The sequence below is a fragment of the Amycolatopsis sp. genome, from assembly GCF_025464955.1.
GTDB lineage: Bacteria > Actinomycetota > Actinomycetes > Mycobacteriales > Pseudonocardiaceae > Amycolatopsis.
In genome coordinates this window covers 1-53,505 of sequence record NZ_JAODNM010000176.1, presented here as the reverse complement: position 1 = coordinate 53,505, position 53,505 = coordinate 1, and the positions used below count along the sequence as shown (strand labels likewise).

General features: G+C 68.4%; 14 protein-coding genes. 8 read left to right on the top strand and 6 right to left on the bottom strand.

Translation table 11 applies throughout. The annotated features are described in order from the left end of the window. The 5 genes from JWQ81_RS44155 to JWQ81_RS44135 form a co-directional block, all read left to right on the top strand. On the top strand, positions 1-20,305 hold a 20,305-nt coding region (locus JWQ81_RS44155; RefSeq protein ID WP_297551620.1), incomplete at its 5' end, for a type I polyketide synthase. A 33-nt stretch (positions 20,306-20,338) separates the two neighbouring features. Then, on the top strand, positions 20,339-26,458 hold the full coding sequence (locus JWQ81_RS44150; protein WP_297551619.1) for a type I polyketide synthase: 6,120 nt from the start codon (positions 20,339-20,341) through the stop codon (positions 26,456-26,458). Between the two features lie 48 nt (positions 26,459-26,506). Then, the gene (locus JWQ81_RS44145) at positions 26,507-27,697 is read left to right on the top strand and encodes a cytochrome P450 (protein WP_297551618.1); all 1,191 of its coding nucleotides are present in this window, start codon (positions 26,507-26,509) and stop codon (positions 27,695-27,697) included. Positions 27,698-27,721: 24 nt separating this feature from the next. Beyond that, positions 27,722-28,519 (top strand): glucose 1-dehydrogenase, encoded by a 798-nt coding sequence (locus tag JWQ81_RS44140; RefSeq protein WP_297551617.1) that lies wholly within the window; start codon positions 27,722-27,724, stop codon positions 28,517-28,519. A 72-nt stretch (positions 28,520-28,591) separates the two neighbouring features. Beyond that, the gene (locus tag JWQ81_RS44135) at positions 28,592-29,446 is read left to right on the top strand and encodes a methyltransferase domain-containing protein (RefSeq protein WP_297551616.1); all 855 of its coding nucleotides are present in this window, start codon (positions 28,592-28,594) and stop codon (positions 29,444-29,446) included. 232 nt (positions 29,447-29,678) lie between these two features. Here JWQ81_RS44135 and JWQ81_RS44130 read toward each other — a convergent pair whose 3' ends face one another. From JWQ81_RS44130 to JWQ81_RS44120, 3 genes are read right to left on the bottom strand one after another with little or no spacing between them, the layout of a single operon-like run. Continuing rightward, on the bottom strand, positions 29,679-29,876 hold the full coding sequence (locus JWQ81_RS44130) for a ferredoxin (RefSeq protein ID WP_297551615.1): 198 nt from the start codon (positions 29,874-29,876) through the stop codon (positions 29,679-29,681). A 23-nt stretch (positions 29,877-29,899) separates the two neighbouring features. Further along, positions 29,900-31,075 (bottom strand): cytochrome P450, encoded by a 1,176-nt coding sequence (locus tag JWQ81_RS44125; protein WP_297551614.1) that lies wholly within the window; start codon positions 31,073-31,075, stop codon positions 29,900-29,902. A 28-nt stretch (positions 31,076-31,103) separates the two neighbouring features. Beyond that, the gene (locus JWQ81_RS44120; protein WP_297551613.1) at positions 31,104-32,489 is read right to left on the bottom strand and encodes a glycosyltransferase; all 1,386 of its coding nucleotides are present in this window, start codon (positions 32,487-32,489) and stop codon (positions 31,104-31,106) included. A gap of 97 nt (positions 32,490-32,586) precedes the next feature. On the opposite strand from JWQ81_RS44120, the gene JWQ81_RS44115 reads away from it, so the two are divergent. Next, positions 32,587-35,277 (top strand): LuxR family transcriptional regulator, encoded by a 2,691-nt coding sequence (locus JWQ81_RS44115; RefSeq protein WP_297551612.1) that lies wholly within the window; start codon positions 32,587-32,589, stop codon positions 35,275-35,277. Positions 35,278-35,337: 60 nt separating this feature from the next. Here JWQ81_RS44115 and JWQ81_RS44110 read toward each other — a convergent pair whose 3' ends face one another. The 3 genes from JWQ81_RS44110 to JWQ81_RS44100 are packed head-to-tail and all read right to left on the bottom strand — an operon-like array spanning position 35,338 to position 39,275. Continuing rightward, a complete protein-coding gene (locus JWQ81_RS44110) occupies positions 35,338-36,987 on the bottom strand; it encodes a bifunctional 3-(3-hydroxy-phenyl)propionate/3-hydroxycinnamic acid hydroxylase (protein WP_297551611.1) in 1,650 nt (549 codons plus the stop codon). A 16-nt stretch (positions 36,988-37,003) separates the two neighbouring features. After that, a complete protein-coding gene (locus tag JWQ81_RS44105; RefSeq protein WP_297551610.1) occupies positions 37,004-38,212 on the bottom strand; it encodes a 3-deoxy-7-phosphoheptulonate synthase in 1,209 nt (402 codons plus the stop codon). A 22-nt stretch (positions 38,213-38,234) separates the two neighbouring features. Then, entirely contained in the window at positions 38,235-39,275 is a 1,041-nt protein-coding gene (locus JWQ81_RS44100; RefSeq protein ID WP_297551609.1) for an FkbO/Hyg5 family chorismatase, read from the bottom strand. Positions 39,276-39,542: 267 nt separating this feature from the next. Between JWQ81_RS44100 and JWQ81_RS44095 the strand changes: the two genes are divergently transcribed. Together JWQ81_RS44095 and JWQ81_RS44090 are read left to right on the top strand one after the other, a co-directional pair. Next, positions 39,543-47,429, top strand: coding sequence for a type I polyketide synthase (locus tag JWQ81_RS44095; protein ID WP_297551608.1), 7,887 nt, complete (start codon positions 39,543-39,545; stop codon positions 47,427-47,429). Between the two features lie 41 nt (positions 47,430-47,470). Further along, positions 47,471-53,505: type I polyketide synthase (locus JWQ81_RS44090; RefSeq protein ID WP_297551607.1), on the top strand; the 6,035-nt coding region annotated here is incomplete at its 3' end.

Sequence of the window (53,505 nt, the reverse complement as noted above, 5' to 3'; positions counted from 1 at the left end):
GGCGATGGACCCGCAGCAGCGGCTGCTGCTCGAAGTCGCCTGGGAGTCGCTGGAACGAGCGGGTATCGCCCCGCTGTCCATGAAGGGCGAAAAGGTCGGCGTCTTCGTCGGCGCCGGCAGCTCCGGCTACCTCAGCAATGTGCACGATGTCCCCGAAGGCGTCGGCGGGCACCTCATCACCGGTAATTCGGGCAGTGTGCTGTCAGGCCGCATCTCGTACGTGCTGGGCGTCGAGGGACCGGCCGTCACGGTCGACACGGCCTGCTCGTCCTCGCTGGTCGCACTGCACCTCGCCGTGCAGGCGCTGCGCTCGGGGGAGTGCTCCATGGCACTGGCCGGCGGTGTCACGATCATCGCCAGCCCTGACGCGTTCATCGACTTCGCGCACCAGGGCGGCCTCGCCGTCGACGGCCGCTGCAAGGCGTTCTCCGACGACGCCGACGGCACGGGCTGGGGGGAGGGCGTCGGCCTGCTCCTCGTGGAGCGCCTCTCCGACGCACAGCGCAACGGGCACAAGGTACTGGCCGTGGTCCGGGGCTCGGCGGTGAACCAGGACGGCGCGTCGAACGGTCTGACCGCGCCGAACGGCCCGTCCCAGCAGCGGGTGATCCGTCAGGCGCTGGCGAACGCCCGGCTGGCCGCGGCCGAGGTAGACGTGGTGGAGGCCCACGGCACCGGGACATCTCTCGGGGACCCGATCGAGGCGCAGGCGCTTCTCGCCACCTACGGCAGCCGGCGCCGGGCCGACGCGCCCCTGCTGGTCGGCGCACTGAAGTCGAACTTCGGGCACACCCAGGCCGCCGCCGGTGTCGCCGGCGTGATCAAGATGGTCATGGCCATGCGGAATGGTGTGGTGCCGCAGACCCTGCACGTGTCGCGGCCGTCCACCCAGGTGGACTGGCCGAAGGGCGCGATCGACCTGCTGACCGAGCGCGCCGAATGGCCCCGGACTGGACGGCCGCGGCGTGCGGCTGTCTCGTCGTTCGGGGTGAGCGGGACAAATGCGCACGTGATTCTGGAGCAGGCGCCGGCTGTCGAGGCGGCTGTCGAGGCGGTCGTCAACGTTCCCGCGGTGGTGCCGTGGGTGCTGTCCGGCAAGACCGAAGCCGCGCTGGATGCGCAGCTGGATCAGATCAGGTCCGCTGCGGACAGGCCGGTTGACGTCGGATTCTCGTTGGCGACGGGACGTTCGGTGTTCGAGCACCGTGCGGTGCTGCTGGTCGGCGACGGGAGTGTGGTCGAAGCGGCCCGTGGAGCCGCTGTCGGCCGGGCCAAGCTCGGGGTGTTGTTCTCGGGCCAGGGCTCGCAGCGGGTCGGGATGGGTCGTGAGCTGCATGCCCGGTTCCCGGTGTTCGCCGAGTCTTTCGACGCGGTGCTCGCCAGGTTGGGTGTCGAGCTGCCGGACGATCAGGAGGCAATGAACCAGACGGGGATGGCGCAGCCGGCGTTGTTCGCGTTCGAGGTGGCGCTGTTCCGCCTGATGGAGTCGCTGGGCGTTCGACCCGATTTCGTCGGCGGGCATTCGATCGGCGAAGTTGCCGCCGCGCATGTGGCTGGTGCGCTATCGCTGGAGGATGCCTGCTCGTTGGTGTCCGCGCGGGCTCGCCTCATGCAGGCGTTGCCGGCCGGTGGCGCGATGGTCGCGGTGCAGGCGACCGAGGCCGAAGTCGCCCCACTGCTGACCGATGGTGTGTCGATCGCCGCCGTCAACGGGCCGTCGTCGGTGGTCATCGCCGGTGTCGAAGACGAGGTTCTCAAGCTGGCCGAGCGGTGGAAGAACAAGCGGCTCAAGGTTTCGCACGCGTTCCACTCGCCGTTGATGGATCCGATGCTGGACGAGTTCCGTGCTGTGGTGGTGGGTCTTTCGTTCCAGGCTCCGCGGATTCCCGTGGTGTCGAACCTGACCGGTCAACTGGCGTCGACCGAGCTGGGTGAGCCTGAGTACTGGGTTCGGCACGTGCGTGAAACTGTTCGGTTCGCTGACGGAATCGCCGCGTTGTCGGCTGCCGGAGCGACGGCGTTCCTTGAGCTCGGCCCTGACGGTGTGCTGTCGGCGATGGCGGCTGACGTCTCGATGGTGCCCGCGCTACGCAAGGACCGCGATGAGGAGATCGCACTGGTCACCGCGCTGAGCCGGCTGCATGTCACCGGGGTTGCCGTGGACTGGGCTGCCCTGTTCGCGGGCACCGGTGCCCGCCGGGTCGACCTTCCGACTTACGCCTTCCAGCATCAGCGCTTCTGGCCGTCGGTGTCGGTCAGCGCCGGTGACGTTTCGGGTCTGGGCTTGGCCTCGGCGGAACATCCGCTGCTCGGCGCCGCCATGACCGTGGCTGGTTCCGACGAGCTGATCCTCACCGGCCGCCTGTCCATCCAGACGCATCCGTGGCTGGCCGACCACACCGTCAATGGTGTGGTTCCGTTCCCCAGCACCGGTTTCCTGGAGCTGGCACTGCGGGCCGCCGACCAGGTGGGCGGTTCGAGGGTCGCCGAGCTGTCGATGGCCGCGCCGCTGCTGCTGGCGGACCGCGGTGCGGTGCAGGTCCAGCTGTGGGTCGGCAGCCCGGACGAGACAGGTCGTCGGGAGCTGCGGTTCCACTCGCGCCCTGCCGAAGCGCACGACGCGGAATGGACCTTGCACGCCAGCGGGTCGCTGGCGGCGGAGGTCCCTGAGCCGGTTGTCCCGTTCGACACGACAGTATGGCCGCCGAAGGGTGCCATGGTCGTCGACTTGGACGGTTTCTACGAGGACCTGGCCGAAGCGGGGGTGACCCACGGGCCGGTGTTCCGTGGCGCGCGGGCGGCCTGGCGCCGAGGCACGGAGGTCTTCGCCGAGGTCGCGCTCCCAAAGCAGGTGGAGGATGGCGCCGCGTTCGGCGTGCATCCGGCGCTGCTGGACGCGGCTCTGCAACTGTCGGCGCTCGCCGGTGACTTCGGCCTGGCGACCGACTGGAACAACGTCGCGCTGCGGGCATCCGGCGCTTCCGTGCTGCGGGTGCGACTGTCCCGTGTGGACGACAGGGTCACACTGGCCGCGGTCGACGTCGAGGGGATGCCGGTCATCTCGGTCGGAACCGTGACGCTGCTGGCGGCTTCCGAGCTCACGACCACGCAGTCGCGGGATTCGTTGTTCCAGCTTGACTGGGTGCCCATCACGGTTGACGGCGAGTCGGACCCGGAAGTCGTCATGATCCCGATCACCGGGGACGGCACCGGGGTGCACGAGCTCGTGGCCGGCACGCTGGCGCTGCTCCAGCAGTGGTTGACCACCGACACGCGCGCGGTGTTCGTGAGCCACGGCGCGGTGTCCGGCGATGACGTCGCCGCCGCCGCCGTGTGGGGCCTGGTGCGGTCGGCGCAGACGGAGAACCCCGGCCGGTTCCTGCTCGTCGACCTCGATGACACGGCCGAGTCGGCGGCGGCGCTGCCGGGTCTGCCCGCGTTGCTGGACGCCGGTGAGACACAGGTGATCGTGCGTGACGGTGAGGTGCGGGCGGCGCGCCTGGCCCGGATGTCCGCGCAGACCGGTGTCTCCCGGGCTTGGGATCCCGGCGGGACAGTGCTGATCACCGGCGGCACTGGTGGTCTGGGCGCGGAGTTGGCGCGGCATCTGGTGACTGAGCGCGGTATTCGGCATCTCGTCTTGCTGAGCCGGCGTGGGCTTGACGCTCCTGGTGCACTCGAGTTGCGGGCGGAGCTGATCGCGCACGGCGCCGATGTCGCCGTGGCGGCGTGTGATGTCGCGGATCGCGACGCAGTGGTCGAGGTGCTGGCTGCTCTCGAGTATCCGTTGACTGCTGTGGTGCATACGGCCGGGGTCCTCGATGACGGTGTCATCGGATCGCTCACTCCTGAGCGGATGGACACGGTACTGAGTCCGAAGGTGGACGCGGCGTGGCATTTGCACGAGCTGACGCAGGATCTCGACCTGGCCGGATTTGTGCTCTATTCCTCGGTTTCGGGCATCATGGGCGCGGCCGGGCAGGGCAACTACGCGGCGGGAAACAGCTTCCTCGACGCACTCGCGGCACATCGCCGTGGTCGCGGCCTGCCCGCGGTGTCACTTGCGTGGGGCGCTTGGGCACAGGCCGCGGGCATGACCGCCACCTTGCGCGAAAGCGACGCCCGCCGGATCACCGAAGCCGGTATGCCCCTGCTGTCGGTCGAACAAGGTTTGGCGGCCTTCGACACCGCGATCACCTTGGACAAGTCGCTGGTCGTCGCGTTCGCGCAAGGCTCCGGCCGCGTCCGCGGTGAGGTGCCCGCGATCCTGCGCGGGCTGACCCGCTCCGGGCGCCGCCTCGCGGCGAGTGGCCGCGGTGCGACCAGTGCCGGGCTGGCACAACGCTTGGCGGAGCTACGCGAAGGCGAACGTGAGCGGTTCCTGATCGACTTGGTGCGCACTGCGGCGGCCGCGGTGCTCGGGCACGATTCCGCTACCGACGTCGGCGCCGACCGGGAATTCCGGCAGCTGGGTTTCGACTCGTTGACCGCGCTCGAACTCCGTAACCAGCTGGGCGCGGCCACCGGTCTGAGCCTGCCGGCGACGCTCATCTTCGACTACCCGACACCGCTCGTGCTGGCCGGTCATCTCCTCGCCGAACTGCTGGGCGAGGACGGCACAGCCGACGCCGGATCGCACGCGGCGGTCGTCGTCGACGACCCGATCGTCATCGTCGGCATGGGCTGCCGATTCCCCGGCGGGGTGCGCTCGCCCGAGGACCTGTGGCGGTTGCTGGCGGACGGCGGCGACGCGATCTCCGGCTTCCCCGCCGACCGCGGCTGGGCCGACGGCCCACTCGCGGACGTCACCGGCGAGGGCGGATTCCTCGACAGCGCAACGAAGTTCGACCCCGGCTTCTTCGGCATCTCGCCGCGCGAGGCGACGGCGATGGACCCGCAACAGCGGCAGTTGCTGGAGGTGTCCTGGGAGGCCATCGAGCGGGCGGGCATCAACGCCACCACGCTGCGAGGCAGCCGGACCGGTGTGTTCGTCGGCACCAACGGGCAGGACTACACCAACCTCGTCATGCAGGCAAGCAGGGAGATCGAGGGACACGCCAGCACCGGGCTGGCGGCCGCAGTCATCTCGGGCAGGCTGTCCTACACCTTCGGCTTCGAGGGCCCGGCGCTCACCGTCGACACGGCGTGCTCGTCGTCGTTGGTCGCGCTGCACCTGGCTTCGCAGTCGCTGCACAGCGGCGAATCCTCGCTGGCACTCGTCGGCGGCGTGACCGTCATGTCCACGCCGATGAACTTCGTCGGCTTCAACGCCCAGGGCGGGCTGGCCCAGGATGGCCGGTGCCGGGCATTCTCCGACGACGCCGAGGGCACCGGCTGGTCCGAAGGCGTCGGCGTGCTCGTGGTCGAGCGGCAGTCGGACGCCGAGCGCAACGGTCACCGGATCCTCGCCGTGGTGCGCGGTTCGGCGCTGAACCAGGACGGTGCGTCGAATGGGCTGACCGCGCCGAACGGGCCCGCCCAGCAGCGGGTCATCCGCGCCGCGCTGGCCGCCGCCGGCCTGTCGACCTCCGACGTGGACGCCGTCGAAGCGCATGGCACGGGCACGAAACTGGGCGATCCGATCGAGGCACAGGCCCTGCTGGCCACCTATGGCAGGGACCGCGAGCAGCCGCTGCTGCTGGGGACCATCAAGTCGAACCTCGGACACACGCAGGCCGCGGCGGGCGTCGCCGGGTTGATCAAGACTGTCCTGGCGTTGGAACACGGGGTGCTGCCGCGAACTCTGCACGTCAGCGAGCCGACGTCCCATGTGGACTGGTCGGCCGGTGCGGTCGAACTGCTCACCGAGCAGACCGCCTGGCCGGAGACCGGCCGTCCTCGCCGCGCCGGTGTCTCCTCGTTCGGCCTGAGCGGCACGAACGCCCACGTTATTCTGGAGCAGGGCCACCCCCGCGAGGTCGCGCCGCGTGGAACGCACGCAGAAAACACAGTGCCGGAAAACACGGTGCCATGGGTGCTCTCCGGGAAGACCGAGGCCGCGCTGACCGCGCAGGTCGAGCACATAAAGTCCACTATGGACAATCCAGTCGACGTCGGCTTCTCGTTGGTGACCGGACGTTCGGTGTTCGAGCACCGTGCGGTGCTGCTGGCCGGTGTCGAGGTGGCTCGCGGGGTCGCCGCCGAGCAGTCACTCGCGGTGTTGTTTTCGGGTCAGGGTTCGCAGCGGGTGGGGATGGGCCGGGAGTTGGCTGCCCGGTTCCCGGTGTTCGCTGAGGCTTTCGACGCGGTGCTCGCGCGGTTGGGTGTCGAGTTGCCTGATGATCAGGAGTTGTTGAATCAGACTGGTGCGGCGCAGCCGGCGTTGTTCGCGCTTGAGGTGGCGTTGTTCCGGTTGGTGGAGTCGTGGGGTGTTCGCCCTGATTTTGTTGGTGGGCATTCGATTGGTGAGGTCGCGGCCGCGCATGTGGCGGGTGTGCTGTCGCTGGAGGATGCTTGCACGTTGGTGTCGGCGCGGGCCCGGTTGATGCAGGCGTTGCCGGCCGGTGGTGCGATGGTGGCGGTGCAGGCGACTGAGGCCGAGGTGCTGCCGCTGCTGACTGATGGTGTGTCGATCGCCGCGGTCAACGGGCCGTCGTCGGTGGTTATCGCCGGTGTCGAGAACGAGGTTCTCAAGCTGGCCGAGCGGTGGAAGAACAAGCGGCTCAAGGTTTCGCACGCGTTCCACTCGCCGTTGATGGATCCGATGCTGGACGAGTTCCGTTCCGCGATCGAGGGTCTGTCCTTCGCGGAACCGCGGATCCCGGTCGCGACTTCCGGTGATGTGACCTCACCCGAGTACTGGGTGCGCCATGTTCGGGACGCTGTTCGCTTCGCGGACTCGGTGAACAGCCTGGTCGAGCAGGGTGTTACGGCGTTCCTGGAGCTCGGGCCGGACGGCGTGCTCTCGGCGATGGCGTCCGAGGTCTCGATGGTGCCCACGCTGCGCAAGGATCGCGGTGAGGAGACCGCATTGCTCACCGCGCTGGCCCGGCTGTACGTCACGGGGGTGCCCGTCGACTGGACTCCGGTGTTCGACGGTACCGGCGCGCAACGGGTCGACCTGCCGACCTACGCCTTCCAGCACGAGCGGTTCTGGCTCGAACCCACCGGGATGCCGGTCGGCCAGGACCCGGTGGATACCGCGTTCTGGGACGCTGTCGAGCGCGAGGACCTCGAGTCGCTGGCGGCAACACTGGACCTGGACGGCGAAACCGTGTCGGCGGTCGTGCCCGCGCTGTCGGCCTGGCGGAGCCGCCGCCGTGTCGAGTCCGGCGTGGACTCATTGCTGTACCACGAAAGCTGGCAGCCGCTGGCCGGTCTGACCGCCGCGGAGACGGCCGGATCGTGGCTGGTCGCCGTTCCCGCTGGGGCGGCGGAGAATGCCGAGACGCTGGCCGTCCTGAACGCGCTCGGGTCGGGCGCCGTGGTCGTCGAGGTCGCCGGAACCGACCGGGCCCAGCTCGCCGAGCAGCTGTCCGGCACGCGGGCCAGTGGTGTGGTGTCGCTGCTCGGGCTGATCGAGGACCGGGAAACGGTCCCCGAGGGTCTGAGTTCGACGCTCGTGCTCGCCCAAGCCTTGGGTGACGCCGGAGTGTCGGCTCCGCTGTGGGCGCTGACTCGCGGCGCGGTCTCGGTCGGTCGCACTGATCCGATCGTCAACCCCCGCCAAGCCGCTCTCTGGGGCCTGGGCCGGGTGGCGGCGCTGGAGCACCCTGAGCGCTGGGGCGGCGTCATCGACCTGCCCGAGGTGCTGGACGAGCGCGCCGCCCGGCGGTTGGCCGTGGTCCTGCACGGCGGGTCCGGCGAGGACCAGGTCGCCGTCCGGTCGACCGGAGTGTTCGGACGGCGGCTGGCGCCCGCCCCGGTCGGGCGACCCGCCCACGCGCCGGAGCTTTCCGGAACCGTGCTGATCACCGGCGGGACGGGTGCGCTCGGCGCACGCGTCGCGCGGGATCTGGCCGGCCGGGGCGTCGAGCGATTGGTGCTGCTCAGCCGTCGCGGGCCGGCCGCTCCCGGCGCGGCGGAACTGCGCGACGAACTGGTCGCACTGGGTGCGGATGTCACGATCGAGGCCTGTGACGTCGCCGACCGCGACAGTCTGGCGGCGGTACTGGACGCACACCGGGTGACCGGCGTGGTGCACACCGCCGGCGTGCTCGACGACGGCGCTCTCGCCGGGCTCACGCCTGAGCGGTTCGCCGACGTGTTCCGGTCGAAGGTGGATTCGGCGGTGGTGCTCGACGAGCTCACCCGCGATCTGGATCTTTCGATGTTCGTGCTGTTCTCCTCGGTGGCCGGTGCGGTCGGCAACCCGGGGCAGGCCAACTACGCGGCGGCGAACGCCGTACTGGACGCACTCGCGCAACGCCGTCGAGCCGACGGCCTGACCGCGACCTCGATCGCCTGGGGCGCCTGGGCCGGGGACGGCATGGCCGACCGGGCCGAGGTCGGCGACGCCCTGCGCCGTGTCGGTGTCTCGGCGCTCGACCCCGAACTGGCGCTGTCGGCGCTTTGGCGGGTTGTGGCCGAGCCGGTCGCGACGCCGGTGGTCGCGGATCTGCAACAGCCACAGCTGTTGACGTCACTGCTCAGCTTGCGGTCCAGCCCGCTGCTGGCCGGACTGCCCGCCGCCCGCAAGGCCGCCGAGGCCGTCGAGGCCGCGCGCCGGGAGACCGAGTCGGTCACCTCCGAGTTGCACCAGCGCCTGCGTGGCCTGGCCGAGGGCGAGCGGATCGAACCGGTGCTCGACCTCGTCCGTACGATCGCCGCGGCGGTTCTCGGACACGCGGGCAAGGAGTCGGTCAGTCCCGGAAAAGCCTTCCGTGACCTGGGTTTCGACTCACTGACAGCAGTGGAACTGCGTAACCAGCTCGCCGCGGTGACCGGGATCTCCTTGCAGGCGAGCCTGGTCTTCGACTATCCGACGCCGCAGGTGCTCGCCGGGTACCTGCTGGGTGAGCTTCTCGGCGCCGGAATAGACCTGGTGGGGGAGACCACGACCACGGTCGGCAGGTCCGACGACCCGATCGCCATCGTCGCTATGTCGTGTCGTTTCCCCGGCGGGATCGCGTCGCCGGAAGACCTCTGGCGCGTACTCACCGAAGGCCGCGACGTCATCGGTGAGTTCCCTGGCGACCGTGGCTGGGACCTGGCCGCGCTGTCCGGCGAAGGCCCAGGGCACAGCGCCACCCTCCAGGGTGGCTTCCTGGACGGGGTCGCCGACTTCGATCCCGCCTTCTTCGAAATCTCCCCGCGTGAGGCGCTGGCGATGGACCCGCAGCAGCGGCTCCTGCTGGAGACCTCCTGGGAGGCGGTCGAGCGCGCGGGGATCGATCCGGTTTCGCTGCGCGGCAGCCGGACCGGCGTGTTCGTCGGCACCAACGGACAGGACTACCAGCGGCTCGTGCTGGCGGCCAGGGAAGACCTCGAAGGCCATGCCGGGACCGGGCTCGCCGCCAGCGTGATCTCCGGCCGGCTGTCCTACACGCTCGGTTTGGAAGGCCCCGCGGTCACGATCGACACCGCGTGTTCGTCAGCGCTGGTCGCCCTGCACCTGGCGACCCAGGCGCTGCGCGGCGGCGAGTGTTCGCTGGCGCTGGTCGGCGGCGTGACGGTGATGGCCACCCCGACGAGCTTCGGCGGGTTCTCCCGCCAGGGCGGCTTGGCCGAAGACGGCCGCTGCAAAGCGTTCTCCGACGACGCCGACGGCACCAGCTGGTCCGAGGGCGTCGGGATTCTGTTGGTGGAACGCTTGTCCGACGCCCAGCGCAACGGGCATCGGATACTCGCCGTCGTCAAGGGTTCCGCGGTGAACCAGGACGGCGCGTCGAACGGGCTGACCGCGCCGAACGGACCGTCGCAGCAGCGCGTGATTCGCCAGGCGCTCGCCAGTGCCGGGCTCGCACCGTCCGATGTGGACGCTGTTGAAGCGCACGGCACGGGCACGAAGCTCGGTGACCCGATCGAAGCGCAGGCGCTGCTGGCCACCTACGGAAAGGACCGCGAGCGGCCGCTGCTGCTCGGGTCGGTCAAGTCGAACCTGGGTCACACCCAGGCGGCCGCGGGTGCCGCGGGGCTGATCAAGATGATGCTGGCGTTCCAGCACCAGACACTGCCGCGCACGCTGCATGTCAGCGACCCGTCGTCGCACGTCGACTGGTCAACGGGCGCGGTGGAGCTGCTGACCGAGCAGACCGAGTGGCCGGCGACCGACCGGCCGCGCCGAGCCGGGGTGTCGTCTTTCGGGATCAGCGGCACCAATGCGCACGTGATCCTCGAAGAGGCCCCGGCCGGCGTTCCCGCTGCCGAGCGTCCCGAGCTATCGCCGGTTGTGGTTCCCTGGGTTGTCTGCGGAAAGTCCGAAGCCGCACTGGACTCGCAGGTGGACCGTCTTAAGTCCACTGTGGACAACAACGTGGACGTCGGGTTCGCGCTGGTGACGTCCCGATCCGAGTTCACGCATCGTGCGGTGCTGCTGGCCGGGGCCGACGGTGTCGTCGAAACCGCCCGTGGTGTCGCGGCCGAGCGTTCGCTGGCGATGTTGTTCTCGGGGCAGGGTTCGCAGCGGATCGGCATGGGCCGTGAGCTGTACGCGCGGTTCGACGTCTTCGCCGACGCGCTCGACACCGTGCTGGCCGAGCTCGACCCGTACCTTTCCCGCCCGCTCCGCGAGGTCATGTGGGGCGATGACCAGGAAGCGTTGAACCAGACCGGGTTCGCCCAGCCCGCGCTGTTCGCGGTCGAGGTGGCGTTGTTCCGGCTGGCGGAGTCGTTCGGGATCCGGCCGCAGTACCTCGCCGGGCATTCGATCGGTGAGGTCGCGGCCGCGCACGTCGCCGGGGTGTTCTCGCTGGCGGACGCCTGCCGTCTCGTCGCGGCACGCGCGAATCTGATGCAGGCACTGCCTGGGAATGTTTCAGCGTCGCATAGCGACTCCGTTGAGGGTGGTGGTGGTGGGCGACGGGTGGGCGCGATGGTCGCGCTGCGAGCGAGTGAGGCCGAAGTCCTGCCGCACCTGACGGACCGAGTGTCGATCGCCGCGGTCAACGGGCCGTCCTCCGTGGTCATCTCCGGGGATTCCGACGCCGTCACCGAGATCGCCGCACGGTTCACGAAGGCGACCGCACTGGCGGTCAGCCATGCGTTCCACTCGCCCCTGATGGACCCGATGCTCGACGACTTCCGCCAGGTGGTCGCGGGTCTGACGCTGCACGAGCCGACCATCCCGATGGTGACCTCCGGTGTTGTGACGTCACCGGAGTACTGGGTGAATCACGTCCGCGAGGCCGTCCGGTTCGCCGACGGTGTCACGGCGCTGACCGAGCATGGCGTTTCGGCCTTTCTCGAGCTCGGCCCGGACGGTGTGCTGTCCGGGATGGCCGCCGAGTCGGTGCCCGCCTCTGCGGTGCTGGTTCCGTTGCTGCGCAAGGACCAGCCGGAAGAAGTCGCGTCGGTGTCGGCGCTGGCCCGGTTGCACGTGTCCGGGGTGCGGGTGGACTGGCGAGCCTGGTTCGCCGGCATGGGTGCGCGGCTGGTGGATCTGCCGACCTACGCCTTCGACCGCCAGCGCTTCTGGCCCACCGCGACGCTGTCCATGCGACCCGGTGACGTGTCCGGCCTCGGCCTGGTCTCGCCGGGGCACCCGTTGCTGGGCGCGTCCGTGGCGATGGCAGGCTCCGACGAGCTGGTGCTGACCGGCAGGCTGTCGTCGGCGACGCATCCGTGGCTGGCCGACCACGTCGTGGGCGGGGTGGTGCTGTTCCCCGGCACCGGTTTCCTGGAACTGGCATTCCGCGCTGGTGATCTACTCGGCTGCGAGCGCGTCGAGCGCTTGACCTTGATGGTCCCGCTGGTGCTGCCGGACCGCGACGCGGTCTCGGTGCAGGTGCGCGTCGGGGCGCCGGACGAGTCCGGTCGCCGCTCGGTGAACGTGTACTCCCAGCCCGCTGACACGATGTCGCGCGAATGGACCCTGCACGCCGGTGGCACGGTCATCTCCGCCCCGGACCCGGCTGTCGGGCTCGGCGACGCGCAGTGGCCGCCGGCCGGCGCCGAAGCAGTGGACCTGGAAGGTTACTACCCGCAGCTCGCGGAACAGGGTGGTCTCGTCTACGGGCCGGTGTTCCAGGGACTGAATGGCGCATGGCGGCGTGACGGCGAGATCTTCGCCGAGGTCGCCCTGCCCGAGCAGGTCGAAGACGCGGCGACGTACGGGGTGCACCCGGCACTGATGGACTCCGCGCTGCACGCCATCGGGCTCGTCGACGACGCCGGCCAAGGACTGCCGTTCGAGTGGACCGGGGCTTCGCTGCACGCCACGGGCGCGTCGATGCTGCGGGTGCGGCTGACGCGCACCGGTGCGGACTCGGTGTCGGTGCTCGCGGTCGACGTCGAGGGCCAGCCGGTGGTTTCGGTCGATTCCCTCCTGATCCGCGTGCCGTCACCGCAGGGACCCGTCGCACCTGTCTCCGGTGTGCTCGACTCGCTGTTCCGAATCGACTGGACGCCGATCGAACCGGCCGTCACCGCCAAGCGGTGGGCGATCCGCGGTGACGACGAGTCCGGACTGGCCGCCGTGCTCGCCGAGTCCCTGGCCGCCGCGCCGTTGACCGAGGCGATCGGCGACGAGGTGCCGGACATCGTCGTGGTCCCGATCGTGGGAGAGACCGGGCCGGCGGCGGTCCACGTGCTGGCCGACCGCGTACTGGCGATCATGCAGGATGCGCTGGCCGACGCGACGCGGATGGTGTTCGTGACGCGCGGAGCGGTGGCGGTCGGCGACGAGGACGTCGCGGATCTCGCCGCCGCGGCGGCCTGGGGTCTCGTGCGCTCGGCGCAGGCCGAGAACCCTGGACGATTCCTGCTGGTGGATCTGCCCACCGAGCCGTCCGGCGGCCTCGGGATCGTTCCCGCGGTGCTGGCCGAGGACGAACAACAAGTCGTGGTGCGCGGGGACATCGTGCTCGCGGGCCGCCTGGCCCGGCTGGCTTCGGGAGCCAACTTGGTGCCGCCCACGGATACGCCGTGGCGGCTGGGCACCGCAGGCAAGGGCAGCCTGGACGAGTTGACGCTCACCCCGTGCCCGGAGGTGCTGGCGCCGCTGACCGGCCAACAGGTCCGGATCGCGGTGCGAGCGGCCGGAGTGAACTTCCGCGATGTGCTGAACGCCCTGGGCATGTACCCCGGCGAAGCGGGACTGTTCGGCGCCGAGGCGGCGGGCGTGGTCGTCGAGACCGGCCCCGATGTGTCCGCAGTATCCGGCCTGACCGTCGGTGACCACGTCATGGGCATGGTGTTCGGCGGGTTCGGCCCACTGGGCGTGGCGGAAGAACGCTACCTGACCAGGGTTCCAGCCGGATGGTCGTGGGAAGAGGCGGCTTCGGTGCCGTTGGTTTTCCTGACGGCGTACTACGCGCTGGTGGACCTCGCGGCTGTGCGCCCGGGGGAGAAGGTCCTGATCCACGCCGGTGCCGGTGGTGTCGGCATGGCCGCGATCCAAGTCGCGAAGCATCTCGGTGCGGAGGTCTTCGCCACCGCCAGCGAGAGCAAGTGGGGCGTGCTTCGTTCTCTCGGCGTGGCCGAAGACCACATCGCGTCTTCTCGGACGACGGAGTTCGAGGAGCGGTTCGGCCAGGGTGTCGACGTCGTGCTCAACGCACTCACCGGCGAGTTCGTCGACGCTTCACTGCGGTTGCTCGGCTCCGGCGGCCGGTTCCTGGAGATGGGCAAGACCGACCTGCGCGACCCGGCGAGTCTGCCAGGGGTGGTGTACCGGCCGTTCGACCTCGGACAGGTCGACCTCGATCGAGTCCAGCAGATGCTGCTCGTGCTGGTGGAGCTGTTCGGCGAGGCCGCGCTGCGGCCCTTGCCGATCAGCAGCTGGGACGTCCGCCGGGCGAAGGACGCGTTCCGGTACATGAGCCGCGCGCGGCACATCGGCAAGATCGTGCTCACCACTCCGAAGACATGGGACCCCGACGGGACAGTGCTGATCACGGGTGGCACGGGTGGGCTGGGCGCGGAGTTGGCGCGGCACCTGGTGGCGGAGCGGGGTGTTCGATACCTGGTTCTGCTGAGCCGTCGTGGGCTCGACGCTCCTGGCGCGCCGGAGTTGCGGGCGGAGCTGATCGCGCGCGGCGCCGATGTGGTTGTGACGGCGTGTGATGTGGCCGATCGGCAGGCCTTGGCCGAGATCGTGGCGGCCGTCGAGCATCCGTTGACCGCTGTCGTGCATACGGCCGGTGTGCTGGACGACGGTGTGATCGGGTCGTTGACTCCTGAGCGGATGGACACCGTTCTCCGTCCGAAGGTGGACGCGGCATGGCACCTGCACGAGCTGACCCAGGATCTCGATTTGGCCGGGTTCGTGCTCTACTCCTCGGTTTCCGGTGTGATGGGAAGTGCCGGGCAGGGCAACTACGCGGCAGGCAACAGCTTCCTCGACGCACTTGCGGCACACCGACGCGCGCGGGGTCTGTCGGCGGTGTCACTGGCGTGGGGTGCGTGGGCGCCCGGCGTCGGAATGACCGCCGGCCTGGACGCCGCGGCCGTGGAGCGCATGGAGCGCTCCGGTATGCCGCCGCTGTCGGTCGAGCAGGGCCTTGCCCTGTTCGACGCGGCGATCACCGTTGACGAGTCGCTGGTGGTACCGACCAGGATGGCGACAGGTTCCGGTCCGGCGCCGTTCGCGGGTGCGGTTCCGCCGATGCTGCGCGGTCTGGTGCGCACTCGTCGCACGGCCGCTTCGGGTGGCCGCGCCACCGGCAGGCTGGAGAAGCTCAAGCCGGCCGAGCGTGCCCGCGCGGTGCTGCAGTTGGTGCGGGCCGAGGCAGCGGCGGTGCTGGGACACGCTTCGCCGCGGACGCTCGACACCGAGCAGGAATTCCGGCAATTGGGGTTCGACTCGCTCACCGCCGTCGAACTGCGCAACCGGCTGAGCACGGCGACCGGGCTCGGGCTGCCCGCCACGCTCGTGTTCGACTACCCGACACCACAGGTGCTGGCCGAGCACCTCGTCGCCGAACTGTTCGGCGGTCTGCGCGAGCAGGCCGAGGATTCGGTGAAGGTCACCGACGAGACCGTGGCCATCGTCGGGATCAGCTGCCGCTTCCCCGGCGGGGTCACCTCGCCGGAAGAGCTGTGGCAGCTTCTGGTGGAAGGCCGCGACGCGATCGGGCCGTTCCCCACCGACCGCGGCTGGGACCTCGACATGCTCACCGGCGAAGGCGCCGGCCGCAGTGCCACCCTCAGCGGCGGGTTCGTGGACGGCATCGCCGACTTCGACCCCGCGTTCTTCGGCATCTCACCCCGAGAGGCCGTGTCGATGGACCCGCATCAACGCCTGATCCTGGAGACCTCGTGGGAGGCGATCGAACGCACCGGGATCGACCCGGCGTCATTGCGGGGCAGCCGGACCGGTGTGTTCGTCGGCTCGGGCGGCGCTGATTACGCGCACCTGCTCCTTGGCTCCCTGCAGAGCATGGAGGGCTACTCGGGCACGGGAACCTCACCCAGTGTCATCGCGGGCAGGCTTTCCTACACGCTCGGACTGGAAGGTCCGGCGATGACGATCGACACCGCGTGTTCGTCGGCACTGGTGGCGCTACACCTTGCCGCACAGGCACTGCGCGGCGGCGAGTGCACCCTGGCGCTGGCCGGCGGCGTCCAGCTCATGGCCACTCCGGGCGCCTTCATGGAGTTCACCCAACAGGGCGGCCTCGCGCCGGACGGCAGGTGCAAGCCGTTCTCCGACTCGGCCGACGGCACCGCGTGGTCCGAGGGCGTCGGCGTGTTGGTGCTGGAACGCCTCTCCGACGCGCGGCGCAACGGACATGAGATCCTCGCGGTGGTGCGCGGTTCGGCGGTGAACCAGGACGGCGCTTCCAATGGCCTGACCGCGCCGAACGGTCCGTCGCAGCAGCGCCTGATCCGGCAGGCACTGGCGAGTGCCGGGCTCAAACCATCCGATGTGGACGCCGTCGAAGCACACGGCACGGGTACGACGCTGGGCGACCCGATCGAAGCGCAGGCGCTGCTTGCCGCCTACGGGCAGGACCGTGAACGGCCGTTGCTGCTCGGCTCGGCGAAGTCGAACCTCGGGCACACGCAGGCTGCGGCCGGAGTGGTCGGAGTGGTCAAGATGGTGCAGGCGCTGCGCCACGGCCTGCTGCCGAAGACCCTGCACATCACCGAGCCGTCATCGCATGTGGACTGGTCGGCCGGCGCCGTCGAGCTGCTCACCGAGCAGACCCCGTGGCCGGAGACCAGCCGGCCACGCCGGGCCGGAGTGTCCTCGTTCGGTATCAGCGGCACCAACGCCCACGTCATCTTGGAGGCAGCGCCGTCCGTAGCCGCGCCGGTCGAGCCCCTGCCGCGGGCGGTAACGCCGCTGCTGGTCTCGGGCAAGAACCGGGCGGCGCTGGACGACCAGATCGGGCGCATAAGGTCCTGTGTGGAGGGACGTTCCGCGGTTGATGTCGGATTCTCGTTGATGACGGGACGTTCGGTGTTTGAGCATCGGGCGGTGCTGTTGGCCACTGAGGATGGTGTGGTCGAGGTGGCGCGTGGTGCTGCCACTGAGCAGTCGGTGGCGGTGTTGTTTTCGGGTCAGGGTTCGCAGCGGGTGGGGATGGGTCGGGAGTTGGCTGCCCGGTTCCCGGTGTTCGCTGAGGCTTTCGACGCGGTGCTCGCGCGGTTGGGTGTCGAGTTGCCTGATGATCAGGATTTGTTGAATCAGACTGGTGCGGCGCAGCCGGCGTTGTTCGCGCTTGAGGTGGCGTTGTTCCGGTTGGTGGAGTCGTGGGGTGTTCGGCCTGATTTTGTTGGTGGGCATTCGATTGGTGAGGTCGCGGCCGCGCATGTGGCGGGTGTGCTGTCGCTGGAGGATGCTTGCACGTTGGTGTCGGCGCGGGCTCGGTTGATGCAGGCGTTGCCGGCCGGTGGCGCGATGGTGGCGGTGCAGGCGACTGAGGCCGAGGTGCTGCCGCTGCTGACTGATGGTGTGTCGATCGCCGCGGTCAACGGGCCGTCGTCGGTGGTCATCGCCGGTGTCGAGAACGAGGTACTGGGGATTGTCGCAGTTTTCGAGGTTCAGGGCCGGAAGACTAGTCGTTTGCCGGTCAGTCATGCGTTCCACTCACCGTTGATGGATCCGATGGTGGATGAGTTCCGTGAGGTGGTGGAGGGCCTGTCGTTCAACGAGCCGGTTGTCCCGATCGCGACTTCTGGTGACGTGACGTCGCCGGAGTATTGGGTGCGTCATGTCCGAGACGCGGTCCGGTTTGCCGATTCTGTGAGCACCTTGGTGGAGTCGGGTGTGACGGCGTTCCTCGAGCTGGGTCCGGATGGGGTGTTGTCGGCGATGGCCGCGGAGTCAGTGCCTGAGGGTGCGGTGGTGGTTCCGTTGTTGCGTAAGGGTCGGGCTGAGGAGGTGTCGGCGCTGACGGCGTTGGCACGCCTGCACGTCGCCGGCACCCACATCGACTGGGCGCCCGTCTTCACCGGCGCGAACGCCCGGCGCGTGGACCTTCCCACCTACCCGTTCCAGCACGAGCGCTTCTGGCCGACGGCTACGGCCGCCCGTTCGGACGCGACCGGCCTCGGCCTGGTCTCGGCCGGGCACCCCCTGCTCGGCGCGGCGATGTCGGTCGCGGGCTCGGACGGTGCAGTGCTCACCGGGCGGCTGTCGACGGTCACGCTGCCGTGGCTTGCCGACCACGTCGTGCACGGCGCGATCACCTTCCCCGAGACGGGATTCATCGAGCTGGCGGTCCGGGCCGCGGATCAGGTCGGCTGTGACCGGGTCGAGGAACTGACGGTCACCACGCCGCTGGTCTTCGCGGACCGCGAGGCGGTGGCCCTCCAGGTCTGGGCGGGTGCCGCCGACGAGACGGGCCGTCGCACGATCACGATCTACGCGCGCCCCGCGGATTCCGAGCAGGAATGGGTCGAGCACGCGGCAGGTGTGCTGACCACCGGAGAGCAGGTGGCCGACTTCGGCGGCGACGAGTGGCCTCCGGCCGGTGGCGAGCAGGTCGAGTTGGCCGGTTGGTATGAGGAACTCGCGCTGAGCGGTCTCGACTACGGACCGGTGTTCCAGGGCGTGCGGGCCGTGTGGCATCGCGACAACGACGTCTTCGCCGAGGTCGCCTTGCCGGAGGAGGTCGGCGACGCCGGTGCCTACGGACTGCACCCGGCACTGCTCGACGCGGCGGTTCAGGCTTGGGGGGTGGACGGGGTGCCGGTCGAGTGGACCGGTGTCTGCCTGCACGCTTCGGCCGCGTCAGTGCTGCGAGTCAAGTTGACCCGCAGCGGAACCGAGTCGGTGTCGTTGACGGCGGTGGACGCGGACGGCGCGCCGGTGATCTCCGTTGCGTCGCTGACTGTGCGAGCCCCGGAAGCTGCTGCTCGGACCCGCGAGCAATCGTTGCTGCACCTCGAATGGATCCCCGCTTCGATCGAGTTGGCGGCGGCAGAGGGTAGTCACTGGGCGGTCGTCGGAACAGACGAGATCGGCCTCGGCGCGGCGTTGAAGGCGGCCGGAGACGTGACCGCGAGCTCGGTGCCGTCACTCGCGGCCGTGCTCGACGGGACGGCTGCCGTCCCGGACTTCCTGGTCGTGCCGGTGCTCGGTGACGGTGCCCCGGAGGTGGCCCGGTCGGCGCACGAGACGACCGCGCGGGCGTTGGCTGTCGTGCAGGAATGGCTGGCCGACGACCGATTCGCTCGCTCCCGCGTGGTATTCGTGACCCGCGATGCCGTGGGTACCGGCCAGGATCTCGCCGCCGCACCGGTGTGCGGCCTGGTGCGCTCGGCCCAATCGGAGAACCCCGGCAGCTTCCTGCTGGTGGACCTTGATGACACCGACGCGTCGATGAACGTTCTGCCGACCGTGGCCAGCCTGTTCGACGCGGGTGAGTCGCAGGTCGTGGTGCGTGACGGGGCCGTGCGTGTCCCACGGTTGGCGCGGGTGTCCGGGGAAGGCGCGGCTTCGCGGCCATGGAATCCCGAAGGCACAGTGCTGATCACCGGTGGCACCGGCGGTCTCGGCGCCGAGCTGGCAAGGCATCTGGTGAGCGAACGCGGTGTGAAACACCTGCTGCTGGTCTCGCGCCGCGGGCCGGACGCCCCGGGCGCGCTGGAGCTGCGGGCCGAGTTGACCGCCCACGGTGCCGACGTGACCGTGGCTTCCTGCGACACGGCGGACCGCGACTCCGTCGCTCGAGCGCTGAACGACATTCCCGCCGGCCATCCGCTGACCGCGGTTGTGCACACCGCCGGTGTGCTGGACGACGGGATCATCGGTTCGCTGACGCCGGAGCGGCTGGCCGCGGTGCTGCGGCCGAAGGTCGACGGAGCGTGGAACCTGCACGAGGCCACCCGCGACCTCGACCTGGCCGCGTTCGTCCTGTACTCGTCGGTCTCCGGCGTTATGGGCGGCGCGGGACAGGCCAACTATGCCGCGGCGAACGTGTTCCTCGACGCGCTCGCCCAACACCGCAGGTCCCATGGCCTGGCAGCGGTGTCGCTGGCATGGGGCCCGTGGGCACAAAGCGGGATGGCCAGTGAACTCGGCGAACGCACGGCGCGTTCGGACATGCCGCTCCTGTCGGTCGAAGAGGGCCTCGCGTTGTTCGACGCCGCGACCGCCCGCGACGAAGCATTGCTGGTCCCGCTGAGGATCAACTCCGGCACCGCGCGTTCCGACGCTGAAGTCCCGGCGATCCTGCGAGGTCTGGTGCGCACCGGTCGCCGCACGGCGGGAGGCCGGGCAGCCGGCGCGGGCCTTCTCCAGCAGCTGACCGGAATGGCCGAGAGCGAGCGGATCCGGTTCCTGGTCGAGCTGGTGTGCGCCCACGCGGCCGGGGTCCTCGGCCATGCCTCGGCGGAGGCGGTCGACGCCGACCGCGAATTCCGCCAACTGGGCTTCGACTCGCTGACCGCGGTCGAATTGCGCAACAGCCTGACGACCGCGACCGGGCTTCGTCTGCCGGCCACGCTCGTCTTCGACTACCCGACCCCGAACGAGGTCGCGGACCACCTCGCGGCGGAACTGCTCGGCGGCGCCGAGGAGAGCTCGGTCCTGCTGACCGAGCTCGACCGGCTCGAAGCCGCACTCTCGGCCAGCGCTCCCGACGACGTCGCGACGGCAGGGGTCGCTGCCCGCCTGAGGCAGTTGCTGGCGCAGTACACCGGATCCGGCACGAAGACCGAGGAGGCCGCCGTGACCGATCGGATCAAGGCGGCGAGCGCCGACGACATCTTCGCCTTCATCGACAACGAACTCGGCCGTGGTAAAGACCGCTGATCCCCGCCGACGCTGACAGGAAGGTCTACTGACGTGCCGAACGAAGAGAAACTCGTCGAATACCTGAAGTGGGTCACGGCGGATCTGCACCAGACGCGGCAGCGGCTGGAAGAGGTCGAGGCCGGGGCACACGAACCTGTCGCGATCATCGGTATCGCCTGCCGGTTCCCCGGCGGGGTGCGCTCACCCGAGGGCCTGTGGGAGCTCGTCACGTCCGACGAGGACGCGATCTCGGCGTTCCCCACCGACCGCGGCTGGGACCTGAGCGTGCTCGCCGGCGACGACCACGGACACAGCGCCACCCTGCAGGGCGGGTTCCTCTACGACGCGGGGGAGTTCGACCCCGGCTTCTTCGGCATCTCCCCGCGTGAGGCACTCGCGATGGATCCGCAGCAGCGGCTGCTGCTGGAGACTTCGTGGGAAGTGGTCGAGCGGGCCGGGATCGACCCGAATTCATTGCGTGGAAGCAAAACCGGCGTGTTCGTCGGCACCAACGGGCAGGACTACGGTCACGTCCTGCTCGCCTCGAGGGAAGACGTCGAGGGGCACGCGGGCATGGGCACCGCGGCCAGCGTCATCTCGGGCCGGTTGTCGTACACGTTCGGATTGGAAGGCCCGGCCGTCACCATCGACACCGCGTGCTCGTCTTCGCTGGTGGCCATGCATCTGGCCGGGCAGGCGCTGCGTGGCGGGGAATGCACGCTCGCGCTGGCCGGTGGTGTGACGGTGATGAGCACCGCGTCGAACTTCGCCGGCTTCACCCGGCAGGGCGGGCTGGCACCGGACGGCCGGTGCAAGGCGTTCTCCGACACCGCCGACGGCACCGGGTGGTCGGAAGGCATCGGCGTGCTGCTGCTGGAGAAGCTGTCCGACGCGCAGCGGAACGGGCACCAGGTTCTCGCGGTGATCCGCGGCAGCGCGGTCAATCAGGACGGCGCCAGCAACGGCCTTTCCGCGCCCAACGGCCCGGCACAGGTCCAGGTGATCAGGGCCGCGCTCGCCAGCGCGGGGCTGTCACCGTCCGATGTGGACGCCGTCGAGGCGCACGGCACCGGCACGGTACTCGGCGACCCGATTGAGGCTCAGGCACTGCTGACCGCCTACGGGCAGGACCGTGAGCGGCCGCTGCTGCTGGGCGCGGTCAAGAGCCACCTCGGCCACACTCAGGCCGCGGCAGGCGTCGCCGGCGTGATCAAGATGGTGCAGGCGCTGCGGAACGAGACCCTGCCGCGCACACTGCACGTCACCAAGCCCTCGTCACATGTGGACTGGTCCGCGGGCGCCGTCGAACTGCTCACCGAGCCGGTCGACTGGCCGTCGACCGAACGGCCGCGTCGCGCCGGGATCTCGTCGTTCGGGGTCAGCGGCACCAACGCGCACGTGATCCTGGAGCAGGCGCCGCCCGCGGAACCGGCCGCCGAGCAGGTTGCCATGCGGACACCGACGGTCGTGCCCTGGTTGGTGTCGGGCAAGACCGAGGCGGCCTTGGACGGACAGGTCCGCCTGCTGCGGTCGTTCGCCGACGACCACCCCAAGCTCGACACCGTCGATGTCGGCTACTCGCTGGTGAACTCGCGGTCGGTGTTCTCCCACCGCGCGGTGCTCGCGGCCACCGGCGAAGGCATCACCGAACTGGCCAGGGCAGTGGCGGCCAGGCGGTCGACGGCGGTGCTGTTCTCCGGACAGGGATCGCAGCGGATCGGCATGGGCCATGAGCTGTACTCGCGGTTCCCCGTGTTCACCGAGGCGCTCGACGCAGTTTTCGAGCACCTGGATCCGTTGTTGGAGCGCCCGCTGCGCGAGGTGATGTGGGGCCAGGACCAGGACCGTCTGAGCGAGACCGAATGGGCCCAACCGGCGCTGTTCGCCGTCGAGGTGGCGCTGTACCGCCTCGCCGAATCGTGGGGCATCAAGCCGGACTACCTGCTCGGGCACTCCATCGGCGAGATCTCCGCCGCGCATGTCGCCGGAGCCTTCTCACTGGCGGACGGCTGCGCGCTGGTCGCCGCCAGGGCGCGGCTGATGCAGGCACTCTCGGCAGAAGGCGCGATGATGGCCGTCCAGGCCACCGAGGACGAGGTCCGGTCGCTGCTGGCGGGTCACGAGGACCAGGTGTCGATCGCCGCGGTCAACGGGCCGGAGTCGGTCGTGGTCAGCGGCGTCGAGGACATCGTGGTGGAGATCGCCGCCCGGTTCGCCGGGCAGGGCCGCAAAACCACTCGCCTCGCCGTGTCGCACGCGTTCCACTCGCCGTTGATGGACCCGATGCTCGACGACTTCCGCGGCGTGGTCGAGGATGTCTCGTTCGCCTCGCCGCACACCCCGATCGTGTCGAACCTTACCGGTGAACTGGTCACCGCCGAGCAGCTCAGCTCCCCGGAGTACTGGGTGCGGCACCTGCGCGAGACCGTCCGCTTCGCCGATGGGGTGGCGGCCCTCGTCTCCGAGGGTGTTTCGGCGTTCCTGGAGCTGGGGCCGGACGGGACGCTGTCGGCGCTCGCCGCTCACTCGGTGCCGCCGGCCGCCGTGCTGGTTCCGTTGCTGCGCAAAGACAAGCCGGAAGAGACCGCGGTGGTCACCGCGTTGGCCAAGCTGCACGCGTCCGGGGTGCGGCTGGACTGGTCCGGCTGGTTCGCGGGCACCGGCGGCCGTTCGGTGGACCTGCCGACCTACGCCTTCGACCGACAGCGGTTCTGGCCCAACGGGTCGATGGCGGCGCTCGGCGGTGACGTGTCGAATCTGGGCCTGGCCTCGGCGGAGCATCCGCTGCTGGGCGCGGCGATGACCATGGCCGGTTCCGACGAGCTGGTGCTGACGGGCAGCCTGTCGCTGCGAACGCACCCGTGGCTGGCCGATCACCTGGTCGGCGGCTCGGTGCTGTTCCCCGGCACCGGTTTCCTCGAACTCACGATCCGCGCGGGCGACCTCGTCGGCTGTGACCGGGTCGAAGGCCTGACGCTGATGGTTCCGCTGGTGCTGCCGGCGCAGGGTGCCGTCGCGGTACAGGTGCGGGTCGGCGACGGAGGTGAGTCCGGCCGCCGCACGGTCCGCGTGTACTCCCGGTCCGCCGACGCGGCCACCCAGGAGTGGACGCTGCACGCCACCGGCGAACTGGTCACGGGTGCGCTGGTGACGGTGTTCGACACCGCACAGTGGCCGCCGGCCGGTGCCGAGCCGGTGAATCTCGACGGCTTCTACGAGCAGCTCGCCGAGCACGCCAAACTCGCCTACGGGCCGGTGTTCCAGGGCGTGCGCGGAGTCTGGCGGCGTGACGGCGAGGTTTTCGCCGAAGTCGCTTTGCCGGAACAAGTTTCGGACGCGCGCGAGTTCGGGTTGCACCCGGCGCTGCTCGACGCGGCGCTGCACCCGATCGTCTTCCTCGGTGAGGAAAGCAAGGGCCTGCCGTTCGACTGGAGCGGAGTTTCGCTGCACGCCTCGGGCGCGTCGGTCCTGCGGGTCAGGTTGACCGCAGGTGCCGGGGGCGCGGTGCGGGTGACCGCTGTCGACGCCTCGGGCGCGCCGGTGATCTCCGTAGAGTCGCTGGAGTTGCGCACCACGTCCGCGAAACATGCCGCCGCCCGAGGCGGCGCCGCGCGGAACGCGGCCTTCCGCGTCGACTGGGTGGAGACCGCCGTCGAGGTGGCCGCGGTGCCCGACGCCCGGTGGGGGATCATCGGCACCGACGAATTCGATCTCAGCTTCAAGATCTACTCTGCCGGGCAGGCCGTCACGGCTTACGGTGACTCGCTCGGCGGAGCGATGGTGGACGGCGGCGTCGTGCCGGATGTGTTCCTGGTGCCGCTGGTCGGCGACCCGGCCGCCGGAGTGCCGAAGTCGGCGCACGAACTGACGGCCCGTGCGCTCGCGGTCGTCCAGGAAAGCCTGGCGGACCAGCGTTTCGCGAACTCCAAGGTCGTGTTCGTCACCGGCCGCGCGGTGGCGCTCGCGGGCGAGGACACCGTCGACGTCGCCGGAGCGGCGGCCGCCGGCCTCGTGCGCTCCGCCCAGTCGGAGAACCCAGGGCGGTTCCTGCTGGTGGACATCGAGGGCTCCGAACACTCGGTCGCGCTGCTGCCCAGCCTTGTCTCCTGGGACGAGCCGCAGGTGGTCGTGCGCGAGGGAGTCGCCAGCGTGCCGCGCCTGGCGCCGATGACCGGCGAGCAGCCGGAACCGCGTTCCTGGGACGCTGAAGGCACAGTGCTGATCACCGGTGGCACGGGCGGTCTCGGTGCGGACCTGGCCCGGCACCTGGTGACCGAGGCCGGCGTCCGGCACCTGCTGCTGGCCAGTCGCCGTGGTGAGGACGCGCCGGGAGCGGCCGACCTGCGAGCCGAGCTGACCGGGCACGGCGCCGAAGTGACGATCGCGGCATGCGACGTCTCCGAGCCGGGCGCGGTGACCTTCCTACTGGCGGGCATTCCCGGCGCGCACCCGCTGACGGCGGTCGTCCATACGGCGGGCGTCCTGGACGACGGACTCGTGGTGTCGCTGACGCCCGAACGCGTGGACACGGTGTTGCGCCCGAAGGCGGACGCGGCGTGGTACCTGCACGAAGCCACGCGTGAGCTGGACCTGGCCGTGTTCGCCCTGTATTCGTCAGTGGCCGGCGTCATGGGCGGTGCGGGGCAGGGCAACTACGCCGCGGCGAACTCGTTCCTGGACTCGTTGGCGGAGCTTCGCCACGGCCAAGGGCTGGCGGCCACTTCGATCGCATGGGGTCCATGGGAGCCCTCCAGCGGCATGACCGGTGAGCTGAGCGCGGCCGCGTTGGAACGCATTGCGCGGTCAGGTTTCCCGGCGCTGTCGTCCGCGCAGGGCGTGGCCCTGTTCGACGCCGCGATCGCCGGGAACCAGGCCCAGGTCGTCGCGCTCAACCTCAGCGCGGCGGGGTCGAAGGCAGCCTCGCAAGGGCAGGTCCCGCCGCTGCTGCGGGGTCTGGTCGCCGCCACCGCGCGTCCGGTGGTGCGCGCGGACCGGTCCGCGGTCACGCTGCAAGACCGTCTGCGCGGACTGGACGACGCCGCGAAGGAAAGCCTGCTGCTGGACCTCGTGGTGGACTACGCCGCCACCCTGCTCGGTCACACCGACGCCAGCGCGGTCGATCCCGAACGAGACTTCCTCGAGCTCGGGTTCGACTCGTTGATCGCCGTCGAGCTGCGCAACCAGCTGTCCGAAGCGCTGGGTATGCGGCTGCCGACTTCGGTGGTCTTCGACAGCCGCACCCCGGCGCAGTTCGTGAGGTGGCTGCTCACCGAGTTGCCGAACCAAGCTGGGCCGGGCGCGCTGCCGACTTCCGAAGCGGCTCGCGGCAACGGCGACACCGTGTACGAGCTGTTCATGAAGGCGGTAAGCGAAGGTAACGCGCTCGCGGGCCTGCGCCTGCTGTCAGCGGTGGCGGACCTGCGGCCGAGTTTCGAGACACCGGCCGAGCTAGAAGAGCTTCCCGTGGCCGTCACGCTGGCCGAAGGCCCGCGCAAGCCCCGGCTGATCTGCATCAGTTCCCCCGGCGCGAGTGCGGGTGTGCACCTGTACGCCCGGATGGCGGCGCACCTGCGCGGCAAGCGGCACGTGTCCGCGCTGCCGCTCGTCGGCTTCGCACCGGGCGAAAGCCTGCCCGCTACAACGGAAGCCGCGGGCCGGGTGGTCGCCGAAAGCGTCCTGCACGCGTCGGACGGCGAGCCGTTCGTGCTCGTCGGGCACTCCTCGGGCGGCACGCTCGCCTACTTCGCCGCCGGGATCCTGGAGCAGACGTGGGGCATCCGGCCGGAGGCGGTCATCATGCTCGACACCCTGAGCCTGCGCTACGACAACAGCGAGGGCATCAACTTCGACGCGACCTCGAACAACTACTTCACCAGCATGGATTCGCCGGCGGTGAGCATGAACAGCGCGCGGTTGTCGGCGATGGCCCACTGGTTCGTCAAGATGACCGGTATCGGGGACGAACCCACCGTGCCGAAGCTGATGATCCGCTGCGCGCGCGAGATCGACGGCACCGACTTCGAAACCTCGTCGGGCATCACCGTGGCGGTGCCCGCCGACGAGATCCGCGAGATCCAGACCAGCCACATGGCCATGGTCATGGAGGACTCGGCCCTGACCGCGCAGCTGATCGACGAATGGCTGACCGAACTCGCCGCCGTACGTACGTGACCACTCATCCCCGCGCCTCATCCCTGCGACTCAAGGAGTGTGCCTCCCATGTCCACCGCTTATGACGAACCGCCTCTGGTGGGCCTCGACCAGCCGTCGATCATGGCCTTCAGTCAGCTACGCCTCGACCTGCAGGCCAAGGCGGGGGTGTGCCGCATCCGCACACCCGCGGGCGACGAGGCCTGGCTGGTGACCCGGCACGCCGAGGTCAAGGCGTTGCTGCAGGACAACCGGCTCGGCCGGTCGCACGAGGACCCGGCGACCGCGCCCAGGTACCTCAACAACCCGATGCTGGACATGCTGATCACCGACGCGCCGCCGGAGATCGAACTCCGGGAGCACTTGAAGAAACGCACGCTGTACACGGGCAGTTTCGCGGCCAGGCGGGTGCTCGACCAGCGCGCCAGGGTCCAGGCGATCGGCGAAGCGATGATCGACGCGATCATCGCCAAGGGGCAGCCTGGCGACCTGCATGAGGACTGGGCGATGCCGTTCTCCCAGCAGGCGCTCTGCGACATGATGGGCGTGCCCGTCGAGGACAGGTCACAGCTGCTGGCGATGATGGATCGCGTCGGGGACACCACCAACAGCGAGGATGCCTACAGCGGCATGGAGGGCCTGTTCGCCTTCGCCGCCGGGATCACCGCCAAGATCCGGGAACAGCCCGACGACAACGTCGTGTCGCGGTTCGTCGAGAGTGGACTGACCGACGCCGAGATCGGCATCCACATCGTCGCGCTGCTGTTCACCGGTCTGTCCGGGCTCGCCAGCCACGTCGACTACGGCATCCTGCTGTTCCTGCGGAACCCGGACCAGCGGGAGAAGGCGATGGCGGACCCGGAGGTCATGGCCCGCGCCGTTGACGAGGTGCTCCGCGCCACCATCGGCAGCCCGGTACTGCCGCGTTATGCCCACGAGGACATCGAGGTCGGCGGCGTGACCATCCGGAAGGGTGAGCTCGTCATGATCGACTTCTCGCTGGCGAACTACGACCCTCGCGTGTTCGACGAGCCGAACCGGTTCGACGTCGATCGATCCCCCAACCCACACTTCACCTTCAGCCACGGCCTTCGACACTGCACCGGCGCACCGCTGGTCCGGATCGTCCTGCAGGTGGCATACACGACCCTGTTCACCCGCCTGCCCAACCTGCGTCTTGCCGTCCCCGACGACCAGCTGCACGCCCACCCGGGCGGCCGCCTCGCCGGCGGTCTCGCCGAACTCCCCGTCACCTGGTAGCCGGCCGAATGCATGGAGGACTTGATGCCCGTTGACAATATCCACCCCAAAGCCATCGAGTTCGATGCCCAGCGGCTCGCCGGAAAGCGGACGCTGGTCGTGGGTGCGTCCAGCGGCATCGGCGCCGCCGCGGTCCGCCGCTTCGCCCTCGAAGGCGCGACGGTGGTCGCCGCGGCAAGGCGCGAGGAACAGCTCAGTGACCTGTGTGGCGAGGTCGACGCGGCGGGCGGCAAGGTGTCGTACGTCGTGTGCGACGTCAGGGACGAAGACTCTGTAGCCGATCTCGTCTCGGTCACCGTCGACCGGCTCGGTGGGCTGGACAGCGCCTTCAACGCCCACGGCGTCGGCGGGACGCTCAAGCCGATACACGAGGTCAGCGTCGACGAGTTCGACGAGACCGTCGCGGTGAACCTGCGCGGCACGTTCCTCGCCATGAAATACCAGATCGACGCGATGCGCCGCAACGGCGGCGGCTCGATCGTCAACACCTCGTCCATCGCCGGCCTGGTGGCCTCGCCCCAACTACCGGACTACGGCGCGACCAAGTGGGGACTCGCCAGTCTGACCAAGAGCGCCGCCATCGCCTACGCCCCGGACAACATCCGCGTCAACGCCATCGCGCCGGGGGCGACTTCCACCGAGATGCTGGCGAAATTGCTGCCCACCGAAGAGATCTTACGGCATGTCGCGTCGGCCTCCCCGCTCAACTTCGTGGCCCTGCCGGACGACATGGCCAGGGTCGCGCTGTTTCTGCTCTCCGAGGAAGCCCGCTGGATCACCGGGGTGGTGCTGCCGGTCGACGGTGGGGCGTCGGCGGACTGAAAAGACACGTGTGTGTGTACCGGTTGGAAATGATGGCGACTTCTGCGAGTCGTCTGGACTGAGGAGCTGGTTATGTCGGGAAAGTCGATTGTTACCGCAATTCCTGAAGAGGTTGGCCGACTGTATGACCGTTTTGGGGAAGAGTGCCTCGACCTGGGCGCTGCTGAGGAAGCGTCCAACTTCGGCTTCGGCGAACATCTGCATTTCGGCTACTGGGAAACGCCAGACGAGGACATTTCTCTTGATATCGCGGCTATCCGCCTCACCGATATGGTGATCGATCGACTGAAAGTCGACCACACGCACCACGTACTGGACATCGGCTGTGGAGTCGGTGGGCCCGCGCTACGGATGGCGCGTCGTACCGGTGCGCGCGTCACCGGGATCTCCGTCAGTCAGGACCAGATCACCGAAGCAGTGGCAGTCGGGGAGTCCGGCGACCTCGCCGGTCGAGTCGATTTCCGTCTCGCGGACGCGCTGGATCTCCCTTTTCCGGACGATTCCTTCGATGCCGCCTTTGCGCTCGAATCGGTGATTCACATGCCTGACCGGCGACGGGTTCTCCAGGAGATCAGTCGCGTCCTTCGTCCAGGGGGTAGGCTGGTGCTGACGGACTTCTTCGAACGTGCCCCCATTCCAGCCGTCAAACTTCCCGTCGTGAAGCGGCTTCTCGAGGGTTCGATGATGACCACCGTCAAGGTGGAGAACTACCCGCCCATGCTTCGTGACGTTGGATTCATGTTCGAAGAGATCGTCGATATCAGCGCGCACACGACTCGTCGGACCTTCATGGAGATGTCGAAGGTGTGGACGCGGGCGAATCCGGATTTTGATCTGGAAGATGTGAACACACTGCCGGACCCGTGCCCCGGAATGGTGGACGTGGAAGGGTTCGGATATCTACTGCTTGTGGCCCGACGAACATGAGCGTCCTCGATAGCACATGGCCTCGGCGCACGGTCATGAAGGGGCCAGCAGGAGCGCTGATCACCGCAATCTAATCCTGCCTTCTTTGAACTCTATTCACAGGTGTTGATCACCTGAAGATACGACAACGGCCCCGATTCGGTAAGATCGTTTTCCTCTCGCGGAAAACGATCTTACCGGCGGGGCCGTTGGGATACCGGTACCGACTCGGCTGGTAACTCGTTCGGCGTGCTCAGCCCTCGTGGACGGTGATGGTCTGGGAGGGGCAGATCCGTCCGGCCAGCCGGGCCGATTCGGCCAGCGGTCCTGCCGGGTGGTCGGCTATGACCACGACGAACCCGTGCTCGTCCTGGTCGAAGACCTCCGGCGAGGACAGCACGCACTGCCCCGCCCCGATGCAGCGGTCGGTGTCGATGCTGATGCGAACCATGAATGTCTCCTGAGCTGAAGCCGTCACCAGCGGACGGGCAGGGCGTGCAGTCCGAACAGCACGCCGTCGTACTTGAAGGGCAGTTCCTCGATCGGCTGCGCGATCTCCAGTGTCGGGATCCGGTCGAACAGTGTCCGGTAGGCGAGTTCCATCTCCACCCGGACCAGGTTCTGTCCGAGGCACTGGTGCACGCCGTAGCCGAACGCGACGTGGTGGCGCGCGGACCGGCTCGGGTCGAACTGGGCGGGACAGCCGAAGGCCGCCTCGTCGTGGTTGGCCGAGGCGACGAGCGGCACGATGCCCTCGCCGGCCTTGATCAGCTGTCCGCCGATCTCGACGTCCTCAACCGCCACCCGCAACGCGACGATGTCGGCGACCGAGTGCAGCCGCAGCAGCTCCTCGACGACGCGGTCGTCACCGATCCATTGCGGGTTCATCAGCAACGTCACCGCACCGAGCGCGATGTTGTTCGCCGTCGTCTCGTGTCCGGCGATGAGCAGCAGCATCGCCACGCCGGACAGCTCCTGAAGCGACATCGTCTCGCTGGCGATCAGCCTGCTGATGAGGTCGTCGCCGGGGCGCTTGGTCCTGATGGTGATGAGCCGGTTGAGGTAGCGCAGGACGTGCTCGCTGGCCTTGTCGCGTTCCGCGTCGGTCGAGCTGATCGTCACCAGCACCCGGGTCTTGGACTCGAAGAAGTCCCGGTCCGCGTTCGGCACCCCCAGCAGGGTCGAGATCACCAGCGACGGCACCGAGAGCGCGAAGTCGGCGACGAGGTCCGCGGTGTTGCCCTTGGCGAGCATCGCGTCGATGCTCCGGTCGACGACCGCCTGGATCGCGGGCCGCATCTCCCGGACGCGGCGCACGGTGAACTCCGGGATGAGTGCCTTGCGGAACCGGCCGTGCTCGGGCGAGTCCAGCGACACGAACCAGCCGGGCACCTCGTCCGCGGACGGCACGCCGCCGGTCTTGGCCGGGCGGGGAAAGCCCTCGTGGTTGGGATTGGAGCTGATGTGCGGGCTGGTGAGGACGGCGCGAACGTCCTCGTGCCTGGTCACCAGCCAGACGGGAACACCGGTCGGCAGCTTCGCCCTGACCAGACCCTCCCGCTGGCGCAACTCCGCGTATTCGGGCGGCGGAAAGGGTTTCCCCGGCCCCCGCAGCAGGAACGGGATCACGTCCTCTTCGGCGATCGACATATCCGAGCCCTCCACGTGCTGTAGTCGGTCAGTCGTTCGCCAGTGCGGGGAGGCCGGCGATCAGGTCGGCCGCCTTCTTCCTGCCGCCTGCCGCGCGCTGGATTTCGGCGAAGCGTTCGGCGTTCTCCTTGAAGGATCCGTCTTCGAGGACCCTCGTGAGCTTGTCGACCACGTCGTCCGGGTCGAACGTGCGCGGCCGCGACAGCGTCAGGCTGACACCGAAGTCCTGGCCGCGGACGGCCTGGTCGTAGCAGTCCACCCACAGCGGCCGCATTACCATCGGCTTACCGAAATAGAGGCTCTCGTGATAGGCGTTGCCCCCGCCGTGCGTGAAGAAGACGTTGACGTTCGGATGCGCCAGCACGTCCAGTTGCGAGGGTACCCAGCTCTCGATACGCAGGTTGTCCGGGAGATCTTCCTTCGCGGGCAACCACTTCTGCTGTTCCTCTGGCAGCTTCCACAGGATCTGGTAGCGGCCCGCCAGCCTTCGGGCGACCTCGACGAGCGTACCGACCTCTGCCGCGGTCAGCCGCGTGATCGTGCCGAATCCCATGTATATGACGGAGTCCTGGGCGTCGAGCCAGTCGCCGAGCTCGCCGGGCGGCGCCTGCGGCAGCGGTGGCACCATCGCCCCGACCGTGCGGAACATGTCGGGAATGGTGAACGGGTAGTCCAGCTCGGGAACCGAGTACGACAGCACGATCTCGGCGGCCTCGACGCGTGTCATCTGGCCGACGGCAGCGGGATCGATACCCAGTTCGTTGCGGACCTCGGCGTCCTCCGCGTTGCGCTGTTTCATCGTGGACGACAGGAACAGGCTCAGCATGCGCCACCGGAACAGTCGATTGGCCAGCCTCTGGACAAAGCTCATGTTCGCCGAGAATCCGGTGTGTGGCACGGGGAAGCCGGCCGGGGTGTAGGACTTGCCGATCGGCACCAATGACGTCACCGCGTTGCTCGGCACAAACGGATTGCTCAGCACGTAAGGGATCTTCTTGGTGATCGCCAACTGGAACCCGTACTGGCACATGCTTTCGACGACCATCAGCGAGGGCCGGATCTTGTCGACGGCCTCCTCGAGCTTCTGGTATTTCGCCATCTGCAGCCTCGGCACGAAGGTCTTCTCGATGACGGCCTTGCGCGCCTTGAACCGCGACCGCTGCGTCACCTTCTGGTAGGTCTCGTCGTCCCAGGTCACCGAGGACAGGTCGGAGATCACCTCACCCAGTGAGAAGAACTGGACCGGCGTACCCGCGTCGATGGCCTCCACGTCCGCCCGCCGGTTCTCGTCGGTCGCGAACCACAGGTTCTCGAATCCCCGGCGGGACAGCTCCTCGGCCAGGACCAGCATCGGGTTCAGCAGTCCGCTCTCGGGGAGGCTCACGAACAGGATCGGCCCCTGACTTGAGTTCATGTAGGCCATCCTTCGCTGGAAACTCAGGAAGAATCCTAGTTTTCGGCTCCTAGACTTCAGACCGGGGCAGGCGATCGACGGTGGAGGTTCGGCGAGCATGACGTCCGCGTTGACTGAGCGTGAGGAGCAGTGGGCCGACCTCGAGAAGTTCGCCGCCGAGGCCCAGGCAGGGCGGGGGCGCGTCGCGCTGGCCAGCGGTCCGGTTGCGAGCGGAAAGACCGCACTGTTACACGTCTTCGGCGAGCACGCCACGCAGTCCGGCTTCATCGCACTCAGGTCGACCTGCGCCGCCGCGGAGCGCTCGTTGCCGTTCGGTATGGTGCGCCAACTGTTCGGCGCCGGGGACTTCCCAGCGGTCGACCTCCCAGCGGTCGACCTCGACGCCGACGATGCCGCGCGCGCCCTCACTGTGTACTCTCTGTGCCAGTCGTTGCTGGAACTGGCCAGGGACAACCCCGTACTGATCGGCATCGACGACGTACAGCACGCCGACCAGCCTTCGCTCGACTGGCTGCTGTCGTTCATCCGCAGGGCCGGCTCGGCGAAGGTGCTCGTCGTGCTTACCGAGACGGCCACGTCTCGGCCGGCACATTCCCCGCTCCACACGGAACTTCTGCGTCACCCACACTGCCGCCGCATCCAGTTGGCGCCGCTGAGTGAGTCGAGCGTCACGACGCTGTTCGGCGGCGCGGCGTCGGCGTACGAGATCAGCGGCGGGAACCCGTTGCTGGTGCGGGCTCTGCTCGAGGACAAGGCGGGCGGTTCCCAGATCGTTCCCGGCTCGAACTTCCGCCAGGCGCTGCTGAGCTGCCTGCACCGCTGTGAACCGAATGTGCTGCGCGTGGCCCGCGCGCTGGCTGTGCTCGGCGAGGTCACGGTCGGTGACCTGATCGAGTCCGACAGCGAGGCGGTCACTTCGGCGATCGACGTGATGAACGCCGCGGGACTGCTCGACGACGAGGGCGGGTTCCGGCATCCGGCGGCGCGGTCGGCCGTGCTCGACGACATGTCTTCGCCTGACCGGCGCGCGCTCTGTCTCCGGGCTGCGGGATTGCTGCACGACAAGGGTGCGCCGGCCGCGGACATCGCGCCGTTTCTCGTGGACGCCGACGACACGGCGAACGCGTGGACAGGCGCGGTGCTGGCCGAAGCGGCCGAGCACGCCTTACGTGGCGAGCGGATCGACGAGGCCGTGCGCTACCTGGAACTCGCCGGCCGCGCCGCCGTTGACGACGACGATCGGGCCGCCATCGTGGCCAAGCTCGCCCGGGTCGAGTGGCGGGTGAAGCCCTCCGCGGCCGTCCGCCATTTCCCGGTGCTGACCAAGGCGATGGCGGCCGGCCACCTCGGCGACCGGGACGCGACGGCGCTCGTCAGGCAGCTGCTGTGGCACGGCCGTGTCGTCGACGCCGTCTCCGTACTTGACGAGGTGCGCTCGGACCAGGAACCGCAGCTGTCGACGGTGGCCGACCGGCGGGCCACCGAACTCTGGCTGGCGTGCACGCACCCGCCGCTGGCTCGCCGGGGAGCAATGCCGCTCGAATCGGTGAAACACGAGGTCGGATTGGGCAACCCGACAGCGGGGCCGTGGTTCAAGTCGACGGCGGCTCTGGTCAACGTGCTCAGCTACGGCTCGCAGGAGCAGGCGGTCACCGACGCAGAACACGTGCTGCAGGCGGCCCGGCCCAGCGACAGCATGTCGTGGGGCCCGGAGTCGGCGATGCAGGCGTTGCTGGTGCTGGTCTACGCCGACCGGCTGGACCTCGCGCGGTCGTGGAGCGAGCTGCTGCTCGAACAGGCGCGGACGGCGGTCAGCAAGGCGCTGTTCACCAGCGTGCGGGCTGAAGTCGCGCTGCGGCAAGGCGACCTGGCGGCCGCGTTCGAGGACGCACGAACCGCAGTCACCCTGCTGCCGCCGACGAGCTGGGGCGTCGCGGCCGGATTCCCGCTCGGCTGCGCGATCACCGCCGCCACCAGGATGGGCAGGCTCGATGACGCCGTCGCCTGGCTTGAGCAGCCGATCCCCGACACCATGCTGCAGACTCGTTACGGACTCCACTACCTGCACGCGCGGGGCGAGTACTACCTGGCGACCAACCGGGACTACGCCGCGTTGGCCGACTTCTTGTCCTGCGGTGAACTGATGGCGAGCTGGGGCATGGACATGCCGGGTCTGGTGCCGTGGCGGACGAGTGCCGCCGAAGCCTGGCTGCGCAAGGGCGAAAACCGGGCCGAGGTCCGGCGGTTGATCAACGAGCAGCTCGCGAAGGTGGGTCCGGACGGGTCACGGACGCGTGGTGTGGCGTTGCGGCTGCTCGCGGCCACCAGCCAGGTCCACAGCCGTCCGCAACTGCTCGCCGAGGCCGTTGCGATTCTGGAGGGGTGTGGCGACCGGTTCGAGTTGGCCCGTGCGCTCGCGGACCTCAGCCGGGCCTACCGGGCGGTCAGCCAGCACCGTCGCGCGTCGCCGATGGCCCGGCGGGCATGGCAGACAGCGGACGCCTGCGGCGCGGCTGCGTTGTGTGCGGAGCTGCTGCCCCTGTGCACGAACATCGACGTCGTCGAGCAGCGGCACTCCTCCGACAGACTCGCGTCGTTGACCGAGGGGGAGCGGCGGGTCGCCGCCTTCGCCGCCGCGGGCTACACGAACCGGGAAATCGCGGAGAAGCTGTTCATCACGCCCAGCACGATCGAGCAGCACCTGACTCGCGTCTACCGCAAGCTGAACGTGAAGTACCGGAAGGATCTTCCCGCTGAGCTCCATACCTACCGGGCAGCCACGGCGTGACCTGGAAACGCCCCCTTCCGGCTTGGAGGGGGGCGTTTCCAGTGGTGTCTTACGGTTGCCCTACACGGTGAGCTGGGCTTGGAGTTCCTTGACCAGAGTGGAGACGTCAGGACGAGAGCTCGCGGTGCCGAAGAGGTAGAAGTCCGGCCGCACCAGCGCACCCACCTGCTTCGATTTGGTGAGGTAGGGGAGGTACACGCTGTCGATGTCGATGACCTCGTGTTCCTTGATGTGCTTTGGCGGAGTGCGGGCCGGCATCACCCGGACGATATACGCACCGATCTGTTTCAGGAACGCGAGATCGTCCTCGTCGAGCACCAAGTAGGGGTCGAACGCGGTGATGAGGACGAATCCGCGCCCGACGACGTCGTCGAACAGCCCCGTCCGGTCGCCGCGCACCACGCGCCCCTGAGGACAGAGGTCGCCGGCCAGCCGGGCCACCGCGCCTTCGGCGTTGCGGCGCACGATGCCGTCCTCCAGCATGAAGTACGACGGCACAGCCGCGTCGACCTTCGCGGGATCCTTCTGCATCGCGAACATCACCTCGTCCCGCCTCGCCGCGGCGACGGGGTCGAGCTCCGAGATCATCTGGCCGACCTCGATGGACAGGTTGATGGTTCGGCGCACGTGGGTGTCCCGCTCGAGGTGGTAGGCGTCGAGCAACCGGTCGCGGGAAAGGCCGCGCAGCACCAGATCGAGCTTCCACGCCAGGTTCACCGCGTCCCGTACGCCGGAACACATGCCCTGACCGATGAACGGCGGCATGAGATGCGCGGAGTCCCCGGCGAGCAGCAGCCTGCCCTGGCGCCAGGAGTCGGCGATGCTGGCCTTGAACGTGTACACGATGTGCCGGGACAGGTCCGCGTTCTCGGGGGTGACGTCGTACGGCTCGAGCAGCTTCCACATGGTCTCGGCCCGGCTGAGATCCTCGATGGTCTCGCCGGGCAGGCGCATGAACTCCCACCGCCGGTGCCCGCGCCCGCTGGAGACGATGGTCGTCGGCCGCGCGGGATCGCAGATCTGCACATCATTCGGGGTGAACGTGCGCGGTTCGTGGAAGACGACATCGCACAGCAGCCAGTCGTGCTCGAACTGGAGATCGGTGACGGCGACACCCATGCTGTCGCGGACGAAGCTGTTCGCCCCGTCGCAGCCCACCACCCACTGGGCGGTGATCGGGTCGGGGCCGCCGGCCTCGCCGCCGCTGAAGATCTGGACGCGGTCGCCCTTGTCGAGGATCCGCTCGACCTGATGGCCGTAGCGCACTGTCAGGCTGGGCAACGTCTTCGCGTGCGCTCGCAGGGCCGACTCGAAGGTCGGCTGGTGCATCACGGTCGCCTTCGGCCAGCCCAGCCGATCGGGTTCGTACGGCGAGTGCATGCTGAGCAACGTTTCGCCCGCCGCGTTCTGGAAGTCGTATTCGCCGACCGGCTCGCCCAGTTCGCTGAGGTTCTCGGCGAGACCCGCGGCCGCGAAGTTGCGGGCCGTCTCGCCGTCGAAGGCGACGACACGGGGGAACGGGTACTGGTTGACGTAGCGCTCGAGGATGGCAACGCGCCATCCCTGTTGCGCCAGCAGGATGCCCAGGACGAGCCCGACCGGCCCGCAGCCGACGATCGCCACGTCGACGTCGATGTCGATTTCAATGTCCTGAGTGGACTGAGTGGACTGAGCCTGAGTGGGCTGGGAGGGTGCGGTGGGCGTCGGCATCGTTCTCCCGCTGAAGTCAGAAGACCGACTCGATGAACTCGTGCGCTTGTTCCGGGCTCAGCCGGGGATCGCAGAGCGACTCGTAGTGGGCTTCGAGGGCGTTTTCGTCGGCGACCGGTCCGCCGACACACTCGGTGACCTCGGTCGCGGCCACCTCGAGATGCACTCCGCCTGGATGCCGACCGAGGCTGTCGAGTGTGCTTCTGAACTGGACTGCCTCGTCGATCATAGCGTCGAGATATCTGGTCTTTTTCCCAGTTTTCGCGCGCACAGTGTTGCCATGCATGGGATCGCTCAGCCACACGACGGGGTGTCCCGCGCGGTGGACCGCTCGCACGACTGGAGCCAGTGCCTCGGCGACCGCCGAGCGGCCCATCCGGATGATGAGGGTGAGCCTGCCGGGCGTGCGGTCGGGGTCGAGCAGGCCGCACAGCCTGACCACGGTCGCCGGATCGACGGTCGGCCCGACCTTGCAGGCCACGGGATTGCTCACCGATGCCAGCAGTCTGACCTGCGCGTGGTCGAGTTGTCGGGTCCGCTCCCCGATCCACGGGAAGTGGGTGGAGCTGAGATAACGCGCTCCGGTCGTCACGCCGGTGCGCACCTGCGGGCTTTCGTAGTCCATCACCAGTGCTTCGTGGCTCGTCCACGGTCCATTGTGGCCGGGTGTACCGGGGTTCTGCCAATGGGTGCGAAGCCCGTCCAGGACTTCGGCGCTGGCCGCGTGTGCGCGCAGCAGGCGACGTGGATCACAGTGGCGTGCGACGACGTTGGGCTCGGGCGCGTTGACCAGATGGCCGCGGAATACCGGCATTTCCACACCATCGACCACTTCGAGCGAGTTTGAGCGGGGTTTCGCGTACTGGCCGGCCATTCTCCCGAAGCGGACTGTTTCCTGGGCCACCCGCCACGACAGGTGCTCGGCGAGTTCGGTGATGACATCGACCTTCGCCGCCGTCGCCGCCGAACCCGACTCGTCGAAACTTTCGGCGCAGTCACCGACCTGAAGCATTCTCGCCGAGCCGGCGGCCACCTTGGCGATCGCGCGCAGGGCGTCCTCAGTTTCGGATTCGGTCACCAGTGGCGGCGCCACTCGTAGTTCCCGGCGGCACCGGTTGTATTCAGGATGGTGTCGCCAAGCCGGCTGTTCGGTGGCGGGCAGGAAATCCCAGGGGTTTTCCTGGTCGGCGAAATCGATTTCCGTCAGGCTCGTCGCGGGCTGCATGGAAATGTCCTCCAGCTGACTACTAATTGACGATTCCTTCGATCTCCACGAGGAGGTCGGAACGACAGATGTCCACGTTCAGATAGCGGACGTCGGCGGTAGGGGAAAGTGCCTGCTCGCAGATCTCCCGCACCTGGGGAATGTCGTCACGATGGCGGACGTAGACCTTGACGTTGTTCAGGTCGGAAAGGTTGTACCCGTTCGCCAACTCGTACGCCGACAGGTTCGCGGCGTCGACGACCCGGCCGATGTTCTCGAGCGCGAGGTGGGTCTGCTTCTCGATGTCGCGGTGGAAGCGAGTTTCGTGTCCGGTGATGCTCGCGGTCCCGGAGACGTAGACGTGTCCGGCTTGTCCGATGGTGTTCGCGGGGATCAAGTGGGTGGCCCTGGCGAACTTGGGCGACTTGGGGCCGTAGCGCTTGGGGTAGTGGTAGGCAGACATCTGCTGCGGGTTCTCGATCGTGGTGGGCACGCTCGATCGGCAGGTCAGGAAGTAGAATGCGATCCCGCCGCCGAGTGAGCCGATGCCGGTGGCGGCCGGGACCTCGGTCTCGTTGAACTTGAACCGTTCGAATGCGTTTGCCCGGCCAAGGCAGAAGTCGCGGTAGATCTCCAGCCCGTCCGAGTTCGCGTCGTTGATCTGGTTCACGAAGTTCCACATGCGGAAACAGTTGGTGTAGTCGAGCGTGGTGATCAGGTCGAGCGCGGTGACATACGCGGACTCGGTCGCCTTGGCGTATTCCTGAGCCTGCGGGATGCGCCCCGCGCAGAGGAAGTACTCGCCATCGTGGGCGTAGGAGATGCCGTCGTGTTCACCCGATTCCACCGGCCTGGGTGTCGTCCAGAACTCGGCGAATCCGTCGAGGGTCGAGTCCGTCATCTGGAGGCTGAGCACCGGGTGGCCTGAGGAGACCTTGGGGTCGATGGCTTCGGTGGCGTAGTTTATCTGGCCGAGGACGTTGTGTCCGGTGGCGAACTTGGCTGTTTCGCCGAGGTTAACGAAAGAAGAATTGGGCAGATAGCCGAGGCTCTCCGTGTTGCGGACCAACTGTGTCTGATTCATTTTAGGCACCTCTTTCGGTTCCAGGAAAAGAGACTCATGGGGCAGGTCGACGACACACGGGAACCGGTCCGACCTACCTGAGGGACGCTAGCAGTGGGATCCGGGGCATCTTGGGCGAACCAGCGGCACGGCCGCCCCAGGCTCGAACATAGGGGGGTAGTAGGGGATTCGCAGGGGTCGTCGGGAAATTTCCTGGTATTTAGCAGGTATCGGGTCGGTTAGCGTCGCCACTGGTCACGAGTTCCTCAACCAGGGAGTGACGTCGAGATGTTGCGTGCAGAGTTGATCCGGCCCATCCCTGAGCTGCTCCGAGAGCACGCCGACCGGCTGGGGGACAAGGTTGCCTTCCGCGACCAGCGGCGAAGTGTGAGCTACGCGGAGCTGGAACGACGCACCTGGCGGCTGGCCGGGCACCTTGCCGGCCTGTGGCTACAACCCGGCGACCGCGCGCTGATCTACCTCGGAAACTGTGTCGAGGTCATCGAAAGCTACCTCGCGGTGGCGAGGGCCAGCGGGGTCGGCGTGCCGTTCAACCCGGCGTCCTCGGAGGCGGAGTTGGCGCATGTGCTCGATGACAGTGGCGCCAGGGTGGTGCTCACCGACCCGGCCCACCTGGACCAGGTGCGAAAGCTGTTGCCGGGGCGGCCATACCTACGCGTCGTGGTAACCGGCGACGTACCCCTGCCACGCAGCAGCTCCGGGCTCGTGGTGTCATATTCGGACTTGGTCGGCACCGACCCGGCCACCCCGGCGCGGGACGACCAGAGCCTCGATGATGTCGCGTGGATGTTGTACACCTCAGGAACCACGGGAAAACCCAAGGGTGTGCTGTCGACCCAGCGCAGCTGCCTGTGGTCTGTGGCCGCCTGTTACGCACCGATTCTCGGCCTGTCCGAAGAAGACAACGTTCTCTGGCCACTCCCGCTGCACCACAGCCTGGCTCACATCCTCTGTGTGATCGGCGTCATGGCCGTCGGCGGCACCGCGCGGCTGCTGGAGGGTTTCTCCCCGGAAGAAGTCCTGCGCGCGCTGGGTGAAGAGTCTTATACCTTCCTTGCGGGCGTACCCGCGATGTACCACTACCTATTGGCGGAGGCTCGTGAGAACGGGGTCGAGAGCAGCGCGCTCCGGCTGTGCCTGACCGCGGGCTCGATCTGCCCCGGGGCGCTTCGTGCGGCCTTTGAGGACACTTTCGGCGTTCCTCTGCTCGACGGCTACGGCAGCACCGAGACCTGCGGGCTGATGACCGTCAACTGGCCTTCCGGTGCCAAGATCGAGGGCTCGTGCGGTCTCCCGGTGCCCGGGCTCGCCATCCGCGTGGTGGATTCGGACACCGGCATCGACCTGCCGGCGGGCGCCGAGGGCGAGGTCTGGGTGCGTGGGCCGAGCCTGATGGTCGGTTACCACAACCAGCCCGAGGCGACCGCTCAGGCGCTGCCCAATGGCTGGTACCGCACCGGCGACCTGGCCCGCTGTGACGAACTGGGCTACTTCACGATCACCGGCCGCAGCCGGGAACTGATCATCCGCAGTGGCGAGAACGTGCATCCCGCCGAGATCGAGGACGTGTTGCTGCGCGTCACAGGGGTCGCCGACGCGGCAGTGGTCGGCAGGCCGCACGACGTGCTCGGCGAAGTGCCCATCGCGTTCGTGGTGCCCGGACCCGAAGGGTTCGATCCCGAGGCCCTCTTCGCCGCCTGCCGCGAGCAGCTGGCGAGCTTCAAGGTGCCGGATGAGCTCTACGAGATCGACCGCATTCCCCGCACCTCTTCGGGAAAGATCACCCGGCATGTCCTGCTCGACCGGCCCGCGCGGCTGCGTGCCGCGAGCGGTGGCCAGCACGAGTCACTGCTGCGGATCGGCTGGGCGCCGCTGCCGTCGGTGCGCGCTGGACTTCTTCCACTCGCACAGAGTTGGGCCGTGCTCGGGCCGGACGTTTTCGGCCTGACAGCTGGACTTGAGGCGGCCGGGCTGAGCGTGGTGAGCTATCCCGACGCGGCTTCCCTGCACGTCGCGGTCGCCGCCGGCGAGCCGGCTCCGGATGTCGCGGTATCGAGTTGCGCGCCTGGCGCGGCAGACGCTGACGACCTCACCCTCACGACAGAGACCGCGGTGCGGGAGCTTGCGCATACGCTGTGGTCCTGGGCGCATGATGGCTGGCTGGCCGACACCCGACTCGCGGTGGTGACCAGCGGCGCGGTCGCCACCGGCGCCGGTGAGGACATCACGGACCTGGTGCACGCGCCGGTCTGGGGACTCCTGCGGTCCGTCCAGGCCGAGTACCCGGATCACTTCACGCTGCTCGACATCGACCGGCACGAGGACTCGTCCGGGATGCTGTCGCTCGCGCTTACCACCGACGAACCGCAGTTGGCTGTGCGCGGAGGCGTCGCGCTGATCCCACGGCTGGCCCGCGTTTCGACCGCACTGGACAGTGAATCGACCCTGCGGCTGGATCCCAGAGGCACGGTCGTGATCGCCGGTGCCCCCGGAGCCAGGGGGGCTGCGCTTGCCCAGCACCTCGTCACCGCTTATCGGGCGCGGCACGTGTTGCTACTCAGCCCGCGCGGACGAGCCGACGACGCGACTGCGCAGCTCGATGAGGACCTCAAGCGGTTCGGCGCGAAGTGCGCGGTCGTGGCGTGCGATGTGGCCGATCGAGAGGCGTTGGCCGCCGTCCTCGCGAAGGTCAAGCGCCCGCTCACCGCGGTGGTGTACTGCGATGGTGAGCTGGACACGGCTTTGCCCGCGGCGCTGACCGGCGGGTTCCAACGGACGTTTCCCGCCACTGTGGCCGGTGCGGTCAACCTGCACCAGCTCACCAAGGACAAGGACCTTGCCGCCTTCGTCCTGTTGGGTTCGGTGTCGGGTGCGCTCGGCACGGCCGGCTGTGCGGAGCAGGCCGCGGCGAACGCGTTCCTCGATGCGCTCGCCCGATACCGGCGCTCACAGGAGCTTCCCGCACTGTCGGTAGCTTGGGGCGCGTCGATTCGGGACGAAGCCGACACTGCCGTCGAGAACAACGCGACCGAACTGTCCGTCCAGGACTGTATGGCGATGTTCGACGTCGCGGGGACGATGAACCTCGTCAACGCCGTAGTCGTCCGCATTGCCGGTGCCGCGCTGCGGGAGCAGATCCCGGCAAGCGCGGTTCCAGCGTTGCTGCGCGGTCTGATCGACCTCGCGCCGCGGCCGGCGAAACTGGACGAACGTGAACTGTCCGAACTGCGTTCGCGGCTGGCCGGCATGTCGGCTGACGAGCAGAACTCGTTCCTGCTGAACGTCGTTCGCACCGAAGCGTCGACCGTGCTGGGTTTTCCGGTCGACGAACGCGGCGACTCGGAGCGCACGTTTCGCGAGCTCGGCTTCAGCTCGATCAGCGCGGTGGCGCTGCGCAACCGGCTGAGTGCGGCGACGGGCCTTCAGCTGTCCGCCGCCGTGGTCTTCGACTACCCGACGGTCGGGGTACTGGCCCGGAATCTGAAGGCCTTGCTGTTCGGGGAACGACCCGTGCCGAACTCGGTGGAATCGCCGCGCGTGGTCGTAGATGAGCCGATCGCGATCGTCGCGATGGCGTGCCGGTATCCGGGCGGCGTGCGCACTCCGGACGAACTGTGGCGACTCGTGACCGAGGGCGGCGACGCCATCGCGGGCTTCCCGGATGACCGCGGGTGGGACCTGAAGAGGCTTTTCGACGGCGCGAGTGCGACGCAAGAGGGCGGTTTCCTTCACGAAGCTACGGAGTTCGACGCGGAGTTCTTCAAGATCTCTCCACGCGAGGCACTGGCGATGGACCCGCAGCAGCGGTTGATGCTGGAGACCTCGTGGGAACTGGTGGAACGCTCCGGGGTCGATCCGGCTTCGCTGCGTGGCAGCAAGACCGGGGTGTTCGCCGGGGTGATGTACCACGACTACGGCTCGGATCTGAGCAGTCCACCGGAAGGCACCGAGGCCTACTGGGGCATTGGCACCGCGGGCAGCGTCGTTTCCGGCAGGGTGGCCTACACACTGGGGCTGGAAGGTCCGGCGGTCACCGTCGACACGGCGTGTTCATCGTCGTTGGTGGCGATACATCTAGCCGGCCAGGCCCTGAGGCAGGGCGAGTGCGACCTGGCGCTGGCCGGCGGCGTCACCGTGATGTCGACGCCGCAGACCTTCGTGGAGTTCACCCAGCAGGGCGGTTTAGCGAGCGACGGCCGGTGCAAGGCGTTCTCCGACGACGCGGACGGCACGGGCTGGTCCGAGGGCGTCGGCTTGGTCCTTCTGGAGCGGCTGTCGGACGCTCGGCGCAACGGGCACGAGATTCTCGCGGTGGTGCGTGGTTCCGCGGTGAACCAGGATGGCGCATCGAACGGTTTGACCGCTCCGAACGGTCCGTCACAGCAGCGCGTGATTCGGCAGGCGCTGGCGAAGGCCGGTCTGTCCACTGCGGACGTCGACGTGGTCGAGGCGCATGGCACCGGGACTTCGCTGGGTGATCCGATCGAGGCGCAGGCACTGCTGGCGACTTACGGCCAGGACCGTGAGACGCCATTGCTGCTGGGTTCGGTGAAGTCGAACATCGGGCACACGCAGGCGGCCGCCGGTGTTGCCGGGGTGATCAAGATGGTGCAGGCCCTGCGGCACGGGATCATCCCGCGGACACTAAACGTGGACATGCCGTCATCGCGGGTGGACTGGTCGGCCGGCGCCGTGGAGCTGCTCACCGAGCAGACCGTGTGGCCGGACAACGACCGGCCACGACGTGCGGGGGTTTCGGCCTTCGGTATCAGCGGCACGAACGCACATGTCATCATCGAGCAGGCGCCTGCGGCCGAGCTGACCGTGGCGGACCCGACTGTGGTGTCCACGGTGGTGCCGTGGGTGTTTTCGGGAAAGACCGAGGCTGCGCTGACGGCACAGGTGGATCACATCGGGACCACTGTGGACAATCCGGTCGATGTCGGGTTCTCGTTGGTGACATCACGCTCGGTGTTCGAGCATCGCGCGGTTCTGTTGTCCACTGAGGATGGTGTGGTCGAGGTGGCGCGTGGTGCCACGGCTGAGCGGCCGGTGGCGTTTCTGTTCTCGGGTCAGGGTTCGCAGCGGGTGGGGATGGGCCGGGAGTTGGCTGTCCGGTTCCCGGTGTTCGCTGAGGCGTTTGATGGCGTGCTCGCCCGGTTGGGTGTCGAGTTGCCTGATGATGAGGAGTTGTTGAATCAGACTGGTGCGGCACAGCCGGCGTTGTTCGCGCTGGAGGTGGCGTTGTTCCGGTTGGTGGAGTCGTGGGGGGTTCGGCCCGACTTTCTTGCCGGGCATTCGGTGGGTGAGGTTGCGGCAGCGCATGTGGCAGGAGTGTTGTCGTTGGAGGATGCGTGTGTACTGGTTGCCGCCAGGGCTCGGTTGATGCAGGCGTTGCCTGGTGGTGGAGCGATGGTGGCGATCGAGGCGGCTGAGGTAGAGGTGTTGCCGTTGGTGAGTGGTGGGGTGTCGATCGCGGCGGTGAATGGGCCGAGGTCCGTGGTGATCGCCGGGGATGAGGCCGGCGTGCTCGCGATGGCGGCGTTGTTCGAGGCGCAGGGGCGGAAGACTACTCGTTTGCCGGTGAGTCATGCGTTCCACTCTGCCTTGATGGATCCGATGGTGGCTGAGTTTCGCGAGGTGGTGGAGGGTCTGTCGTTGCGGGAGCCGGTCGTTCCGATGGTGGCTTCCGGTGACGTGACGTCGTCGGAGTATTGGGTGCGTCATGTCCGGGAGACGGTGCGGTTCGGGGATTCGGTGAGCACTCTGGTTGAGCGGGGTGTGACGGCGTTCCTCGAGTTGGGTCCGGATGGGGTGCTTTCGGCGATGGTTGCGGAGTCGGTGCCGGTGGGTGCGGTGGTGGTTCCGTTGTTGCGTAAGGGTCGGTCTGAGGAGGTTTCGGCGTTGACGGCGCTGGCACGCCTGCACGTCACCGGCGTCTCCGTACGGTGGCAGGAGTTCTTCGCCGGGACCGGAGCTCGCCGGGTCGAGTTGCCGACCTACGCCTTCCAGCGTCAGCGGTTCTGGCCGGAGCCCGATGGTCCGGCGGTGTCTGCGGACCCGGTCGAAGGAGCATTCTGGAGTCTCGTCGAGGGCGGCGATCTCGCGTCGGAGCTGAACTTGGACGCCGAGACGGCCGCGGCGCTCGTCCCCGCGCTGTCGTCGTGGCGTGGGCGTCGGCAGGCGCGGTCTGTGGTGGATTCCTGGCGGTACCGCGAGTCGTGGACCTCGTTGAAGTCGACCTCCGGTGCGACACCGGGGGAGTGGCTGATGCTCGTTCCGGCCGACGAGATCGACGACGAGTGGATGGGCCCGCTGGTGGCCGCGCTGGGTTCGCACGTGCTGAGGCTCGACGTCGCCGACCTGGACCGCGCCGGGCTGGGTCGGGAACTGTCCGGGATCGCGGGCATCGCGTTCGACGGTGTGCTGTCACTGCTCGCAGTGCCCTCGACGCGGTCCGACGGGCCGGTCCCGGATGGCCTGAGGCGGTCGGTCGCGCTGGTCCAAGCCTTGGCGGACAAGGGAATTGCTTCGCCGTTGTGGTGCGTGACGAAGGGCGCCGTGTCGGTCGGTAACGGCGACCAGGTCAGTTCTCCCGAGCAGACCGCGTTGTGGGGCCTCGGCCGCGTCGCCGCGTTAGAGTTGCCGAGGCGCTGGGGTGGTCTTCTCGACCTGCCGGACGAGATCGACGTGCGGGTCGGCAGCGGCTTGGCGCAAGTGCTCACTGGCGCCTTCCCGGACGAGGACCAACTGGCACTACGGAGTTCCGGGGTGTTCGGACGCCGGCTGGTCCGAGCGCCTGTCGGTGGGGAACCCCAGCGGCGCTGGCAGGCCAGTGGCACAGTTCTGATCACCGGCGGCACCGGCGGGCTGGGCGGCCATGTTGCCCGCTGGGCCGTTGCCAGCGGTGCCGAACACGTGGTGCTCACCAGTCGACGAGGACTGGAGGCGCCGGGAGCGAAGGCGCTGTCGGCGGAGTTGGAGGCGTCGGGCGCCCGAGTCACCGTGGCTGCTTGCGACGCGGCCGACCGTGACGCGCTCGCGAAGGTGCTGTCGGACATCCCGGTCGGGGTCCCGTTGAGCGCGGTGGTCCATACCGCCGGGGTCGACACCGGGGACGCGGCAGTCGAGTCGCTGACGGAAGAGCAGCTGGCGGCGATGCTGCGGGCCAAGGTGGCCGCCGGGTGGAACCTGCACGAGCTGACGCGAGCCCAACCGCTGGACGCGTTCGTGCTGTTCTCCTCGGGTGCGGCCACCTGGGGCAGTGGCGGGCAGCCGGGATACGCAGCAGGCAACGCATTCCTGGACGGACTCGCCCACTACCGCCGGGCCGATGGACTGCCCGCGACGTCGATCGCTTGGGGTGCTTGGGCCGAAGCCGGGATGGCTGCGGACAACACGCTCGTTGCCGAGCAGATGCGCCGCCGCGGGGTGCTGCTGATGGAGCCCGGACTGGCGATCGCGGCGCTGCGGCAGGCGTTGGATGAGGACCAGACCACGCTGACGGTGACGAACACCGACTGGGCGCGGTTCGCGCCCGGGTTCACCGCGCAGCGGCCGAGCCCGTTGCTCTCCGGCATCCCCGAAGTCCGTCAGGCTCTGTTCGCCACGGGAAACCCCGAAGCGCGGGACAACGGACTCGGGCAGCGACTCGCCGGCCACTCCGACGAGGAAGCCGAGCGCGTGCTGCTCGACCTGTTGCGGTCGCAGGTGGCAGTGGTGCTGGGACACCGCGGTTCCACCGCGGTCAGCGTCGACAAGTCCTTCCGCGACCAGGGTTTCGACTCGATGACCGCGGTCGAACTGCGCGATCGGCTCACCGCGGTCACAGGACTGGTGCTGCCTTCGGCGCTCATCTACGACTACCCGACACCCCGTGCCGTTGCCGGGTATCTCGTGGCGAACCTGGTCAGCAGTGAGGCCTCGGCTTTGGGCTCGTCGGCGAGCGAACTGGACCGCTTCGAAGCCGCGCTGTCCTCCGAGCCCGCGAACGGCGCGGCGCGGGAAGCGCTCGGAGATCGTCTGGAGAAGATCCTTTTCCGACTGCGTCAGCCCGCGATGACCGCGGGCCGGTCTTCCGAGGAAGACATCAGGACCGTGCCCGTCGACGAGCTGCTCAGCATCATCGACGAAGAGCTGTACGACCTTTCTTGACGATTGCCAGTTCTTTCCCGACGGGAAATGAGGATGGACCAGTGCAGGACGAGCAGCAGGACAAGGTTGTCGAATACCTGAGGCGAGTCGTCGTCGATCTCCGGCGCGCGCGCGAACAGGTCGAGGAACTGGAGTCCAAGAAGACCGAGCCGATCGCGATCGTCGGCATGGCCTGCCGTTTCCCCGGCGCGGTTCAGTCCCCTGAGCAACTGTGGCAGGTCGTGGCGGAAGAGCGGGACGTGGTCTCGCCGTTCCCAGCCGACCGTGGCTGGGATCTGGAGTTCCTTACGGGCGTCAGCCTGGCCGTCGAGGGCGGTTTCCTCACCGAGCAGGCCGAATTCGACGCGGACTTCTTCGGCATCTCCCCGCGCGAAGCACTCGGGATGGACCCGCAGCAGCGGCTACTGCTGGAGATCTCCTGGGAGGCACTGGAACGGGCTGGGATAGACCCAGCCTCGCTGCGGGGCAGCCGAACCGGTGTTTTCGCCGGAACGAACGGCCAGGACTACGCCGATCTGCTGGTGGAGGCCGAAGGGCACGCCGACACGGGTCTCGTGGCCAGCGTGCTGTCGGGCCGGTTGTCTTACACCTTTGGTTTCGAGGGACCGGCTGTCACCGTGGACACGGCGTGTTCGTCGTCGCTGGTGGCGATGCACCTGGCCGCCCAGGCACTACGGCAGGGGGAGTGCGACCTGGCGTTGGCGGGCGGTGTGACGGTGATGTCGACGCCGCACGCCTTCGTCGAGTTTTCGCGTCAGCGTGGTTTGGCCGCTGACGGCCGGTGCAAGGCATTTTCCGAGTCCGCGGACGGCGTGGGGTGGTCCGAGGGCGCCGGACAGCTGGTACTGGAGCGTCTTTCCGACGCCGAACGCAACGGGCACCCGATTCTCGCTGTGATGCGAGGTTCAGCGGTGAACCAGGACGGCGCGTCCAACGGGTTGACCGCGCCGAACGGTCCTTCGCAGCAGCGGGTCATCCGTCAGGCACTTGCCAACGCGGGGCTTTCGGCGTCGGATGTGGACGCGGTGGAGGCGCACGGAACCGGTACCTCACTGGGCGATCCGATCGAGGCGCAGGCGCTGCTGGCGACCTACGGCCAGGACCGGGAGCGGCCGCTGCTGCTCGGTTCGGTGAAGTCGAACATCGGGCACACGCAGGCGGCCGCCGGTGTGGCCGGAGTGATCAAGATGGTCATGGGGATGCGGTATGGCGTGCTGCCGCGGACGTTGCATGTGGACGCTCCGTCGTCGCACGTGGACTGGTCCGCCGGCGCCGTCGAGCTGCTGACCGAGCAGGCGGAGTGGCCGCCGAGTGACCATCCCCGCCGGGCAGGTGTGTCGTCGTTCGGTGTCAGTGGCACCAATGCGCACGTGCTGATCGAACAGGCACCCGTCGTGGAGGTGGTGACGTCGGAGGACGGGCCTTCGGTGGTGCCGTGGGTGCTCTCGGCGAAGTCTGATGCGGCCCTGGACGCGCGTGTGTCCCAGCTTGAGTCCTTTGTGCATGGACAGTCGCAGGTTGACGTCGGCTTCTCACTGCTGTCGTCGCGCGCGGTGTTCGACCGCAGGGCGGTCTTGCTGGCGACCTCCGAGGGTGTTTCGGAGCTCGCTCGCGGTGTCGCCGTGGACAGCTCGTTGGCGGTGTTGTTTTCGGGTCAGGGTTCGCAGCGGGTGGGGATGGGCCGGGAGTTGGCTGCCCGGTTCCCGGTGTTCGCCGAAGCTTTCGGTGCCGTGCTTACGCAGCTGGGTGTCGAGTTGCCTGATGATCAAGAGTTGTTGAACGACACCGGGGTGGCTCAGCCGGCGTTGTTCGCTCTTGAGGTGGCGTTGTTCCGCTTGGTGGAGTCGTGGGGTGTACGGCCGGACTTCTTGGTCGGGCATTCGATCGGCGAGATCGCCGCGGCGCATGTGGCTGGGGTGTTGTCGCTCGAGGACGCTTGCGTTTTGGTGGCTGCCCGGGCTCGGTTGATGCGGGCGTTGCCGGCCGGTGGTGCGATGGTGGCTGTTCAGGCGACCGAAGCTGAGGTCCTTTCCCAGCTGACTGATGGTGTGTCGATCGCGGCGGTCAACGGTCCGACGTCGATCGTGTTGTCCGGGGTGGAAGATGAGGTCCTGGCGCTTGCCGGGCGGTGGAAGTACAAGCGGCTGTCGGTGTCGCATGCGTTTCATTCGTCGTTGATGGATCCGATGCTGGCTGAGTTCCGTGCCGTGGTGGAGAGCCTGAATTTTGCGGCTCCGCGTATTCCGATTGTGGCGGCTGGTGATGTGATGTCGCCGGAGTACTGGGTGAGCCATGTCCGCGACACTGTGCGCTTTGCCGATTCGCTGGGCACCCTGAGTAATGCCGGCGTGACCACCTTTTTGGAGCTCGGTCCGGACGGTGTGCTGTCGGCGATGGCGGCCGAGTCGGTGCCGGTGGACGCTGTTGTGGTTCCGTTGTTGCGTAAGGATCGTGGTGAAGAGCTGACCGCGGTCACGGCGTTGGCGCGCCTGCACGTGACCGGGGTTCCCGTGGACTGGTCCGGCTTCTTCGAGGGCGCTCACCGGGTGGATCTACCTACTTATCCGTTCCAGCGTGAACGGTACTGGCCTTCGGTCTCAGTACAGGCCGGTGACGCTTCGGGACTCGGCCTCACTTCGGTGGAACACCCCTTGCTGGGGGCGGCCGTCGACCTCGCCGACGGTGAGGGGGTCCTGTTCACCAGCCGGCTTTCGCTGCGCGCGCAGCCATGGCTCGTCGATCACGTCGTCGCGGGCCGGGTGCTGCTGCCCGGCACGGCGTTCGTGGAGCTGGCTATTCGCGCCGGTGACGAGGTCGGGTGCGAGCAGATCGAGGAACTGACCCTGATCGCGCCGCTGGTGGTCCCGGCACAGGGCGCGGTTCAGCTGCAACTGCGTGTCGCCGTAGCGGACGCCGCCGGTCGCCGTGCGGTCACGGTGCACTCCCGGCCTGAGGGCGCGGTCGAACTGCCGTGGACCCAGCATGCGACCGGTGTCCTGGCTGTGGGAGCGCGGACCAGCACGTTCGACGCGGAGGTGTGGCCGCCGGCCGACGTCGAACCGGTCGACATGGACGGCTTCTACGAGCGGTTCACCGAGGCTGGATTCTCCTATGGCCCCTTCTTCCAAGGTCTCCGCGCTGTTTGGCGCCGAGGTGAAGAGCTGTTCGCCGAGGTATCGCTACCTGAGGGCACTGACGCCACCGGCTTCGGACTGCACCCCGCCTTGCTCGACAGCGGCCTGCACGCGGCCAGGTTCGACGACCTCGGGGGCGGACTCCCCTTCTCCTGGCAAGGCGTGTCCCTGCACGCGAGCGGCGCCTCGGCTGTGCGGGTGCGCTTGGCCCGCGGTACCGACGGCGTGCTGTCGATCGCCGTCGCGGACACCGCCGGAGCGCCGGTCGCGACTATCGCTTCATTGATCACCCGGTCGTTGCCGACCGAGCGGCGCGACGATGTCTCCGATTCGCTGTTCAAGCTGACCTGGGTTCCCGTCGCGGTACCGGAGCCGGCGTCGGTGGCCGGTGACGGGCCGACGGTGGTGTCGATAGGTGGCGACGGCGACGTGGTGGAATCAGTCCACGCCGTGACTTCTCGGGTGCTCGGTTTGCTGCAGGAGCGGCTGGCGCAGGAGCAGTTCGACGGGTCGCGGCTGGTGTTCGTGACCCGTGGTGCGGTGTCCGGTGCCGATCTCACGGCGTCGGCTGTGTGGGGTCTGGTGCGTTCGGCACAGTCGGAGAATCCTGGCCGGTTCGGTCTGCTGGATGTGGATTCCGATGAGCTGGTGCCGCGAGCGCTCGCGATCGACGAGCCGCAGTTGATGATCCGCGATGGCGAGGTGCTCGCAGCCCGGCTGGCGCGGGTGACCGAGTCGCCGGAGCCGGTGACGTGGGATGCCGACGACACGGTGCTGATCACCGGTGGCACGGGTGGTTTGGGTGGTTTGCTGGCACGACACCTGGTCGGACAGGGCGTGCGGAACCTGGTGCTGCTGAGCCGTCGTGGTCTGGAAGCGCCTGGCGCGGTCGAACTGGTGGCCGAGTTGGATGCGGTGGTCGAGGTCGTGGCCTGCGATGTGGCGGATCGTGCCGCCGTGGCGGAGGTGTTGTCACAGCACGAGATCTCGGCCGTGGTGCACACCGCTGGGGTGCTCGACGACGGGGTCATCGGGTCGCTCACGCCGGAGCGCATGGATGCCGTCCTGCGACCCAAAGTGGACGCGGCCTGGCATCTGCACGAGCTCACCCGGGACCTCAAGGTGTTCGCGGTGTTCTCCTCGGCGGCGGGCACGTTCGGGATCCCCGGACAGGGCAACTACGCGGCGGGCAACGCGTTCCTCGACGGACTGATGCGCCACCGGCGCGAGCTCGGGCTACCAGGTATCTCACTCGCTTGGGGCGCGTGGGCTCAGACTGTCGGGCTGACCAGCACGTTGTCCGAAGTGGACATGGCGCGGATGGCGCGCTCGGGCATGCCGCCGCTGCCTGCCGAACAAGGTCTCGCATTGTTCGACGCTGCGTTGGGCTCTGGGGAGCCGGTGGTGTTGCCAGTGCGGCTCGACCTGCCAGTGCTTCGTGCGCAGGGCGAGGTGCCGGCATTGCTGCGTGGCTTGATCCGGACGCGCACACGTCGGTCGGTGGCCGGATCCGGCGCTGCCGCCGGTCTCCTGCTGCGGTTGTCGGCACTCGGCGAGGTCGAGCGGGGCGAGGCCCTGCTGGACCTGGTACGCGGCCAGGTAGCGGAGGTGCTGGGACACGGTAGTGCCGCCGCGATCGATCCGAACCGGGCGTTCCGGGACCTCGGGTTCGACTCGCTGACGGCGGTCGAGCTGCGCAACCGCATCGGCACTGTGGCGGGCCTGCGGCTGCCCGCGACGCTGGTGTTCGACTACCCGACCACCACCACGTTGGCTGGGTATCTGCGTGCGGAGCTGTTCGGCGCGGACACCGTCGCGGTGGCGCGGCAGCTTCCGTCGATAGTCACGACGACGGACGACCCGATCGTCATTGTCGGCATGTCTTGCCGCTACCCGGGCGGGGTGAGCTCGCCGGAGGACTTGTGGCGGCTGGTGCTCGAAGGTACCGACGCGATCACGGGGTTCCCCACGGACCGAGGCTGGGACGTCGAGGCGCTCTACAACCCCGATCCTGAGCAGACTGGTACTTCGTACACGCGCTCAGGTGGGTTCCTGCACAACGCGGGCGAGTTCGACCCGGACTTCTTCGGCATGTCCCCGCGTGAGGCGCTGGCCACCGACTCGCAACAGCGGTTGTTGCTGGAGACGTCATGGGAGGCGCTGGAACGGGCCGGCGTTGACCCGACATCCCTGCAGGGCAGCCAAACTGGCGTGTTCACCGGTGTCATGTACAACGACTACGGCTCGATCCTGAGTGACGAGTTCGAGGGCTACCAAGGCACCGCGAGCTCGCCGAGTGTCGCGTCCGGGCGTGTCTCCTACACCTTCGGCTTCGAGGGGCCTGCGGTCACGATCGACACGGCGTGTTCGTCGTCGCTGGTGGCGATGCACCTTGCCGCGCAGGCACTCCGTCAGGGTGAATGCTCATTGGCGTTGGCCGGTGGCGTGACGGTGATGTCCACTCCGGGCACGTTCGTGGCGTTCTCGCGGCAGCGCGGTCTGTCAGCGGACGGTCGGTGCAAGTCCTTCGCGGACGCGGCGGACGGTGTCGGTTGGGGCGAAGGTATCGGCCTGGTGGTGTTGGAGCGGCAGTCTGACGCTCTGCGCAATGGACACGAGATTCTGGCCGTCGTTCGTGGTTCCGCGGTGAATCAGGATGGCGCGTCGAATGGGTTGACTGCTCCGAATGGTCCGTCGCAGCAGCGGGTGATCCGTCAGGCTTTGGCGAGTGCTGGTCTGTCCACGTCCGATGTGGACGTGGTCGAGGCTCATGGCACCGGTACGACCTTGGGTGATCCGATCGAGGCGCAGGCGCTGCTGGCGACTTACGGTCAGGATCGTGAGACTCCGCTGTTGCTGGGGTCGATCAAGTCGAACATCGGGCACACGCAGGCGGCTGCTGGTGTCGCCGGTGTCATCAAGATGGTCATGGCGATGCGGCA

What these genes read in the sequence shown, in the direction of transcription:
- JWQ81_RS44105 (WP_297551610.1), bottom strand. Translation starts at nt 38,212, where the DNA reads ATGCAGCCCGCGACGAGCCTGACGGAAATCGATTTCGCCGACCAGGAA.
- JWQ81_RS44130 (WP_297551615.1), bottom strand. Translation starts at nt 29,876, where the DNA reads ATGGTTCGCATCAGCATCGACACCGACCGCTGCATCGGGGCGGGGCAG.
- JWQ81_RS44135 (WP_297551616.1), top strand. Translation starts at nt 28,592, where the DNA reads ATGTCGGGAAAGTCGATTGTTACCGCAATTCCTGAAGAGGTTGGCCGA.
- JWQ81_RS44125 (WP_297551614.1), bottom strand. Translation starts at nt 31,075, where the DNA reads ATGTCGATCGCCGAAGAGGACGTGATCCCGTTCCTGCTGCGGGGGCCG.
- JWQ81_RS44110 (WP_297551611.1), bottom strand. Translation starts at nt 36,987, where the DNA reads ATGCCGACGCCCACCGCACCCTCCCAGCCCACTCAGGCTCAGTCCACT.
- JWQ81_RS44140 (WP_297551617.1), top strand. Translation starts at nt 27,722, where the DNA reads ATGCCCGTTGACAATATCCACCCCAAAGCCATCGAGTTCGATGCCCAG.
- JWQ81_RS44100 (WP_297551609.1), bottom strand. Translation starts at nt 39,275, where the DNA reads ATGAATCAGACACAGTTGGTCCGCAACACGGAGAGCCTCGGCTATCTG.
- JWQ81_RS44115 (WP_297551612.1), top strand. Translation starts at nt 32,587, where the DNA reads ATGACGTCCGCGTTGACTGAGCGTGAGGAGCAGTGGGCCGACCTCGAG.
- JWQ81_RS44095 (WP_297551608.1), top strand. Translation starts at nt 39,543, where the DNA reads ATGTTGCGTGCAGAGTTGATCCGGCCCATCCCTGAGCTGCTCCGAGAG.
- JWQ81_RS44145 (WP_297551618.1), top strand. Translation starts at nt 26,507, where the DNA reads ATGTCCACCGCTTATGACGAACCGCCTCTGGTGGGCCTCGACCAGCCG.
- JWQ81_RS44120 (WP_297551613.1), bottom strand. Translation starts at nt 32,489, where the DNA reads ATGAACTCAAGTCAGGGGCCGATCCTGTTCGTGAGCCTCCCCGAGAGC.